General features: G+C 67.6%; 38 protein-coding genes (1 of these 38 running past the window's edge). 19 read left to right on the forward strand and 19 right to left on the reverse strand.

All coding sequences use genetic code 11. From position 1 onward, the window contains the following. Nucleotides 1-493: 493 nt before the first annotated feature. Nucleotides 494-679, reverse strand: a complete 186-nt coding sequence (locus JW958_02305) for a hypothetical protein (protein ID MBN1825069.1) — start codon at nt 677-679, stop codon at nt 494-496. A gap of 528 nt (nt 680-1,207) precedes the next feature. Here JW958_02305 and JW958_02310 point away from each other — a divergent pair. From JW958_02310 to JW958_02345, 8 genes are all read left to right on the forward strand, one after another. Beyond that, nucleotides 1,208-2,053 carry an SDR family oxidoreductase gene (locus tag JW958_02310; protein MBN1825070.1) on the forward strand — a complete coding sequence of 282 codons (846 nt, stop codon included), beginning with the start codon at nt 1,208-1,210 and terminating at the stop codon, nt 2,051-2,053. A 145-nt stretch (nt 2,054-2,198) separates the two neighbouring features. Next, the gene (locus JW958_02315) at nt 2,199-3,629 is read left to right on the forward strand and encodes an MBL fold metallo-hydrolase (GenBank protein MBN1825071.1); all 1,431 of its coding nucleotides are present in this window, start codon (nt 2,199-2,201) and stop codon (nt 3,627-3,629) included. Nucleotides 3,630-3,669: 40 nt separating this feature from the next. Next, nucleotides 3,670-4,188, forward strand: a complete 519-nt coding sequence (locus JW958_02320) for a YeeE/YedE family protein (GenBank protein MBN1825072.1) — start codon at nt 3,670-3,672, stop codon at nt 4,186-4,188. A 3-nt stretch (nt 4,189-4,191) separates the two neighbouring features. Next, on the forward strand, nt 4,192-4,749 hold the full coding sequence (locus JW958_02325) for a YeeE/YedE family protein (GenBank protein ID MBN1825073.1): 558 nt from the start codon (nt 4,192-4,194) through the stop codon (nt 4,747-4,749). Nucleotides 4,750-4,772: 23 nt separating this feature from the next. After that, nucleotides 4,773-5,771 (forward strand): diacylglycerol kinase family lipid kinase, encoded by a 999-nt coding sequence (locus JW958_02330; GenBank protein ID MBN1825074.1) that lies wholly within the window; start codon nt 4,773-4,775, stop codon nt 5,769-5,771. Beyond that, on the forward strand, nt 5,768-6,646 hold the full coding sequence (locus tag JW958_02335) for a YihY/virulence factor BrkB family protein (protein MBN1825075.1): 879 nt from the start codon (nt 5,768-5,770) through the stop codon (nt 6,644-6,646). The genes JW958_02330 and JW958_02335 overlap by 4 nt, the downstream gene beginning before the upstream one ends. 417 nt (nt 6,647-7,063) lie before the next feature. After that, complete coding sequence (locus JW958_02340) at nt 7,064-8,296, forward strand: T9SS type A sorting domain-containing protein (protein ID MBN1825076.1); 1,233 nt, start codon at nt 7,064-7,066, stop codon at nt 8,294-8,296. Nucleotides 8,297-8,877: 581 nt separating this feature from the next. Next, nucleotides 8,878-14,964 (forward strand): VCBS repeat-containing protein, encoded by a 6,087-nt coding sequence (locus JW958_02345; GenBank protein ID MBN1825077.1) that lies wholly within the window; start codon nt 8,878-8,880, stop codon nt 14,962-14,964. An 84-nt stretch (nt 14,965-15,048) separates the two neighbouring features. Here JW958_02345 and JW958_02350 read toward each other — a convergent pair whose 3' ends face one another. The 10 genes from JW958_02350 to rpmH all read right to left on the reverse strand — a co-directional run bounded on the left by JW958_02350 (nt 15,049) and on the right by rpmH (nt 27,095). Further along, nucleotides 15,049-17,052: a glycosyltransferase family 39 protein gene (locus tag JW958_02350; protein ID MBN1825078.1), complete on the reverse strand. Its 2,004-nt coding sequence runs from the start codon at nt 17,050-17,052 to the stop codon at nt 15,049-15,051. Between the two features lie 9 nt (nt 17,053-17,061). Continuing rightward, the gene (locus tag JW958_02355; protein MBN1825079.1) at nt 17,062-19,395 is read right to left on the reverse strand and encodes an SLC13 family permease; all 2,334 of its coding nucleotides are present in this window, start codon (nt 19,393-19,395) and stop codon (nt 17,062-17,064) included. Nucleotides 19,396-19,479: 84 nt separating this feature from the next. Then, nucleotides 19,480-20,127: a class I SAM-dependent methyltransferase gene (locus JW958_02360; GenBank protein ID MBN1825080.1), complete on the reverse strand. Its 648-nt coding sequence runs from the start codon at nt 20,125-20,127 to the stop codon at nt 19,480-19,482. Next, complete coding sequence (gene mnmG, locus JW958_02365; GenBank protein ID MBN1825081.1) at nt 20,124-22,007, reverse strand: tRNA uridine-5-carboxymethylaminomethyl(34) synthesis enzyme MnmG; 1,884 nt, start codon at nt 22,005-22,007, stop codon at nt 20,124-20,126. Before mnmG ends, JW958_02360 begins: the two co-directional genes overlap by 4 nt. 173 nt (nt 22,008-22,180) lie before the next feature. Then, nucleotides 22,181-23,554: a tRNA uridine-5-carboxymethylaminomethyl(34) synthesis GTPase MnmE gene (mnmE, locus tag JW958_02370; GenBank protein MBN1825082.1), complete on the reverse strand. Its 1,374-nt coding sequence runs from the start codon at nt 23,552-23,554 to the stop codon at nt 22,181-22,183. Nucleotides 23,555-23,615: 61 nt separating this feature from the next. Then, nucleotides 23,616-24,371, reverse strand: coding sequence for a Jag N-terminal domain-containing protein (locus JW958_02375; protein MBN1825083.1), 756 nt, complete (start codon nt 24,369-24,371; stop codon nt 23,616-23,618). 60 nt (nt 24,372-24,431) lie between these two features. Next, a complete protein-coding gene (yidC, locus tag JW958_02380; GenBank protein ID MBN1825084.1) occupies nt 24,432-26,237 on the reverse strand; it encodes a membrane protein insertase YidC in 1,806 nt (601 codons plus the stop codon). A gap of 96 nt (nt 26,238-26,333) precedes the next feature. After that, on the reverse strand, nt 26,334-26,543 hold the full coding sequence (gene yidD, locus JW958_02385) for a membrane protein insertion efficiency factor YidD (protein ID MBN1825085.1): 210 nt from the start codon (nt 26,541-26,543) through the stop codon (nt 26,334-26,336). Next, nucleotides 26,528-26,950 (reverse strand): ribonuclease P protein component, encoded by a 423-nt coding sequence (gene rnpA, locus JW958_02390; protein ID MBN1825086.1) that lies wholly within the window; start codon nt 26,948-26,950, stop codon nt 26,528-26,530. Before rnpA ends, yidD begins: the two co-directional genes overlap by 16 nt. A gap of 10 nt (nt 26,951-26,960) precedes the next feature. Continuing rightward, nucleotides 26,961-27,095, reverse strand: a complete 135-nt coding sequence (gene rpmH / locus JW958_02395; protein ID MBN1825087.1) for a 50S ribosomal protein L34 — start codon at nt 27,093-27,095, stop codon at nt 26,961-26,963. 597 nt (nt 27,096-27,692) lie between these two features. On the opposite strand from rpmH, the gene dnaA reads away from it, so the two are divergent. The 7 genes from dnaA to hflX all read left to right on the forward strand — a co-directional run bounded on the left by dnaA (nt 27,693) and on the right by hflX (nt 37,891). Further along, nucleotides 27,693-29,048, forward strand: coding sequence for a chromosomal replication initiator protein DnaA (gene dnaA, locus JW958_02400; GenBank protein ID MBN1825088.1), 1,356 nt, complete (start codon nt 27,693-27,695; stop codon nt 29,046-29,048). Nucleotides 29,049-29,539: 491 nt separating this feature from the next. After that, complete coding sequence (gene dnaN / locus JW958_02405) at nt 29,540-30,655, forward strand: DNA polymerase III subunit beta (GenBank protein ID MBN1825089.1); 1,116 nt, start codon at nt 29,540-29,542, stop codon at nt 30,653-30,655. A gap of 20 nt (nt 30,656-30,675) precedes the next feature. Further along, nucleotides 30,676-31,776 (forward strand): DNA replication/repair protein RecF, encoded by a 1,101-nt coding sequence (locus JW958_02410; GenBank protein ID MBN1825090.1) that lies wholly within the window; start codon nt 30,676-30,678, stop codon nt 31,774-31,776. Then, nucleotides 31,766-32,128, forward strand: coding sequence for a DUF721 domain-containing protein (locus tag JW958_02415; GenBank protein MBN1825091.1), 363 nt, complete (start codon nt 31,766-31,768; stop codon nt 32,126-32,128). Before JW958_02410 ends, JW958_02415 begins: the two co-directional genes overlap by 11 nt. Further along, nucleotides 32,109-34,040: a DNA topoisomerase (ATP-hydrolyzing) subunit B gene (gyrB, locus tag JW958_02420; GenBank protein MBN1825092.1), complete on the forward strand. Its 1,932-nt coding sequence runs from the start codon at nt 32,109-32,111 to the stop codon at nt 34,038-34,040. Before JW958_02415 ends, gyrB begins: the two co-directional genes overlap by 20 nt. A 39-nt stretch (nt 34,041-34,079) precedes the next feature. Further along, nucleotides 34,080-36,554, forward strand: coding sequence for a DNA gyrase subunit A (gene gyrA, locus JW958_02425; protein ID MBN1825093.1), 2,475 nt, complete (start codon nt 34,080-34,082; stop codon nt 36,552-36,554). Nucleotides 36,555-36,613: 59 nt separating this feature from the next. After that, nucleotides 36,614-37,891 (forward strand): GTPase HflX, encoded by a 1,278-nt coding sequence (gene hflX / locus JW958_02430; GenBank protein MBN1825094.1) that lies wholly within the window; start codon nt 36,614-36,616, stop codon nt 37,889-37,891. 128 nt (nt 37,892-38,019) lie between these two features. Here the strand turns inward: hflX and JW958_02435 are convergent, their stop codons facing one another. Both JW958_02435 and JW958_02440 read right to left on the reverse strand, forming a co-directional pair. Next, the gene (locus tag JW958_02435; GenBank protein MBN1825095.1) at nt 38,020-40,689 is read right to left on the reverse strand and encodes a fused MFS/spermidine synthase; all 2,670 of its coding nucleotides are present in this window, start codon (nt 40,687-40,689) and stop codon (nt 38,020-38,022) included. A 204-nt stretch (nt 40,690-40,893) separates the two neighbouring features. Further along, nucleotides 40,894-41,109: a hypothetical protein gene (locus JW958_02440; protein ID MBN1825096.1), complete on the reverse strand. Its 216-nt coding sequence runs from the start codon at nt 41,107-41,109 to the stop codon at nt 40,894-40,896. 395 nt (nt 41,110-41,504) lie between these two features. Here JW958_02440 and JW958_02445 point away from each other — a divergent pair, with 395 nt between their 5' ends. Next, nucleotides 41,505-43,106 carry a SpoIIE family protein phosphatase gene (locus JW958_02445; protein ID MBN1825097.1) on the forward strand — a complete coding sequence of 534 codons (1,602 nt, stop codon included), beginning with the start codon at nt 41,505-41,507 and terminating at the stop codon, nt 43,104-43,106. Nucleotides 43,107-43,168: 62 nt separating this feature from the next. Here the strand turns inward: JW958_02445 and JW958_02450 are convergent, their stop codons facing one another. Further along, the gene (locus JW958_02450; protein ID MBN1825098.1) at nt 43,169-46,231 is read right to left on the reverse strand and encodes a protein kinase; all 3,063 of its coding nucleotides are present in this window, start codon (nt 46,229-46,231) and stop codon (nt 43,169-43,171) included. A 203-nt stretch (nt 46,232-46,434) separates the two neighbouring features. Here JW958_02450 and JW958_02455 point away from each other — a divergent pair, with 203 nt between their 5' ends. Beyond that, nucleotides 46,435-47,781, forward strand: coding sequence for a hypothetical protein (locus JW958_02455; GenBank protein MBN1825099.1), 1,347 nt, complete (start codon nt 46,435-46,437; stop codon nt 47,779-47,781). A 160-nt stretch (nt 47,782-47,941) separates the two neighbouring features. On the opposite strand, the gene trxA is transcribed toward JW958_02455, so the two are convergent. Beyond that, nucleotides 47,942-48,286 carry a thioredoxin gene (trxA, locus tag JW958_02460; GenBank protein MBN1825100.1) on the reverse strand — a complete coding sequence of 115 codons (345 nt, stop codon included), beginning with the start codon at nt 48,284-48,286 and terminating at the stop codon, nt 47,942-47,944. 217 nt (nt 48,287-48,503) lie between these two features. Then, a complete protein-coding gene (locus JW958_02465; protein ID MBN1825101.1) occupies nt 48,504-49,904 on the reverse strand; it encodes a sigma 54-interacting transcriptional regulator in 1,401 nt (466 codons plus the stop codon). 457 nt (nt 49,905-50,361) lie between these two features. On the opposite strand from JW958_02465, the gene JW958_02470 reads away from it, so the two are divergent. Beyond that, complete coding sequence (locus JW958_02470) at nt 50,362-51,024, forward strand: fumarylacetoacetate hydrolase family protein (protein ID MBN1825102.1); 663 nt, start codon at nt 50,362-50,364, stop codon at nt 51,022-51,024. 69 nt (nt 51,025-51,093) lie between these two features. Here JW958_02470 and JW958_02475 read toward each other — a convergent pair whose 3' ends face one another. Both JW958_02475 and rocD read right to left on the reverse strand, forming a co-directional pair. Continuing rightward, nucleotides 51,094-51,810, reverse strand: a complete 717-nt coding sequence (locus tag JW958_02475) for a DUF4230 domain-containing protein (protein ID MBN1825103.1) — start codon at nt 51,808-51,810, stop codon at nt 51,094-51,096. 168 nt (nt 51,811-51,978) lie between these two features. After that, entirely contained in the window at nt 51,979-53,169 is a 1,191-nt protein-coding gene (rocD, locus tag JW958_02480; GenBank protein ID MBN1825104.1) for an ornithine--oxo-acid transaminase, read from the reverse strand. 613 nt (nt 53,170-53,782) lie between these two features. Between rocD and JW958_02485 the strand changes: the two genes are divergently transcribed. Beyond that, entirely contained in the window at nt 53,783-56,359 is a 2,577-nt protein-coding gene (locus tag JW958_02485; protein ID MBN1825105.1) for a hypothetical protein, read from the forward strand. A gap of 105 nt (nt 56,360-56,464) precedes the next feature. Here JW958_02485 and JW958_02490 read toward each other — a convergent pair whose 3' ends face one another. Continuing rightward, nucleotides 56,465-57,671 carry the end of a C39 family peptidase gene (locus JW958_02490; protein MBN1825106.1) on the reverse strand. 1,664 nt of this gene lie beyond the right edge of the window, so the window shows 1,207 of its 2,871 coding nt (coding positions 1,665-2,871); its start codon lies off the right edge, out of view; it ends in the stop codon at nt 56,465-56,467.

The raw sequence follows: 57,671 nt of genomic DNA on the forward strand, positions 1-57,671 counted from the left end.
CAGCCGCGCGAGGTCGCACCCTTGTGGGAACTCCGTGGCGATCACGAACCCACCCAGGGGGCGGCACGCCCCGGACTCCGAGAGGGAGACCCCGTCCGTCCCACTCCCCACACCGTGCCCCGAAGGGAGACCGGTGGGGGAAGAGAATGAATCGATACCGATTCCAAACGCCCCGGATTCCGAGAGGGATTACCCGTCCGTCCCTCTCCCCACACCGTGCCCCGAAGGGAGACCGGTGGGGGAAGGGAATGAATCGATACCGATTCCAAGCGCCCCGGACTCCGAGAGGGAGACCCCGTCCGTCCCTCTCCCCACACCGTGCCCCGAAGGGAAGGCCGGCGGCGGAAAGGAGCGGAAAAAAGGAAGGCGCGGCGTGACGGGCGTCACGCCGCACCGAGGGGCTCCGGGCATTTGGAGCGATTGCCTTGCGCGGGACGCGTATGTGGCCATGTGCAGGAGAGCAACCCCGGCCGCCCCTCTACTACGCCATAGGCTATTCCTCCGCTTCGGTTTTTTCTCGGAACAGGCTGGCGATTTTCCTCTCCATGATCTCCCGATTGCGCGGGGTTATGAAGTCGAGGAGGTCGCCTTTTTCCCTATCCTCGGGAGCATGGATCCGCTGGGAATCGCCGGCCTGTTTTTCTCTCAGTCGTTTCTCCAGAAAGAGCAATTCCATCACCCCCAGTCCCCGCCGTCCCGGGCTCGCCCGCGACGGATCGCCGTGCTTTCCAGAAGGCTCCGGGGGAGAGGTCCTCGACGCGCCGCCTTATTACCGAGGCCTCCCCCCGCGGAGCGCATCACCCGCGGAATATCGCCGCGACGCAGGCTACAGAAACCGCGCCAGGAAGCGGAAGAGGTGCCCCAGGCATTCCCCGGTCATCGGATCGTGCGCGGTCACTCCGAAGAGCGCTGTGAACTCGAAAAGACCAAATGCGAACATTTTGACCATCCTCCTCCGAGATTCACCGACCGATCCGCCCTCCGTTCTTCTCCTCTTCTCTCCCTTTTCCGCGATTTCCGGTCGATCTTCTCCATTTCCTTCCACCGTCGTTGTCGTTCCGACCGAATGGATTCGCAAGGGGCGTGCCCGAAAGGGAGGGCACGGCGGTTTCACCACCGGCTTCTTTCGTTTACATTGAGGGGGAGGGCCTCGGGGGGCGTGTCCCCCCAAGAAGATGACAATTCATGAGTTACACGGAGGGGCGGCATGAAGAACGAGAGGACGGGACGGGGCGCGGCGCTGGTGACGGGCGCCGGGCGCGGAATCGGCCGGGCGATCGCGACGCGACTCGCCGCGGACGGCGCCGCGACGGCGCTGGCCGCGCGCACCGCCGCCGAGCTGGAGGAGGCGCGGACGGAGATCGAGCGGGCCGGCGGGCGGGCGGCGACGTACATCCTGGACGTGACGGACGCGGGGGCGGTGGAGGCGACCGTCGCCCGCGCGGAGTCGGAACTGGGACCCATCGATCTATTAGTGAACAACGCCGGCAGCCTCGCCGCCCTCGGCCCCACCTGGGAGACCGACCCGGAGGCATGGTGGACCGATCTCCGCACCAATCTGTACGGAGTCTATCTCTGTTGTCGCGCACTGATCCCGCGGATGATCGCGCGCGGCGGGGGACGGATCGTGAACCTTGCCGGCGGCGGCACGGCCGGACCCTTCCCCTTCGCCTCCGCCTACGGGAGCACCAAGGCGGCGGTGATGCGTCTCACCGAAACGCTCACGGCGGAGTTGAAAATCGCAAGCGCGCCGATTCAGGTGTTCGCCCTCAGCCCCGGCTTCGTACGAACCGCCATGACCGCGCCCTTCGCCGAAACCGAGGAGGGGCGCCGCTGGATGGGGCGTCTCGCGGACCGGATCGACCGGGGTCTCGACATCCCGCCCGAAAAGGCGGCGGCGATGGTGGCCGCTATCGCCTCGGGACGGCTCGACGCGCTCCGGGGCCGCTACATGGACGCCCAGGACGATTCGGACCGAATCGAGGAGATGGAGGCGGGCGCCCGGGAAATCATCGAGAAGGACCTGCGCGTTCTCCGGATCCGTGACAAATAAACTTTCTCTTCCGGGGCCGGGGCACTCCACTCCTTTCTTGCATCGCGCCCCGTTTCGTCCATAATTTCATGCGTCGAACCGATCCGGGACGCGCCCCCGGCGGGCCCGCGCCCCCGCCCGGACCGGCGGGACCAAGGAGAAGGAAATGCGGATCCACCATCACTTCGTGCAAGGCATCGCCCACAGTTCCTATGTGCTCGGAGGCCGCAAGGAGTGCGCGGTGATCGACCCGGAACGAGACATCCGCCCCTATCTGCGCGCCGCCGAGGAGCTTGGGCTGAAGATCACCCGCGTGCTGCAAACGCATCTCCACGCCGATTTCGTGTCCGGCCACATCGACCTCGCCCGGGCGACCGGCGCGGTCATCGTGGCGCCGCGAAAGGCGCGCTGCCGCTTTGAGCACCTCGGCGTGAAGGAGGGGGATGAGATCCGGATCGACGATCTCACGATCGGCGTGATCGAAACACCGGGTCACACGCCGGAGCACGTCTGCTACGTCGTCACCGACGGAAGCCGAAGCCGAGATCCGGTCGCCGTCTTCAGCGGCGATACGCTCTTCATCGGCGACGTGGGCCGGCCGGATCTCTTTCCGGGACGGGCGCGCTCCCTCGCCGCGTCCCTCTATGACAGCCTTCACGGGAAGCTGCTCCGCCTCCCCCCCTTCGTCGAGGTCTATCCCGCCCACGGGGCCGGCTCCCTCTGCGGCCGCGCCATGAGCGCCAAACGATCCGGCACGATCGGTTACGAGAAAAGAAACAACCGGGCGCTCCGCATTCGAGATCGGGAGCGCTTCATCCGTTCCCTCACCGAGGGGATGCCGCTGCCGCCGGATCACTTTTCCCGTTGCAGCGACGAGAACGCGAAGGGGCCCGCGCCGACGGGCCGCATGCCCCTTCCGCCGCCGCTGCCGCCGGTACTCTTCCGGGAGATGGCGGGCAAGCGGGGACGGATCGTGCTGGACGTGCGTTCCTTCGAAGCCTTCGGCGCGCAGCACGTGCCGGGCGCCCTCCACATCGATCTCGCGGGCAACTTCCCCACATTCGCCGGCTGGGTGATTCCGCCGGACCGGCGGATCCTGCTCGTCGCCGACGATCGGCGGCGGGCGGAGGAGGCGACGATCCTGCTCCGCAAGGTGGGGCTCGACCGGGCCGAGGCCTACCTGGAGGGAGGGATGCGCGCGTGGGGGAGCGCCGGCCTGCCCGCGGAGCACGTCCCCCTTCTCTCGGCGGAGGAATTGCACTCGCGCATCACCGGCGGGGAGCCGGGCGCGCTGATCGACGTGCGCGCCGAGAGCGAATACGAGGCGCAGAACATCCGGGGTTCCATCCATATTCCGGTGGCGGACCTCCGGTCGCGGTATCGGGAACTCGACCCGGACCTTCCCGTGGTCCTGCTCTGCTCGAGCGGGGTTCGTTCGAGCCTCGGCGCAAGTCTGTTGAAACGTCATGGATTTCGCCGGGTCTTCAACGTGGCGGGAGGGACGGCGGGATACGCGGCGGCGGGATACGCGCCGGAGTGTCCGTTGTGCCTCGTCCCCCACGGCCCTCGCACTGCGGCGTTAGCGGGGAAGCCTTGAGACCGCCGCGCGTTCGGCGATCCCTCGGCCGGAGCGAACGATGACGAATCCCTTCCTCCTCGCACGGTGGTCCCCCTACGCGGTCGGCGCGGGAATCGGCGTTCTGTCGTGGATCGCCTTCCTCCTCTCCGACAAGGCGATCGGTTGTTCCACTCCCTTCGCGCGGGCGAGCGGCGCGATCGAGGCGCTCTTCCGCGGCGACCGCGCCCGGCTTCGCCCCTATTACCTCGAGGTAAAGCCTTCCTTCGGTTGGGACGGGGCTCTGGTGATCGGCGCGCTCGCCGGGGCGGCGATCTCCTCGCTCCTCTCCGGCTCCTTCCGGCTCGAGTGGGTGCCGCCCCGCTGGGAGGCTTTCTTCGGCGGGTCCGCCTGGGCGCGCTGGGCCGCCGCCCTCACCGGAGGCGTGCTGATGGGATTCGGCTCCCGCTGGGCGAACGGCTGCACCAGCGGGCACGGCATCAGTGGAACGCTCCAGCTCGCGCTCAGCGGCTGGGTCGCCGTCGCCGCCTTCTTCGCCGGAGGCGTCGCCGCCGCCTTCTTGCTCTTCGGGACGGGTTGAATCATGCTCGACCGCCTACGCGCCGCACGGGGACCGCAGATCGGCGTCGGCTTCGGCCTCGGCGCCCTCTTCGGCTTTCTTCTCGACAAGAGCGGCGTGACACGGTTCGACGTCATCGCCGGCCAGCTCCTCCTGGAAGACTTCACCGTTCTGAAGGTGATGATGACGGCCGCGCTGGTCGGCATGATCGGGGTGTACGGGATGCGCGCCCGCGGTTGGGCGCGGCTCCATCCCAAGCCGGGAAGCTGGGGCGCCACCGGGCTCGGCGGGCTCCTCTTCGGCGTCGGCTTCGCGCTCCTCGGCTACTGCCCCGGCACCGTCGCCGGCGCGGTGGGGCACGGCGCGCTGGACGCCCTCTTCGGCGGCGCGGTGGGAATGCTGATCGGCTCGGGCCTTTTCGCGGCGCTCTATCCGGCGATCCGCGCGAGGGTATTGGAGAGGGGCGCCTTCCCGGCGCTCACCCTCCCCGAGCTTCTCGGCGCGCCGCCGCGCCTCGTGGTGCCGGCCGCGGCGGCGGTCTTGGCGGCGCTTCTCGTCGCCATCGAATGGGCCGGTCTCTGATCGGGCCCGAGGAACGGATCGTCATGCCTCTTCTCGGCGACGCCGGAAAAGGGAAGGATGGCGGAAACCGATACCGTCGCATCCTGGCCATTCTGAATCCCAAGGCGGGATGGCGGATCCCGGGGTTCGATCCGCGGCACGCGTTGGAAAAGGCGCTGGAGCGGTACGACGGCGCGCACGCGATCCGGGAGACGGGGGGCGAGGACGACGCGCGGCGGTGGGCGGCGGCCGCGGCCGACGAGGGTTACGACCTGTTGATCGTCGCCGGCGGGGACGGCACGATCCGGGAAGCGCTGGACGGCCTGATGACGGCGGGGGCGAAGATTCCCCTCGCGCCGGTGCCGACCGGTACGGCGAACCTCCTCGCCCTCGGCATCGGTGTTCCTTTATACCCGAAATGGGCGCTCGACAAACTGTTGGAGGGGAGAGAGGTCCCCTTCGACGTGGGCCGGGTCGTCGGCGCGGACCGGTACTATCTGATCGCCGCCGGGCTCGGGCTTTTCGCGCAGTACATCGTGGACACCCCCCGCGACGTGAAGGCCCGTCTCGGTTTCCTCGCCTACGTCGGCGCCGGTATCCGAAACCTCTTTCGAATCCGGATCAACCGGGTGGAGATGAAGGTCGACGACCGCTGGCGCGTTTATCGCGCCTCGTCGGTGGTCATCGTCAACAGCCACGTCTCGGCGCCGCTGGAGGCGATCCTCGCCATGAGCGTCACCCCGCACGACGGCCTCCTCGACATCGTCGTAACCCCGGTGCCGACCATCACCGGCCGGTTGAAGGTTCTCTCCCGGCGCCTCGCCTTCCGCCGGCACGACCTGGCGCTCCGGAAGGAGGATTTCCAGCTGATCCGGCACGAGCGCGGGCGTCGCGTCCGCGTCGAAACGAAGCCGCCCATGCCGGTCCACATCGACGGCGACCTGATCGGGGAGACTCCTTTCGAGACGGAGGTGATCCCCGGCGGCGTGCGCCTCTTGGTGCCGTCGGGTTACCGCTTCGGCGACGGGGGGCGGAAAGGATGAACCTGCTCGGCTCGGCTTTCGCCGCCTTCGGAGTGCTCCTGCGGGACGCCCTCTTCGAGTGGCGGCGGGACGCGGCGCAGCGCATGGCCGCCGCCCTCGCCTTCTACACGCTCATCTCGCTGGCCCCCCTTTTGGTGCTGATGATCGCCGTCATCGGTTTCGTCTTCGGCCGCGAGGCTGTGGAGGGAGAGCTGGTGATGCGGTTGCAGGGTCTGATGGGGGAGCCGGTGGCGCGAACGGTGCAGAACCTGGTGGCGGCGGCGGGCAGCGGGTCGTCGAAGCTGCTCGCCACCTCCCTCGGTCTCGTCTTTCTCGTCTACGGCGCCTCCGCCGTGTTCGGCCAGCTCCACGACTCGCTCAACATGATCTGGCACACCGAGAGACACCGCGTGAGCGGCTGGCGCGACTTCTTCCGCGCCCGGGTCTTCAGCCTTCTCATGGTTCTGGCGACCGGCTTCCTGCTGCTCGTTTCGCTTCTCGCGGGGACGGCGGTGACGGCGGCGACGGAACACTTCCGCCATCTCTTCCCCCAGATCGACCGGTTTTGGTACGGCGTTCACCTGGTCGCCGCCTTCGGCCTCCCCACCCTTCTCTTCGCGCTCATCTTCAAGATAATCCCGGACGTGCCCATCGCCTGGCGCGACGCTTGGGGCGGCGCGATCCTGACGACCGCGCTCTACTCCATCGGACGGATGCTCCTCGGCATCTACCTGGGGCGCTCCACCTTCACCTCCCTCTACGGGGCCGCCGGCTCGCTGGTGGTGCTCCTCTTCTGGATCTACTACACCGCCCAGATCCTCTTCCTCGGCGCCGAGTTCACCTACGTCTACGCGCGCCGATTCGGATCACGACGGGGGGGCGGCGGCGCCCGGTGAAACGGAGGGCGACGGCGTGACGGAACGACCCTTCGTCTCGATGATCGTCCCCGACTTCCGGCCCGGCGGGCGGGACTCTCCCCGGCGCGGAGTCTCCCCCGTGGTTTCGCCGACGCGCCGTGAACCGCCCGTCGCCCGAGCGGCGCCCGATAGAGGTTCGTGATTGAAGGGTTTTGACCGCGAAGATCATGAAGAGAAAAACTCGCGCGGCAACGCAGAGACGCGGAAAAATGCGAGGAAGATCTTCTCTTCTGCCTTGCGAAGGAGGGGGGCTTTTTCTTTCTCTCTGCGACACTGCGCGAGTTTTTCTCTTCTTCTTCCCGCGCTCCGTGGTTAGAACAAGCCTCCTTCGATCCGTGCTATACTGAGGGTGAACATCCCCTCGCAGCCGTACGGCCCGTTCGTGAGGAGATCGCCGTGAGCACCTTTTTCCCCCGCGCCCTCGTTTTCGTCGCCCTCGCGCCGGCGCTCGCCTCAGCCTTCGCCGCACCGGCGGCGGCGGACTATTCCGTCGGTTCCCGAACCCTCTCCTACACAGACCCGGCCCGGGGGAACCGTTCCGTGCAGGTCGACCTCTACTATCCCGCCGACGCGCCCGGCGAGGAGGTCCCCTTCGCCGCCGGCGATTTCCCGGTCCTTCTCTTCGGCCACGGGTACCAGATGAACGCCGACGACTACGACTACATTTGGGAGGGTGTGGTTCCGGCCGGTTACATCGTCGCCTTCCCCAGGACCGAGGAGGTGCTCTTCCCGGATCACCTCGAGCTGGGCAGGGACATCGCTTTCCTGGCGGACCGACTCCGCGCCGCGAACGGGGAACCCGGTTCGCCGCTGGAGGGGCACGTGGACTCCTCCGTCGCCGCCGGCGGCCACTCGATGGGCGGAGGAGCGTCCCTTCTCTCCCTCGCCGAGAATCCGTCGATCGACGCGTCGGTGACGCTCGCCGCGGCGGAGACGAATCCCTCGGCCATCGCCGCCGTTCAGGGCCTGACCGTTCCCGCGCTCCTCTTCGCCGGTTCCCGCGATTGCGTCACGCCCCCGGCGGACCATCAAATCCCGATGTTCGACTCCTTCGGCGCGGGGTGCAAAACCTATCTGAACCTGACCGGCGCGAGCCACTGCCAGTTCGGAGAGTACGACTTCCTCTGCGGGCTCGGCGAGATCGGTTGCCCCTCGCCGCTGATCGACCGCGCCGCGCAGCACGACCTGGTCGTCGGGTACCTGACTCTCTTCCTGGACGCTCACCTGCGCGCGGACGCCGCCGCCTGGTCCGCCTTCACCGACCTCCTCGACACGGCCGCGGGGATCACCTGGATGCAGGAGTGCGTCGCCGTCGCGGTCGCCTCCGCCGCGCCGCCGGCACGCTCCGGCCCGGAGGTCCGCCTCCTGCCGAATCGTCCCAATCCCTTCAATCCCGCCACGACGATCGTTTTCGAGACGGCCCACGCCGGGGAGGCGAGGCTCGCCGTCTACGATCCCGCCGGGCGAGCGGTCCGCGTTCTCGCCGAGGGGCGGGTCGGCGCGGGGATTCACGAGATCCTCTGGGACGGAAGGGACGGCCGTGGTCGGTCGGCGGCGAGCGGCGTCTATCTGGTTCTTCTCCGGACCGATGGGGGTTCGGACGCGCGGCGGATCGTGCTCGCCCGCTGATCGATCCGTTCCTTCGCATTTAAGTGAATCGGTGCTCGAGAAAAAAAGAAAGGCCCGCCGCCGCCGGGCCGCGCCCTTTTCCGGTCGTCCCCTTCTCCATGCCGCCGCGAAGAACCGCGTGCGGCGGGAGAGCCGCTTTTCTTCCGACACCGGCCATCTATGGGCGCTTCACGCATTCCCCGGACCGATTCTCGTTTTGTGCGGGTGTTCCGCTGTTCTTTATACGGTCGCCCGGGTGATTCGAGACAGCGCGGCATCGGAAACGAAGAGAGGATAACAACCCCCGCGGCCGTTGTCCCGTTAAGGTCCGGTCAAAACGGTTAACCTTCCTTAATCGGAATCGCCCGCAATCGCGCCCCTCGCCCTCGCCGCGGATCCGGATCATGGGCGGAGGGTTTGCGTGAATCGTCTCTCTTTTCTCTTCAACCGCGCCCCTGTCCCACGCCGGACGCCTTCACAGAACGACGGAACAGATTGACTCGCATATGGTTATCTGGTATTATTGAGTTGGTTCTCGAGAGGTCTCCCGACCTTCCCCCCGCCGCTTCACCCGATTCGGACACGAACGAGAGGAAAAGGGAATGCGTCACGCCACCCGTTTCACCGCTCTTTTTATCATTCTCCTTCTCGCCGCCGCGGCCGCGCCCGTTTCCGCGGAGCGCGCCACGCAGGAGGAGATGGAACAGATCTGCCTCGCCTGGCTCGATCGCGCCGTGGACGCGTTGGGCGATTGGGGGGGATCGACCTCCCCGACCATCGCCGGCGCGCAGGCGATCACCTCCGGAGACACCCTTCTCGGCATGGCGTTCGACATCGAGCCGAGCGGTTTCGTGGTGGTTCCGGTCCTCAAGCAGATGGCGCCCGTGAAGAGCTACTCCACCGTCACCGACCTGAACATGGAAGACGGCGGCCTCCCGGCGCTGATCCGGGACGTCCTCCGCGACCGCATCACCCGTTACGCGGAGACTTACGGCGACCTCGACGCGCGCGAAACGGACGGCTCGTCGGAGCGAATCTTCGCGCCGGAGCAGAGGCTCCTCTGGGACCGCTTCCTCGCCTCCGCCGAAACCGACGATGCGGGCGGGCGGATCCGCAAGGTGAACGGCTTCCGCGGCGTGGGCCCGCTGCTCACCGCGAGCTGGCACCAGGGCGCGCCCTACAACAACACCTGTCCCATGGGAGACGGCGGCCGCACCGTCGTCGGCTGCGTAGCGACCGCCGCGGCGCAGATCCTGCATTACCACGCCTGGCCGCCGAACGGCGAGGGAACACACAGCTACACCTGGGACGGCGATCAGTCCTGCGGCGGAAGCGTGGGGGGCGGCACGCAGTACGCCGATTTCTCGGACGCCTACGACTGGGCGAACATGCCCGACAATTGCGACGGCGGCTGCACGGCCGCGCAGGAAGCGGCGCTCGCCGAGCTGTGCCGCGAAACGGGCGTCGCCTTCAACATGGACTACGGCTTCTGCGGCTCCGGCGCATACACCAGCGACGCGCTCACCGTTTTCCCCGAGTACTTCCGCTACGACGGCGTCTCCATCGACGAGGAGGACCGCTTCTGGCACACCGCCGATTCCTGGTTCGCCATCATCCAGGAGGAGATCGACGCGAATCGGCCGATGCAGTACCGCATCGAAGGGCACTCCATCGTCTGTGACGGCTGGCGGGTGATCGAGACGACGAACCAGTACCACATCAATTACGGTTGGGGCGGATCGCAAACCGCCTGGTACACCATCGACAACATCTACGGCTCCACCAACCCGATGGCGGAATCCCTGATCCGCGGAATCCAGCCGGCCCAGGAAAGCCTGGCCTGGACCGACGCGACCGCCGCCCCGCTCGGCGACGCCGGCGACGGCCGAGGCGCGGCGTGGGCGGACATGGACGGCGACGGCGACCCCGACCTCTACCTCACCGTCGACGGCGGCGCGAACCGCCTCTTCCGCAACGACGGCGGCGGCGCCTTCACCGACGCCACCACCGCCCCGCTCGGCGACACCGGGAACGGCCGCGGCGCGGCGTGGGGAGACGCCGACAACGACGGCGATCCCGATCTCTACCTCGTGAACGACGGCTCGGCGAATCGCCTCTTCCGCAACGACGGCGACGGCGCCTTCACCGACGCCACCACCGCCCCGCTCGGCGACACCGGGAACGGCCGCTCCGCCGCCTGGGGCGACTACGACCTCGACGGCGACCTCGATCTCTACCTCGTGAACGACGGCTCGGCGAACCGCCTCTTCCGCAACGACGGCGCCTCCTTCGTCGACGTCGCCTCCGGCGCCCTCGCCTCGGCGGGCGACAACGCCGCGGCCTGGGCGGACGCGGACGGCGACGGCGATCCCGACCTCTATGTCGCAACCGACGGTCCGAATGTTTATCTCCGAAACGACGGCGGCGTCTTCGTCGACGCCACGTCCGGCGCCCTGGCGGGGAACGCGCCGACCGCCGCCCTCGCCTGGGGGGATTACGACAACGACGGCGACCCGGATCTCTTCCTGGCGAACGACGGCGCCGCGGACCGTCTCCTCCGGAACGACGGCTCCGGCGTCTTCACCGACGCCACCCTCTCGCCCCTGAACGACGCGGGCGCGGGGCGCGCCGCCGCCTGGGTCGACCACGACAAAGACGGCGACCTCGACCTCCATCTCGTCCGGAGCGGCGTCGCGGACCGGCTCTATCGGAACGACGGCGGCTCCTGGGCGGAGACCGCTTCCGGCGCGATAGCCGACGCGGGCCTCGCGAACGGCGCGGCCTGGGCCGATTTCGACCGAGACGGCGACGCCGACCTCTTTCTCGCCCGCGACGGCGCGGACCTCCTCGTCCGCTGCGACTCGCCGACCCATATCGACATGGCTCACCGCTGGGTCCGCGTGGAGCCGGTCGGCACCGTCTCCAACCGAACGAGCATCGGCGCCCGGGTGCGGGTCGTCGCCGACGGCGCGTCGCAGGTCCGCTGGATCGACGGCGGCTCCGGCGCCCTCTCCCAGCACGAGCCGGTCGCCCTCTTCGGGCTCGCCCGCGAATCCGTCATCGACTCGATTCTCGTCACCTGGCCCTCCGGCGTAACCCAGACGCTCGCCGGCGTCCCCGCCGACGACGTCTACCCCGTCGTCGAGTTGATCGCCCCCTCCGTGACCGTTTTGAAACCGAACGGCGGCGAAGCATGGGGCCAGGGGAGCGTGCAGCCGATTCGCTGGACCAACGTGCACGAACCGGCCACCGAGGCGCTGGTGGAATACTCGGTCGACGCCGGCGCGAGCTGGGACACGGTCGCCGTCGTCGCCGCGGACACCGGCTACGGCGAGATCGCCTGGACCGTGCCCTCGCAGCCGACCACGCAGGCGCTGGTCCGCGTCCTCTCGACGAATCTCGCCGGCGCCGACGCCGACACGAGCAACGCCTTCTTCACCATCCTGCCGGTGCCGATCGTGGAGGTGACCTCCCCGAACGGCGGCGAGTTCTGGGAAGTGGGCGAGACGCGCGACGTGACCTGGACGAACTCCGGCGATCCGGCGCTCTCCTACTCGATCTTCTGCAGCTCAGACAGCGGCGACTCCTGGTTCTCCGTGGCGGACTCCCTCGCCGGCGACCCGGGCTCCCACTCCTGGGACGTGCCGGACGCGCCCACATACGGCGCGCTCGTCCGAGTGGTCCTGCACAACGCCGCCGGATCCGGCAACGACACCAGCGACGCGCTCTTCAAAATCGCTCCGGCCTCCTTCGCCTCCACGGCGTTCACGCCTCTCACGGCGGGTCCGATCGGCGACGCGGGCGCGGGGCGCGGCGTCGCCTGGGGGGACAGCGACGACGACGGCGACCCGGATCTCTATCTCGTGAACGCCGACGGCGCGAACCGCCTTTTCCGTAACGACGGCGGCACGCTCGTCGACGCGACCCCGGCGCCTCTCGGCGACGACGGAAACGGCCTCGGCGCCGCCTGGGCGGACGCCGACAACGACGGCGACCTCGACCTCTACCTCGCCAAGGCCGGCGCGAACCGCCTCTTCCGCAACGACGGCGGCGAGTGGATCGACGCGGCTTCGGGCCCGCTCGCCAACGCCGCCGAGGGGCGCGGCACCGCCTGGGCCGACTACAACGGCGACGGCCTCGCCGACCTCTACCTGGTCAACCACGACGACGGGAACAAGCTCTTCCGGAACGACGGCGGCGGCGCATTCGCCGACGTGACGGGGAACCTCTCCGTGGGCGGCACCCGCTGGGGCGCCCAGTGGGCCGACTACGATCTCGACGGCGACCCGGACCTCTACTCGGTGCGCACGGGATCGAACATCCTCTTCAAGAACCTCGGGAACGGCTCCTTCACCGACGTCACATCCGGACCTCTCGGCGACACGGGCCTCGGCCACGGAGCCGCTTGGGGAGACTACGACAACGACGGCGACCCGGACGTGTACATCGCAAACCGCGGGATCAACCGCCTGCTCCGCAACGACGGCGCCGGCGCCTTCACCGACGTCACACCGGCGCTCCTCGCCGACCGGGGCACGAGCTACGGCGTCGCCTGGGCGGACTACGACCTCGACGGCGACCTGGATCTCTTCCTCGCCAACAACGACTACAACAAGCTCTACCGGAACGACGGCGGCGGCACCTTCGCCAACGTCGCGAACGCGGCGCTGCGCGACGCCGGCGACGGACGCGGCGCGGCTTGGGCCGACGCCGACGCCGACGGCGATCTGGATCTCTATGTGGCGAACGAGGGGGCGAACGTCCTCTTCCGCAACGATCTCTCCGGCGGCGATCACTGGCTCCGCGTGCGCCTCCGCGGGACCGTGTCCAACGGCGCGGCGATCGGCGCGCGCGTGCGGGCCGTCGCCGGCGAACTCGTTCAGACCCGATGGATCGGCGGCGGCGGCGGTTACCTCTCCCAAGACGAGCCGGTCGCCTCCTTCGGGCTCGGCGCGGCGACCGTCGTCGACACGATCCTCGTGTCCTGGCCTTCGGGGAACACGCAGCTCCTCGCGGGCACCGCGGCGGACACGGTCCTCACCCTCGTCGAGCCCTCCCCGGGCTGGGCCGACGCGACCCTCCCGCCGCTGGACGACGCCGGCGTCGGCCAGGGGATCGCCTGGGGGGACTACGACGGCGACCACGACCCGGACCTCTACATCACCAATCAGTCCTCGGCGAACCGTCTCTTCCGCAACGACGGCGGCGTCTTCGTCGACGCCACGCCCGCCCCGCTCGCCGACGCGGGGGGCGGATCCGGGGCGGCCTGGGGGGACACGGACAACGATGGAGACCTCGACCTTTACATCGTCAACAACGATCGGGCGAACCGCCTCTTCCGCAACGACGGCGGCGGCGACTTCGCCGATGTCACGCCGGCGCTCCTCGCCGACTGGGGCCTCGGCTTCTCTACGGCCTGGACGGACTTCGACGGCGACGGGCTGCTCGACCTTTACCTGGCGAACGCCGGCTCGGCGAACAAGCTCTTCCGAAACGAAGGGGGAGGCGCCTTCACCGACGCCACCACCGGGCCGCTCGGCGACATCGGTTTCGGCTTCGCCTGCGCCTGGGCGGACGCGGACAACGACGGCGATCCGGACCTCTACCTCGGCAACGCCTTCGGCGCGAACCGGATGATCCGGAACGACGGCGGCGGCGCCTTCACCGACGTCACCGCCGGACCGCTCGGCGACGCATCCTCCACCTACGGCGCCGCCTGGGGAGACTACGACAACGACGGCGACCCGGACCTCTACATCACCAACGAGGGAGCGACGAACCGGCTCTTCCGGAACGACGGCGCCATGACCTTCGTCGACGCGACCGCCGGAGCGCTCGGCGGAAACGGCGACTGCTACGGCGTCGCCTGGACCGACTTCGACCTCGACGCCGACCTGGACCTCTTCGTGGTCCGCCCGGCCGGGAACCTGCTCCTCGAGAACCTCGGCGACGGCGGGTTCGCCGACGCGGCCGACCCGACGCTTCGCGAAGCGGGCTCGGGGGCGGGCGCGGCGCTGGCCGACGCGGACGGCGACGGCGACCCCGACCTCTACCTGCCGAATCCGGGAGGCGCGAACATGCTCCTCCGGAACGATCAGGCGGGGGGGAACAACTGGTTCCGGCTCGTTCTCGCGGGAACCACGTCGAACGCCGCGGCGATCGGAGCGCGGGTGCGCCTCGTCGCCGGCGGTGTCGCGCAAACCCGCGAGGTCTCCGGCGGCTCCGGCTACCTCTCTCAAGACGACGGCATGCTTCTCTTCGGCCTCGGCGGCGCGTCGATCGTCGACACGCTGGAGATCCTCTGGCCCGGCGGCTCTCCGGAGACGTTCACCACCCTCGCCGCGAACCAGACCTCGCTCATCGCCGAGGGGGGCGGCTCCACCGCCGTGGACGCGCCCGGCGCCGCGCCCGCCGCGTTCCGCCTTTTCCCGAACGCGCCCAACCCGTTCAATCCACGCACGGTGATCCGCTTCGAAGTGCCGAGGCGGGGCGCGGTGCGCGTGGACGTTTACGACATCACCGGCAGGATGGTGGCGACTCTCGTCGAGGGAACTCGCGACGCGGGTTCTTTCGACGCCGTCTGGAACGGCGCGGACGCCCGGGGGCGCTCCGTCGGCTCCGGCGTCTACTTTGCGCGGATGAGCGCCGAAGGCTTCACGGCGACCCGCAAGATGCTCTTAATTCGTTAAATAATTGGCGTCGGTATTCCCGTTCGGCGACGCTCGGGCCCGGGAGAAGATCCCGGGCCATTTCTATTCCCGCACGAGCGCCGGCTACTCCTTCGCCCCCGCGCGGATCCTCTCCAGCTGCGCGCGTAGGCGCTCGTTGTCCGGCTCGATCCGGAGCGCCCGGAGGAGGAGCGCCTCCGCCTCCGCGCGGTCCCCGGCGGCGACCCGGACCCGGGCGAGGTTGGCGTATCCCTTGACGTACGAGGAATCCTCGGCGAGGAGTTCGCGGAAAGTCCGCTCCGCCCGGCCGAGGTCGCCCGTTTTCCAGAAGCAGAGGCCGATGTTGTTTCGCGCGCTCCGGGCGGCCGCCGAATCGCCCCGCTCCTCGAAGGACGCGAGAAGGCGCTCGAAATCGACGAGGGCGGCGGCGTAATCGCCGGCCCGGTAACGCTCCGCGGCGGCGGCGAGGGCGCGCGTGGCGTCGGAGATTTCCGGCGCGGCGCCTTCGTATTGTCCCGAAAGGGCGTAGCGCTCCGCCAGCTCCAGGTGCCGGGCGGCGCGCAGGTCGTCCCCCGCCGCGGCGTAAAGAGCGGCGAGGGCGGCGTGGGCGGGGCCGAAGCGCGGATCGATTCGGAGCGCGCCGAGGAACATCGCCTCCGCCCTCTCCCCCTCCCCGCGATCCCGGTAGAGAGTGCCGAAGTTGAGGTAGTCGACCCTCTTCCATGTCTGCGCATCCAGAAGGTCGTCCCGCAAATGCGCGAACAGGAGAAGCGGCGCGAGAATGAGCGCTGGGAAGAGAAGGGCGCGCGCCCCCCGGCGACGGGCCCGCCGCACCATCTCCTCCACGGCGGCGGCCGCGAAGAGAAGAAGGACCGGGGCGGCGGGCATCCGGTACTCGGCGCTCACGAAGAAGAGGAGCGCGGTCGCGAGGACGATCGCGACGAGGAGGGTGAGATGGAGATGTCGACGCCAATCCCTTCTTCTATAAATCATCCCGAGAACGGCGAGCGGCCCGACGAAGCCGAAGGTGAGCGGCAGCGCGCGGAGGAGGGTCGAAAAGTCGCGCGCGAAGTGGAAGTTGAGGTTGGTCGGCGACTCGACGGCGTTCCAAAAGTAGAAGAACTTCCGCGCCGCGAGGCGCGCTTCCGCCCCCGGGTGCGCCGCCGACCATGCGAGCCCCTTCCGGAAGAGGTGCCGGGCGCTCCCCGCAAGGGTAACCGGCCGGCCCAGCTCGCGGGAGACCGCCCCCCGGGTGCCGAGCACCTCCTCCGCGAAGCGGGCGCTCGTCGCGTACTCCGTCGGTTGGTAGAGGCCGCGCGCGTCCGCATTGTGACCGATGTAAAAGGCGGCGTAGTTGGCGGCGATGGGGACGAAGCGTCCCTCCACGAGGGCGTTCCGCGCGGTGACGAGGAGGGGCGGCGCCGCCGCGACGGCGGCGAAGAGCGCCCAGTGCGCGAGCGCCCGCCGCCGCCCCCCGCCTCGCGCGAGGAAAAAGGCGAGGGCGACGGGAACGTAGAGCGCCGCGTTCCCCCGGCCGAGGGCGGCGATCCCGACTGCGAGCCCGGCGAGCGCCGCGTGAACCGGCCGCCCCCGCTCCCCCCACGCCGTGAGGGCGAGGAGCGCCGCGAGAAACGCCGTCTCGATGAGAACCGGCGTCAGAAGCGCGCCCGCGTAAAAAACGGCCGGGCCGTAGAGGGCAAGCGCCGCGCCCGCGGCGATCCCGGCCGCCCTCCCGAAGAGCGGCGCGCCGATCCGCGCGAGGAGAACGGCGTTCAGGGCCCCCAGAACCGCCTGGACCACGCGCGCTGCCTCCGGGCCGCCGCCCACCTTGTAGACCGCCGCGAGGTACCAGGGATAGAGGGGGTTCATGGAGTAGATCGCCTCCCCGCGGAAGCGCCCCTCCAGAATCATTCGGGCGAATCGGTCGTAGGTCTCCGAGTCGATGAGGAGGACGTCGGCGATCGGCCCGCCGCGAATCTCCCACAGATAAACCAATCGCGCGGCGAGGCCCAGGAGGAAGAGAAAAAGCGCCGTTCGCGCGCCGAGCCGTCCCGGGAGGCGCGCCCCGGCCCCGTTCGCTTCGCCCCCCCTCTCTCCGCGACGGTCCACGCGTCCCTCCTACCGCACCGGAAAGAAAACCGGCGTGAGAAGAACGAGGAGCGCCAGCAGAATCAGGGTGAGCGGTGTGCCCGCGCGCAGGTAGTCCCGCACGCGATAGCCGCCGGCGCCCATGACGAGCAGGTTCGCTTTGTGGCTGAAGGGTGTCATGAAGGCGGCGGAGGCGGCGAGACCGACCCCCATCATCACCGTCCGCGGATCCATGCCGAGTTCCTCGGCGGTGGCGATCGCCACCGGCGTCAGGAGCACCACCGCCGGCGCGCCGTCCAACGACTGGCTGAGCAGGCTGGAGAGAACGACCAGGCCGGCGAGCACCGCGTAGGGACCGTGCGGGCCGGCGAGGTCGGTCACCGCGTGGGAGAGGAGCATGGCGGCGCCGGTCCTCTCCATGGCGATCCCCACGGGAAGGATGGCGGCGACGAGGAAGACGGCGCGCCACTCCACGGCGCGGTACGCCTCCTCCATGGTGACCGCGCCGCCGAGGACGGTGAAAACGGCGGCGGCGAAGGCGGCGACGTGGATCGGCTGCCAGCCGGTGGAAACCAGCGCGATCAGGAGCGCCAGCGCGCCGACGGCGACCGGCGCGCGCCGGGTGCGGCGCGGCTCGGCGGCGCGGGTGGAGAGAACGACGAAGTCCGGGTCGGATCCGAGAAGGCGGATCCGGCTCCACGGTCCCTGCAGCAAGAGGGCGTCGCCGAACCGGAGGGGCCGGCGCGCGAAGCCGCTGTGAATCGGCTTTCCCTCCCGCCAAAGCGCGAGCACCTGGAGGCCGTATTTCTCTCGAAACTCCAGGTCTCTGAGCGACTTGCCGGCGGCGCGCGAACGCGGCGTCAGCGTCGCCTCCACGATCCCCACGTCCTCCGACTCCAGCTCGTCGTCCTCCGTCTCCGGCTGGATTTGCACGTCGCCGAGGGCGAGGAGAGAGCGGATCCGCCGCTCGTCGCCCGCCACCAGCAGGCGGTCGCCGGCCCGAAGCTTCTCCTCCGGATCGACGCCGAGAAGGGTCTCCTCGCCGCGGCTGATGCCGACCACGGTGAGGCCGGTCAGCTCGCCCAAACGGCTTTCGGCGACGCTGGCGCCGGCCAGCTTGGAGCCGTCGGGTACCTTGAGGAATGAAATTTGTCCGCGCAGGTCCTCGAAGAGAGAGGGCCCCATCGGCTGCATGTGGAAGTCCTTCTGCTTCGCCACCTCCTCGAGCTGCGCCTGGGTGCCGAAGACGAGGATCTCGTCTCCTTCGCTGAGGGGTTCGTCGGCGAGGGCGCGCTGGAGGAGCTTCTCGTCGCGACGGATGCCGACCACCATGGCGCCGAAACGGCGGCGGAAATGAACGCCCCGAAGGGTCCGTCCCGCCATCGCCGACCCGGATGCGATCCGCGCCGCGGCGCCGCCGATCCGTCCCGTCGCGCGGGCCAGGTCCCAGGGACGGGCGTCGGCGAGCTCGAGCCCCTGCATGCGGAAGAGTTCCTGCACGTCATCGAACTTCCCCTTCACCAAGAGCACGTCGCCGCCCCGCAGCGTCGCGTCCGCGTTCGGGGCGAGCTGCCTCTTCCCCTCGCGCAGGATACCGACCACCTGCACGCCGAGCGCGGCGCCGAGGCGCGAATCCTCCAGGGTGCGGCCGGAGAGGAGGGAGTCGTGGGGGATCCGGATCGAGAAGAGGAGGTCGCTCAGTTTGTAGGCGCGGACCAGGTCGCCGCCGCGGGCGGACTCCTCGGCTATGCTCCGGCGCGGCAGGAGGCGGCGCCCGACGGTCGCCATGAAGAGGATTCCCACGCCGAGGAGGACCGCGCCGATAGGTGTGAAGTCGAAAAGGGAAAACCCGGGGAGCCCTCGCGCGCGGAGCATGCTGTCCGCCAGGATGTTCGGCGGCGTGCCGACCAGAGTGGTGGTGCCGCCGAGGATCGCGCCGAAGCTGAGGGGGATGAAGAGGCGCGACGGCGACACTTTTGCCTCGCGGGCGATGCTCGCCACCGCCGGCAAGAGCACCGCCGCGGCGGCGATGTTGTTCATGAAGGCGGAGAGGACGCCGGCGACCAACATGATCGCCACGATGAGGGGCGTCTCCCGGCTCCCGAGGAGGCGGTGGACGCGGTTTCCGATCCAGTCCGCCACGCCGGTGTGGAGGAGGCCGGCGCTCACGAAGAAGACGGAGAACATGGTGATGACCGCCGGCGACGCGAACCCGGTGAACGCCTCGTCCGTTCCGAGGAACCCGGCGAGGGTGAGGATCACCAGCCCGGCGAAGGCGGTCAGGTCGACCGGCAGCTTCTCGGTGAAGAAGAGATACGCCATGCCGCCGAGGACGGCGAAGAGGATTCCGATCTCCGGGGTCATGGGCGGAATTGTACACGGCGCCGGGGCGCGCCGCACGGGGTTTCGGGCGGGGCGGCGGGCGAGGGAGGGCGCGGGGAACCGCGCTCAGATTTTCTCCGCCAAGAGGAAGATCCTCTCTTTGCCGTCGCCGAGAGAATGGCTCTTTTCCTCGCGAAGCTCGAAGGTCTTGGAGCGCCCGATGACGAGCCGGGCGGCGGGGGCGCTCTCCGGTCCCTTGAAGAGGAGGAGGAGGCCGCCGGGACGGAGAAGACGGGATTGGGCGGCGAGGGCGCGGCGGTCGGTGGGGACGCCGCGACTCGCCACCAGGTCGAATGCGCCGGCGAGATCGGGGGCGTCGCCGCGCCCCTCGACGGCGCGCGCGTTCGCGAGCCCGATCGCCTCGGTGGCGGCGGCGAGGAAGCGCGCCTTCTTGTGCTTCGATTCGAGGAGCGCGACGCTCATGTCGGGGCGGAGGATCGCCCAGGCAATGCCGACGATGCCGCCGCCCGCGCCGAAGTCGACTACTCGCGCGCCCGTTTCGGGGTCGGCGAAAAGAAGCGCGTCGACGGCGTCCTCGAGATGCCTCGTGATCCCGCCCGTATCGGCGAGGTCCGCCGCCGAAAGGAGCGACAACATCCCTCCCTTCTCGCGGAGCATGTCGCGATAGGCGCGAAGGCGGTTCCTCGTCTCCGGCGTCGCCTCGATCCCCCCGGCGCGGGCGCGGAGGATCAGCTTGTCGGGGAAGTGGCTCATCGCGCGCCCCCGACTCCCGCGGCGCGGGCGCGCCGGTCGAGGTGGACCACGAGGAGGGAGAGGTCGGCGGGGGTCACCCCCTCGACGCGGGAGGCGACACCGACCGTGTCCGGCGCGAAGCGGATCAGCTTTTCCCGTCCCTCGCGCGAGAAACCGCGCACCGATTCGTAGTCGAAGTCGCGCGGAATCGCGCGCTCCTCCATCCGGGCGAGGCGCTCCACGGCGCGGCGCTGCCTCTCCACGTATCCGGCGTACTTGATCCGCGTCTCCGCCTCGCGTCGCACCGCCTCGTCCGGGAGGGGCTCGCCGTTCCGGAGAGAGACGATGTCCTCGTAGCGGATCTCCGGGCGGCGGAGAAGGGAGGCGAGGTCGATCGGCCCGGCGGGGGGCTCGCCTCCCCGCCCGCGCGTCACCGGCCCGGCGAGTTCGGGGGGAACGGCGCGGCGCGCGAGGAAGGCGACCTCCCGTTCCGCCGCGGCGTCCCGCGCGCGCGCGCGGTCCGCGAGCCCCGGCGGGGAAATTCCGAGGCGCTCGCCGAGTGGGGCGAGGCGGATGTCCGCCGTGTCGTGGCGGAGGAGGAGGCGGTGCTCGGCGCGGCTGGTGAACATCCGATACGGTTCGGCGGGGACGCACGTCACCAGGTCGTCGATGAGCACGCCGATGTACGCCTCGCTCCGCGAGAGGACGACCGGATCCTTTTTGTCTAAAGCGAGCACGGCGTTGATCCCCGCCATCAATCCCTGCGCCGCCGCTTCCTCGTAGCCGCTCGTCCCGTTCACCTGCCCGGCGAGGTAGAGGCGTCGCACCCTCTTCGTCTCCAGGGAGCGGCGGATCTGCGAAGTGGGGAAGAAGTCGTACTCCACGGCGTATCCGTAGTGCGCGATCCGCGCGCGCTCCAAGCCGGGGATGGCGCGGAGGAAGCGCTCCTGCGCCTCTTCGGGAAGTGAGGTGGCGAGCCCGTTGGGGTAGACCAGGTCGGTGCCGTCCCCTTCCATTTCGAGGAAGACCTGGTGGTTGCCGTGGTGGGGGAAGCGGACCACCTTGTCCTCGATGGAGGGACAGTAGCGCGGGCCGGTCCCCTCGATCACGCCGGTGAAAAGGGGCGAGCGGTCGAGAAAGGCGCGGATCTCCCGGTGCGCCTCCTCGCCGGTGCGGGTGATCCAACAGGAGATCTGCGGCCGGTCGATTCGCCCCGTTCCGAAGGAGAAGGGGACCGGCGGGTCGTCCGACGGCTGCTCGTCGGTGCGGTCGTAGTCGATGGAATCGCGCAGAACGCGGGGGGGCGTTCCGGTCTTGAGCCGGGCGGTGCGGAATCCGAGGGCGCGCATGCTCTCCGAGAGTGCGCGCGCCGCCGGCTCGCCGCGGCGGCCCCCTTCGACGCGTTTCTCTCCCGTGTACATCCTGCCGGCGAGGAAGGTGCCTGCGGTGAGGATCACCGCGCGGGCGCGGGCGCGGCGGCCGTCGGCGAGGGCGATTCCGGCCGCCTCGCCGCCACCGGTGAGCACCTCCGCGACCTCCCCTTGGACGAGTTCGACGCCGGGGGCGTCCTCCAGCGCGGCGCGCATGTACGCTTCATAGGCGACGCGGTCCGCCTGGGCGCGCGGGCCGCGCACCGCCGGGCCTCGGCTCTTGTTCAGCACCTTGAAGTGGATGCCGACCGTGTCGATGGCGCGCGCCATCTCCCCGCCGAGGGCGTCGATCTCCCGCACCAGGTGCCCCTTGGCGAGCCCGCCGATGGAGGGATTGCACGACATACGGCCCACGCCGGATCGCTCCAGCGTCACCACCAGAACGGAGCAGCCCATCCGGGCGGCCACGAGCGCCGCCTCGCACCCCGCGTGCCCCGCCCCGATCACCGCGATGTCGTATACGGACTTCATGAAACGCGCTCCCCCGCGCCGCCGGTGCGCGGCGCTTTTGCCTATTCTACCTTTTCATGAGGATTCGCGCAGGGAAGAGATTCGGAGGAAGAGCTTCGTGCGGGGGCGCGGACCAGCCCAGACAATGGTAGTAGAAGGGATGCGATGAAAAGACCCCCGAGTCCGGGCGCCTCTCACTTCCCGATGCAGAACCGCTGGAAGATGCGGTCCAGCACCTCCTCGCGCGTGCCTTCGCCGAGGATGGAGCCGATTTGCGAGGCGGCTTCGCGGAGGTCTTCGGCGAGTAGTTCGCCGCGATCGATGGATTGCAGGGCGCGGGAGAGGGCGCGCTCGGCGGCACGTACAGCCTCGAGATGCCGCACGCCGCTGATCACCGCGTCGCCGATCTTCGCGGTCTCCTCCCCCTCGACCGCCGCGAGGAGCGCCGCGCGGAGGTCTTCGACGCCGTCGCCGGTGAGACCGCTCACATTCACCGCGCGCTCCCCCTCGATGAGCGGCGGCGGGCCCGCGCGATCCGGCAGGTCGCTCTTGGTGAGCGCCACCACGCGCGCCGCGCCGGCGGTTTCGGCGAGCACGCGCATATCTTCATCCGTCAACGGTTCCGAACGGTCGAGCACCACGATGCGGACATCCGACTCGCCGCTCCGCCGCCGCGCGCGGCGCACCCCCTCCTCCTCCACCGCGCCGGGCGCCTCCCGCATCCCCGCCGTGTCGGAGAGGCGGAAGAGGAGGCCGCCGATCGCCGCCTCCCCTTCGAGAAGGTCGCGGGTCGTTCCCGGTTCGGGGGAGACGATCGCCCTCTCCTCGCCGAGGAGCGCGTTGAAGAGAGTCGACTTTCCGCTGTTGGGGCGGCCGACGAGCGCCGCCCCCACCCCCTCGACGAGGACGCGCCCCCTCTCCCCCTCGCCGGCGAGACGCTCCGCCTCCCGCCGCACCTCCTCGACGATTCGCCGCGCCTCCTCACGGTCGTAGGCGGGGAAGCGCTCCTCGTCGGCGAAGTCCAGGTCCGCCTCCACCCGCGCCAACAGATCGACGGCGCGCCCGCGCATCGCGCGAAGCGCTCCCGAGAGTTCGCCGCCGAGCTGGCGGAGCGCCGTCCGCGCCGCCCCCTCGGTCCGCGCCCGCACCAGGTCCGCCACCGACTCCGCCTGCGCGAGGTCGATCCTTCCGTTCCGGAAGGCGCGCCGCGTGAATTCCCCCGGCGCGGCGGCGCGCGCCCCCGCGCGGATCAAGCGCTCCACCACGGCGCGCACCGGCCACGGCCCTCCGTGGCAGCTGATCTCGACCACGTCCTCGCCGGTGTAGGAACGGGGAGCGGGAAAAAGAATGAGGAGCGCCTCGTCGATGGGGCGCTCCCCTTCGTCGACGATCTTTCCGTGAAGCGCGGTGCGCGGCCGCGCGCGGCTCGGCGCGGTCCGCCCGCGGAAAACGGCGTCGGCGATCCGGATCGCCGCCGGACCGCTCACGCGCACCACCGCCAGCGCCCCCACGCCGGGGGGCGTGGCGGGTGCGACGATGGTGTCGTCTTCCTGGTAAGGTACGGTCATCGTTCGTTCGGGGCGGGGGCGCGGCGCGGGAAACCCGCCGCGGCGCCGAAGCCCCGCTCGATCAGCGGCGCGCGGTGCGCCGCCGGGAGCGGGAGCGCCCGCCGCCGCGGTTGCCGCCCCCCTCGCCGTCGCGGTCGCGATTTTGGGAGCGCGACCCGCGCGGCCGCCCGCCGCCGGAGCCCCGCCCGTCCCCCTTGCCCGCCGGGGCGACCACCACGCTCTTGTAGAGCCCGTCGCCGACGGTGTAGGTGCGCACGCCGCTATCGCCGGTGAGCGCCAGATGGACCACCCGCCGGTCCGGCGAAAAGAGAGGATCCGTCGCGACCTCCCGCCCCGTTTCCTTCACCTTTCGCGCCATCCCCAGCGCCTTGTCGCGCAGCTGATCGTTCCGCCGCTTCCGGTAGCCGCCCACGTCCAGCTTCACGCGCCCCTGCTCGGCGCTGTCCTTGTGCACGATCCGGTTCAAGAGGTGCTCCAGCGCATGGAGCGTCTCGCCGTGCTTGCCGATCAGGAGGCCGTCGGACTCGACGGTGCCGATCTCGACGCTGAAGTCCTCCTTTTCGCGGGCCACCTCGATCTGGGAGGGAATGCCCATCAGGCGAAGCGTGCCGCCGAGGACCTCCTCGATCCGCTCCTCCGTCCGCAGCTGATTCGAAACCTTCACACGGCAACTGCCGCCGCCGAGCAGCCCGAAGAGGCGGCCCTTCTTCTCTTCGATCACCTCGATTTTAACCTGGTCGATGCGGCTGCCGAGGCGTTGCAACGCCCGGTCGACCGCTTCCTCCACGGTGCGTCCCTCGATGATCACGCTATCCATTGTGTCTCCCCGCGCGGGAGTACCCGCCTGGATTGTCCCGTACTTCGTGCGTAATCCAGGCTATGGGCGGCCTCCTCGCGCCTTGCTCTTGGTCTTGGTCTTGTTTTGCGCGGCTTTCCCGTTTCCTGCGTCCTCGCCGTTCCCCTCCGCGGGCGCCGGCGCCGGCTCGATGCTCCGGTGGACGAACCACTGCTGGCCGATGGAGAGCACGTTGTTGACCAGCCAGTAGAACACCAGGCCGGAGGGGAGCCGGTAGAAGAAGAAGGTGAAGAGGATGGGCATCATGTAGACCATCGCCTTCTGGCGCGGGTCCGCGGTAGTCATCTTCTGTTGCACGTACATGGAGACGCCCATCAGGAGGGGCAGGAGGCTCAGCGTCGTTCCCAGGAAAGGAAGCGAAACGGGGAGCGTGGCGAGCACGTCCGGCCGGGACAGATCATTGATCCACCAAACGAAAGGCGCCTGCCGGAGTTCGATGGTGCTCCGCAGGACCGAGTAGAGGGCGATGAACACCGGCATCTGGAGCATCATGGGGAGACATCCCCCCATCGGGTTCACGCCCTCCTTCTTGTAGAGCGCCATCGTCTCTTTCTGCACCCTCTGCGCGTCGTTCTTGTACTTCTCCCGGAGGGCGCTCACCTGCCCCTGGATCCTCTGCATGTCCTTCATCGACTTCAGGCTCTTGTTGGTGAGCCGGTAGAAGACCAGCTTGGTGAGCAGGGAGATGACGAAGATCACCAACCCGTAGTTGGGAATGTAACGGTGCAGGAAGAGCACGAAGGCGAGGGTGAGGCGCGAGATGGGACGGATCAAGCTCCATCCCATGTCGACCATGTTTTCGAAGCCGGGCGCCTGCGCCTTCAGGCGGTCCATGTCGAGCGGCCCCGCCCAGAACCCGAAGTCGGCCCGCGCCGGGCCCGTTTCGCGGATCGCGAACTTCATGTCCAGGGAGACGCGGTCCTCCGCTCCGATGCGGCGCAGCCGCACGTCCGCCGTCTCCCCCTCGGACGGGATGATCGCGACGGTGAAGTACTTGTTCCGCACCGCCGCCCAGCGCACACCGGTCCGCTCCTTCCCCTCCTCGGGGTCCACCTTGCCGGCCACGTCCTTCACCACCTTCTCGCCGATGGCGGTGAAGGCGGCCATGTCCCTCTTCTCCTCGTCCGGAACCCCTTCGGTGAAGGCGATGCCCGGCTCCCAGAGCAGGCGGTAGGAAAAGACCTCCGGCGCGGCGGGATCCCGGTCGATGATCTGCTCCAGGTCGATGCGGTAGGTGTCGCCGTGAAAGCGGAAGGTGCGGCGGACGCGGATCCCGTCCGGGAGAACGCGCTCCAGGGTGAGCGTTTTCTCCCCCTCCGGTCCGACCTCGATCGCGTCCCGGTCGGCGTTGAAGTTCCTCCCCCGGACGTCGACCTCCCCGTCCCGTGTCGCGATCACCAGCCCGAGCCCCGCCGGCCCCTCCGGGTCGATCAGCTCCACCGGCCCTCCATCGTTCGGCAGGTCGAACTCGGCGAGGCGGATCGAGCGGATCAGGCCGCCGCGGGTGTCGATCTCCATCTCGTAGAGAGGCGTGCGGACCGGGATGATCCGCCCCTCCGGCTCCTCGGCGTCCACATCGAAGAGGGCCGCCGACTCGTCCGGGCCCCTCTCGGCGCGCATCTCCGCCCCCGTCTCCGGCGGCGGCGCGCCCGTCTCTCGGGCGGTGGCGTCCCCGGGCGTCGCCCGCTCCGTCGCCGCGCCTCCCTCGACGAGGGCGGCCGGCGTCTCGCCGGGAGCGACATCGTCCGGCCGCGGGGCGAAAAATATCTGGTAGGTCAAAATCAAGAGGGTCGAGAGGGCGATGGCGATCAGTGCGCGTCGGTCCATGATCCATCCCGCGCGGCGGCCGCGCCGTTCGTTTTCCTGGGTCGCCCCGGCGGCGGACCCGCCGGCGCCGGCACGGAACTTCGTGCGTTGTCCGGGCTAAGGCACCGGGTCTTCGCCCCCCGCGTGAAACGGGTGACAGCGGAGGACGCGCCGGAGCGCCATCCATCCACCCCGCAGTGCGCCGTAGCGCCCGACGGCTTCCAGGGCATAGGCCGAGCAGGAGGGATCATACCGGCAGGAAGGGGCGAGGTACGGCGCAACCCCACATCGGTAGAGACGAATCAAAAGGATCAAGGGCGATCGCACGCGCCGTCTCCCCGGCTTTCGGTATCGGTCGGAAGAAATCCCGCCCGGGCCAAGACGCCTCGCATCTCTTCTTCAATCTCCCGGGAGCCGCTTCCGGCGAAGTCCCGGTTCGCGACGAAGACCAGGTCGAGACCCGCCCGCGCTTTCAGATCGCCTTTGACCTTACGAAACGCCTCTCGGAGCAGACGCTTGATGCGGTTTCGCGTAACCGAATTGCCGACTTTTTTTCCCGCCACGAAGGCGCCGCGCACCGGATAGAGAGAGGGAAGATCGTCCCGTTCCAAATAGTAGACCCTGAAATTTTCCCCTCTGGCGATTTTCGGGTCTTGGAAGATACGGGTGAAGTCGCGTTTTTTTCTGATTCGTTCCGGTTTGCGAAGCTTCTGGCGTTTCCCCTGCTCATACAAGAGCGGAACCTTACGGTGCGAGTCGTTTTCTCCCTTTGGCCCGACGCCGGGCCAGCACCGCGCGCCCGCCGCGGGTCTTCATCCGCGCGCGGAACCCGTGGTTCCTCTTCTTCTTCAGGTTGCTTGGCTGAAACGTACGCTTCAACTTCTTCTCTCCTGGCTTGGGGGGGAGGGGCCTGCCCGTGACCGCTCCTCGGCCGGGCTTACCCTCCACGGGCTTTGCCGAGAAAGTCTATGGGGGTGCGCAAGTTGTGTCAAGCGGAAATCCGGAAGAAGCGGGGCCGTATTGGGGCGCACGACCCCTGTGGAAAAAATATCCACACCCCACCCCCACCCCATCTTGTTCTGTTCTAGACAGATAGGGGTGTGCGTTTGGGGACGAACCAAAAATTTCTTGCGCCCCCCTTCGCGCGCGTGCTAGTATCCTCCCGCTTCCGGAGATCCTCGGTGATCTCCCGCTGAAGGTGTGGATCGTTTCTGCCTGGTCAAGTTCGGATTTCTGCTTCTTAGGATGATGCGACCGGCGATTTGTCCCCTTTTTTGGGGGTAGTCCGACGAAAACCCGGGGCAGTTCGGCCCTAACCAAATGGAAATTAACGACTTGGTTGTGTTGTCCACACATGTGGATCTTCGGGGGATTTTTTGTCTCTACACCGGAATCGGGTCGGTTTTCCCCCGGTTTTCCACCTCCGATGGTGGAGTTCTCTGTGGATAACAGTGGATAACTAGAGGAGAAGCCCCCATGTCTCCCTCCGAAGTCTGGTCGCGCGCGCTGAAGTTCCTCAAAGAGTCGGTCAACAAACAGACCTTCGAGGCCTGGTTCCTCCCCACCCGGTGCGTCGCCTTCTCGGCGGAAGGGGTGCGGATCCTTGTGCCGAATCAGTTCTTCGCGGATTGGCTCAAGGACAATCACCTTCCTCTGATCCGCGAATCGCTCGCCCGGGCGATCGGGGCCTCCCCGCCCGACGTGGATTTCGCCGTCTCCGACGAACCGGTGCGGCGCCCCGCCCCGCCCCCGCCGCAGCCACAAACACAACCGCCCCCCCAGGCTCCCCGGCCGGCGCCGTCACAGTGGAGCGGCTGCCAGCTGAGCGAGCGGTTCTCCTTCGACACCTTCGTGGTCGGAAGGAGCAACGCCTTCGCCCACGCGGCGGCGCAGGCCGTGGCGGAGAATCCGGGCCATGCCTACAACCCGCTTTTCGTCTACGGGGGCGTGGGGCTCGGCAAGACCCATATCATCCAAGCCATCGGTCACCGCGTGATGGAGAAACAGAACGGATCGAGCGTTCACTATGTTTCCGCGGAGAGCTTCATGAACGAAATGATCCAGTCGATTCAGACGGGATCCACCCTTCGCTTCAAGGAGCGCTACCGCAACATGGATCTCCTGCTCCTGGACGACGTCCAGTTCCTCGCCGGCAAGGAGAGCACCCAGGAGGAGTTCTTTCACACGTTCAACGCGCTCTTCAACGCGCGCAAGCAGATCGTTCTCACCAGCGACCGGCCGCCGAAGGAGATCACCAACCTCGAGGAGCGGCTCGTTTCCCGCTTCGAATGGGGTCTCGTGGCGGACATTCAATCGCCGGACCTGGAGACGCGCATCGCCATTCTGCGCAAGAAGGCGGAGATGGAAAATCTCTCCATCCCCGACGAAGTGCTCCTCTTCATCGCCAACTCGATCCGCTCCAACATTCGCGAGATCGAAGGCTCCCTGGTGCGCCTCCTCGCCTTTTCCTCTCTCACGGGGCAGGACATCACCATCGACATGGCCCGCGACGTTTTGAAGGATTTTCTCTCCCGGCGCGGGAGGAACGCCACGGTTCCGTTGATCCAGAAGGCGGTCGCGAAGGAGTTTCACGTGCCCGACGACGCGATGGTCTCCAAGCGCCGCACCGCCGATATCGCCCTCGCCCGCCAGGTGGCGATGTACCTCGCCCGCGAACTGGCCGGTCTATCGCTCAAGCAGATCGGCACGCGCTTCGGCGGGAGGGACCACACGACCGTGCTGCACGGATTTCAGAAGGTGGAGGCGATGATGAAAGCGGACGACGAATTCCGGGCGCGCATCGACCGCCTCGTCGATCAGGTCACCTCTTGAACCGATCGGGGAACCGTATCGCCCGCCGGCGCTCTACTCGCCCGCGGGCTTTTTTCTTTTCGTCCACCCCCGGCGTGGACAAACCGCGGGAAACCGGTGGAGAAAGAACCTCCCTCTGTGGACCACTGTCCCCCACGGACTCCCCCGGTGGAAAAACATCCTCCTTCCACCCTTTCATCCACAACCCCTGTGGGCTTTTCCCCCTCGTCAGGGGCATCGAGAGGCCGCGAGGAAACCATTCTTCCTCTTTCTCCACATATCCCCCGGCCCTACTACTCCTACAACTCTTTAAAAAACAAGAGAATATAGGACCGGGGAGAACAAGACTCCCTTCGCGGGCGCGTTCGTTCGCGTCGCCGTAAACGGTTGGAATAGAAAGAATTGACTTTCATGTTTTTGCTTGCCCGGCCCGGGGTGATCTCCTATACTGCACGAGATTGGGGTGGAGCGGCTTCGAAAGGGTCGTTCCCCCTTGCGAAGGAGGACAGTTGATGGAATTCGTCACGGACAAGGCGGAGCTGGCGCGGACCCTGGACCTGGTCCTTCACATCGTTCCGCCCAAAACGACTCTTCCGGTCCTTTCCAACCTTCTCCTGGACGTGAAGAAGGATGCGATCATGGTGGTGTCCACGGACCTCGACACCTCCATTTCCACGAGCGTGACCGGAGAAGTCGTTTCCGAGGGAATCATCACGGTTCCCGCCCGCCGTTTAGGCGAGATCGTGCGTCTTCTGCCGAACAAGCCGATTCACTTCACTCTCGAGGGGGAGACGCGGATTCACATTCAATGCGGCGAGACGCGATACGGGATCATGGGGATTGCCGAAGACGAGTTTCCCAAAATCCCGCCGATTCAGTCGAAGGAGAAAATACTCCTTCCCGCCGGTGTGCTGCGCCGCATGATCGCCAAAACCTCCTTCGCGGTTTCCAAGGACGAGACGCGGCCGGCGCTGAATGGGATCTTTTGGCGCGTCGAGCCGGAGCGCATGGAGATGGTCGCCACGGACGGATACCGGTTGGCGAAGATTGAGAAGAGGGGGACTTTCCCGGTCAAGGGGAAGAAGGAATTTCTCGTCTCGCCGAAGGCGCTCGGACAGATGGCGCATCTCTTCGCCGATTCCGAAGAGGAAGTGGATATCACGGTAGACAACAACTACCTGGTCTTCTCCTTCGCCGGGACGGTGGTGTACTCCCGCCTGCTCGAGGGTCCTTTTCCCCGTTACGAGCAGGTCATTCCGAAGAACAACACCAAGTCGCTCCTGGTGGACCGGGAAGAGGCGATGGTCGCATGCCGGCGCGTGGCCATTCTCTCCGACACGCTGACTCACCAGGTGCAGGTTTCTCTTAAAAAGAACAGCATGATCCTGCGGTCGAACACGCCGGACCTGGGCGAAGCGATCGATCAGGTGGTCGCGGAGTACGCCGAAGACGAAATGGAGATCGGCTACAACGCGGCCTATATGACGGATATCCTGAAAAACATCGACGGCGCCAGGGTCCGTTTCCGTCTCGACACGCCGATCAAGGCCGCGCTGATGGAGCCGGAGGAACAGCAGGAGGATGAACATTACTTCTGCCTGCTCATGCCGCTCCGTTTGGCCGAGTAGCGCCGGCGCGAGAGCGGGAGGTGACCCTCGAGACCCTACGACTGTCCGACTTCCGAAACTTCGGTGATCTCGAGGTCGATTTCGCCGGCCGAACGGCAGCCGTGTGGGGACCGAACGGCATGGGGAAAACCAACCTCCTCGAGGCCGTCTTTCTTCTCGGCACAACCCGATCCCACCGCACGCGCAAGGACGCCGAGATGGTCCGGTTCGGCGCGCGCGGGTACGTCGTGGGCGGGGTCTTCCGCCGCTCCGGCGGGGAGCGGACCGAAATCGCCCTCGCCTATGAGGAGGGTGGGCGCAAGCGGGGGCGGGTGGACCGCAAGGACGTGGACCGCCTCGCCTCTCTGGTCGGCTTGTTCGGCGTGGTTTTCGTCTCTCCCGAGGACGTGGAGATCACGCGTGGCGGGCCGGACAGGAGAAGACAGTATCTGGACCTGACGCTCTGCTCCGTCGATCCGGTCTACCTGAGGGCGTTGCAGGAGTACAACCGGGCGCATCGGCAGAGGGGCCGCCTCCTTCGGGAGGGGCGCGGCCCCGGCCTGGAGGCGCAGATCGATTCCTGGGACCGGCAGCTCGCCCGCTCCGCGGTCCCCCTGGACCGGGCGCGGCGCGAGGCGGTGGATCGTTTGTCTCCGGCGGCGGAGAGGACCTACGCCGACCTGGGCGGCGGCGAGCGGCTCGAGATGGCGCTGGTTCCGGGGAGCGGGGAGGGAGCGGTCGACGAGGAGGCTCTTTTGGAGCGGTTGCGCGCCGGCCGGGAGGTGGACCGACGGACCGGGCGCACCGGCGTCGGTCCCCACAGGGACGACCTGGAGGTTCTCCTCGACCGGCGCCCGATCCGGAGCTACGGCTCCCGCGGGCAGAACCGCACGGCGGTGCTGGCGCTGAAGATCGGTGCGGCGCGCTACATGGAGGAGAGGACCGGGGAGAAACCGCTGCTCCTCCTGGACGATGTCTTCACCGAACTGGATCGGTCGCGCTCCCTCGCGCTGGCCGAGCGTCTCCGCGGGGAGGGGCAGGTCTTCGCCACCGGCACCGATCGGGGCGGCCTGGAACGGTACTTCCCGGACGCGGAATGGTTTTCGATCCGGGAGGGGGGAAGGTTGGTTCGTGAAGAATAAGTGGCTCACCGCCGGCGACGTGCTCAAGACCCTCCTTCGGAGCCGGGGCCTCGAGGAGGGAGTGAGGCGCCACTCCGCCCTGCTCGGATGGGAAGAGGTGGTGGGCCGGCGCATCGCCGGGCGGGCCCGCCCGCTGGAGATGCGCGGCAAGACGCTTTTCGTGGAAGTGGACGGCTCCGCCTGGATCCAGGAACTCTCTTTCCTGCGGGAGGAGATCCTGGTGAAGTTGAACCGGCGCGCCGGCGGAGACGGAGACGCGCTGGATCGAATCGTCTTCCTCGCCATGGGGGAGGGGGAGCGCGGAGGCGAAACGGGGACGGGAAGAACGAAAGATGACGGAAGAAACCGATAAGAAAAAAATCGAAGCCGGAAAAGCATACGGCGCCGACAAGATCACCGTACTAAAGGGATTGGAGGCGGTCCGGAAGCGCCCGGCCATGTACATCGGAAGCACCAGCGTGCGGGGGCTCCACCATCTCGTTTACGAAGTGGTGGACAACTCGGTGGACGAGGCGCTCGCCGGTTTCTGCTCCAACGTGGACGTGGCGATACACGCCGACGGCACCGTAACCGTCGAGGACGACGGCCGCGGCATTCCCGTGGACATGCACCCCCAGGAGAATCGTCCCGCCGCCGAGGTGGTGATGACCATGCTTCACGCCGGGGGCAAGTTCGACACCCGGAGCTACAAGGTCTCCGGCGGGCTTCACGGCGTGGGCGTATCGGTGGTGAACGCCCTTTCGGAGTGGTTCGAGCTGGAGATCCGCCGCGAGGGTAAAGTCTGGAGCCAGCGGTACGAGCGGGGCCTCCCGGTGAGCCCCCTTCGGGTTGTCGGCGAAACGGACCACGGCGGCACCCGGTCCACCTTTAAGCCGGACCCGCAGATCTTCGCCGACACGGCCTTCCATTACGAGACGCTCGCCCAGAGGATGCGGGAGCTGGCCTTCCTGAACAAGGGGCTGAAGATCCGGATCGTCGACGAGCGGGACGAGAAGCACGAGAACGTCTATCACTTCGAGGGCGGGCTCGTCGCCTACGTGCAGCTCCTGAACCGCGCCAAGGAATGCATCCACGAACCGCTTTACACATGTAAAACCCGCGACGAAACCACGGTGGAGATCGCCCTCCAGTACAACAACACCTACCGGGAGAACATCTTCTCCTACGCGAACTCGATCAACACCATCGAGGGGGGGACGCATCTCTCGGGGTTCAAGACGGCGCTCACCCGGACGCTGAACGCCTACGCCCAGAAGGCGGGCATGTTCAAGAACAACGCCACCCTGAGCGGCGAGGACGTGCGGGAGGGGCTCACGGCGGTGGTGAACGTCAAGCTCATGGACCCGCAGTTCGAGGGCCAGACCAAAACCAAGCTGGGAAACAGCGAGGTCCGGGGGATCGTCGAGTCGGTCATCGGCGAGTGGCTCGGCGAGTTCCTGGAGATGAACCCGGCGGTGGCGCGCCGCATCCTGGAGAAATCGATCTCCGCCTCCCGCGCCCGCGAGGCGGCGCGAAAGGCGCGCGAGCTGACCCGCCGAAAAAGCGCCCTCGAGAGCGGCAACCTTCCGGGCAAGCTGGCGGACTGCACCTACCGCGAGCCGGAGCGCTGCGAAATCTACATCGTCGAGGGAGAGTCGGCGGGCGGTTCCGCCAAGCAGGGCCGGGAACGGAACTTCCAGGCCATCCTCCCGATCAAGGGGAAGATCCTGAACGTGGAGAAGGCGCGGCTCGACCGGATCCTCTCCAACGAGGAGATCCGGACGATCATCACCGCCCTCGGCACGGGGGTGGGCGAGGAAGAGTTCGACGCCTCCAAGGTCCGTTACGGCAAGGTCATCATCATGACCGACGCGGACGTGGACGGCGCCCACATCCGCACGCTTCTCCTCACCTTCTTTTTCCGGCACATGCGCCGCCTGATCGAGGATGGGCACGTCTACATCGCCCAGCCCCCGCTCTACCGGATCAAAAAGGGGAAGCAGTTCTGGTACGCCTACAACGAAGAGGAGCGCGAGCGCGTTCTGAGCGGCCTGGAGAGCCGAAAAGGGGTGACGATCCAGCGCTACAAGGGTCTCGGCGAGATGAATCCCGAGCAGCTTTGGACCACCACCATGGACCCGGAGAAGAGAACCCTGCTCCGGGTGGAACTGGAGGACGCCGCCGAGGCGGATCACATCTTCTCGGTTCTCATGGGCGAGGAGGTGGCTCCGCGGCGCGACTTCATCCGCGAGCACGCGGCGTCGGTGGAGAACTTGGACATCTAAAGGAGCGTCCGCTCGGCGACGACCCGAGGACGACGAACGATGGCGGAAGAGACGATACTCCCGGTTTTTCTCGAAAAGGAGATGAAGGAGTCCTACCTCACCTACGCGATGAGCGTGATTATTCAGCGCGCCCTGCCGGACGTGAGGGACGGCCTGAAACCTTCGCAGCGGCGCATCCTGGTCGCCATGAACGACCTCAATCTCGCGCCGGGGGCGCAGCACAGGAAGTGCGCCAAGATCGCCGGCGACACCTCCGGGAACTACCACCCCCACGGCGAGCAGGTGATCTATCCCACGCTGGTCCGCATGGCGCAGGGCTTCAACCTCCGCTATCCGCTCGTGGACGGCCAGGGAAACTTCGGGTCCATCGACGGCGACCCGCCGGCGGCGATGCGCTACACCGAAGCGCGCATGGCCGCACCCGCGATGGAGCTGCTGGAGGACCTGGACAAGGACACGGTCGACTTCATCAGCAACTACGACGAGACCAAGGACGAGCCCCGCGTTCTCCCGGGCAAGTTCCCGAACCTGGTGGTGAACGGCTGCTCCGGCATCGCCGTCGGCATGGCGACCAACATACCCCCCCACAACATCCGGGAGGTGGGCGAGGCGCTGATCGCCCTCATCGATGATCCGGAGCTCCCCGACGTGGCGATGCTCGACTACGTACGGGGCCCCGACTTCCCCACCGGTGGCGTGATCCACGGCACCCAGGGGATCCGCGACGCCTACCTGACCGGCCACGGCCGGCTGACGGTGCGCGCCCGCACGGTGATGGAGGAGATGAAGGGCGGGCGCGAAAGGATCGTGGTCCAAGAGATCCCTTATCAGGTAAACAAAACCGCGCTGATCGAGAAGATCGCCGGCCTGGTGCGGGACGGGGACGTGGAGGGGATCGCCGACATCCGGGACGAGTCGGACCGGAAGGGAATGCGGATCGTCATCGAGCTGAAGAAGGACGCGCCCACCCAGGTCATCCTGAACCAACTCTTCCAGAGGAGCCAGCTGCAGGACACCTTCGGCGTGTCGCTGCTGGCGCTGGTGGACGGCGGCCCCCGGGTGATGACGCTGAAACAGCTCCTCACCGAGTACCTCCGCCACAGGCGGGAGGTCGTGGACCGTCGCACCCGCTTCGACCTGGAGAAGGCCAAGGCGCGGGCCCACATCCTCGAAGGGCTCCGCATCGCTCTCGACAACATCGACGCCATCATCGACCTGATCCGCTCCTCCGCCGATCCGGCCGAAGCGAAGCAGGGGTTGATGGAGCGCTTCGGGCTCTCCGAGAAGCAGGCCCAGGCGATCCTCGACATGCGGCTCCAGCGGCTTACCGGGCTGGAGCGGAAGAAACTGGAGGAGGAGTACCTCGGCCTGATCCAGACGATCGAGGACCTGGAGAGCATCCTCCGGAGCGAGGCGCGGGTTCGGGAGATCCTGAAGGACGAGATTCGCTACATGATCGAGCGTTTCGGCGACGACCGCCGCACCGACATCATCGACGCGGTGGTCTCCTTCGACCTGGAGGACCTGATCGCCGACGAGGACATGGTGGTCACCATCTCCCACAACGGCTACATCAAGCGCCTGCGCGTCGACACCTACCGGAAACAGAGGCGCGGCGGTCGCGGCATCACCGGCACGGTGCTGAGGGACGAGGATTTCGTGGAGAATCTCTTCATCGCCTCCACGCACTCCTACGTGCTCTTCTTCACCGACCAGGGGCGTTGCTACTGGCTCAAGGCGCATCAGATTCCGCAGGCGGGACGCACGGCGCGCGGCAAGGCGATCGTGAACCTGATCCGCCTCCGGGAGAACGAGAAAATCACCGCCACCGTGCCGGTGCGCGAGTTCCGGGACGACCTTTTCCTGCTCCTCGCCACGCGCAAGGGGACGGTGAAGAAGACCCCGCTCACCGCGTACAGCAATCCGCGCCGCGTCGGGATCCACGCGATCCTCCTCGACGAGGGGGACAGCCTGATCGAGGCGAAGCTGACCGACGGGACCCGGGAGATCGTGCTCTCCAAGGCGCTCGGCAAGGCGATCCGCTTCCACGAGGGGGAAGTGCGGCCCATGGGCCGAACCGCCCGGGGCGTGCGGGGCGTGATCTGCGATCCCGGCGACGAGGTGGTCGGCATGGTCACCCTCGAGAGGAACGGCTCCCTCCTGATGGTCACCGAGAACGGCTATGGAAAGCGGACCACGATCGACGAGTACCGGATCACCCGTCGCGGCGGCAAGGGGATCATCACCGTGCGCGCGAACGACCGGAACGGACGGCTCGTGGCGATCCGCGAAGTCATCGACTCGGACGAACTGATGATCATGAGCCGCAAGGGGATCATCATCCGCATGGCCGTCGGCGGAATCTCCCTGATGGGTCGGAACACCCAGGGCGTGCACCTCATCAACCTCGACGAGGGAGACACGGTGGTGGGCATGACCCGAGTCGTCACCGATGACACGGAGGAGCTGGAGGTCGGCTCCGAACCGGACGGCGACGAAGGCGGAGGGGATTGACGGAAAAACGCGGGTCGAAACGATTCATCCACGAAACCGTTTTTCGTGACGAGACGGACATCGCCGCCGGCGGGAGCACCGAGCCCGCGCCGGAGACGGCGGTGCTCGTCGGCGTGGGCCTCCCCGCCGACACGGCGGCGGCCGTCACCCGCTCTCTGGACGAACTCGCCGAGCTGGCCCGCACCGCCGGCGCCGAGGTGGTGGGGCGCTTCACCCAGCGCCGCACGCGGGTAGAGGGGGCCACCTATATCGGCAAGGGAAAGCTGGAGGAGCTGACCCGGTTCGTCGAGGAGCGGAAAGCCCGCCTCGTCCTCTTCGACAACGACCTCTCCCCCGCGCAGGCCCGAAACCTGGAGAAGGAACTCCGGGTGAAAGTGATCGACCGGAGCGAGCTGATCCTCCACATCTTCTCGATTCACGCCCGCACCGACATGGCCAAGCTGCAGGTGGAGCTGGCCCAGCTCGAGTACGCGATGCCGCGCCTCCGGCGGCTGTGGGCGCACCTCTCCCGGCTCGGCGGAGGCATCGGGACGCGCGGGCCGGGGGAGACCCAGCTCGAGGTGGATCGCCGCCGCGTTCGGGAGCGGATCCATCACTTGAAGCAGGAACTGAAACGGTTCGACACCTGCCGGGACGAACAGCGGAAGGCGCGGGCCGGCAAAGAGGTCGGCGTCGCCCTCGTCGGCTACACCAACGCGGGAAAGTCGACGCTCTTAAACCGTCTCGCCGGAAGCGACGTGGAGGCGGAGGACTTCCTCTTCTGCACCCTCGACACGACGAGCCGCGTGGTCGACCTGGACCGGGACTACCGCATCGTCCTCTCCGACACGGTCGGTTTCATACGGAAGCTCCCCCACGGCCTGGTGGCCTCCTTCCGCGCCACCCTGTCGGAGGTGCGCCACGCCGACCTCCTGATCCACGTGGTGGACGCGTCGAACGAGGACGCGGAGGCGCAGATCGAGGCGGTGCACGGTGTGCTCGAAGAGCTGGGCGCGGCGGAGAAGCCGACCATCCTCGTGCTGAACAAGGAGGACGCCGTCACCGACACGCTCGCGCTGAACCGTCTCGCCGATCAACATGGTCCGGCCCTCTCCCTGAGCGCCCGAACCGGCGCCGGGACCGCCCGCCTCCTCGACGAAATCCGAAGAGAGGTCGCCTCCATGCGCCTGGCGGTGGATCTCGTCTTCCCCGCCACCGCCTCGGCCGAGGCGGCCCGGGTGCATCGCGAGGGGGAGGTGCTGGACGTCCGCTACGAAGAGGAAACGATCCACATCCGCGCCCGCCTCCCCGTCTCCCTGCTCGAACGTCTTCGGAAAAAGGGATACGTGAGGGAATAGAGCCCCCGCGGGGGCGGACGCGGACCCGGAAAACCCACAAGGCGTCGGGAACGAATGCGAGCCGGGATCGACCGGCGGTTTCATGCGCACACGGGTAGGCGGAACGTGTCGTGAATCGCTCTCGCGGTTCAGCGCGCGTCCGAGGAGGCGAGCTCCATTTCGGCGCGGCTCAATCCTTCCCGGGCGGCTGCCAGATCCGGGTTTTCGGAGAGGGCGCGCCGGAAGTGTGTCGCCGCCTCCTCGCTTCTCTTCTCGGCGAGAAGCACTTCGCCGAGGGCGCACTCCGCCCAGGGAAAGTCGGCGCCTTTCTCGATCGCCTCGCGAAGGTCGCTTTCCGCGCCGGCCCGATCACCCGATTCGGCGCGCAGCCTCCCGCGGATCGCATAGGCGGCGCCGATCCGCGAATCCAGCTCAATGGCCCTCTCCGCCGCCGCCGCCGCGCCCTCGCGGTCTCCCATCTGCATGCGAACGTGCGCCAGCTCCACCTGGGCGAGCTTGTGGCGCGGCCGGAGTTCGACCAGGAGCGCCAGGAGGCGCTCCGCCTCGGCGTAGCGCCGGTCTCCCCGGTAATGACGGGCCAGCTTGAAGAGGGCCTGGGGGTCGCGGCTCCCCGCCTGCACCGCCGCCTCCAGCGTGGCGATCATCGCGGCGGCTTCCCGTAAAAGCCCTCCGGCTATCGGATCGTCCGGATAAATGTCGAGCGCTTCCCGGTAGGCGGCGCGAGCCGCGTCCTTCTCCAGGAGCAGGTCGGCCGCCAAGCCGCGCAGGACGCAGGCGGAGGCGCATTGCCGGCGCTCGACACAGGCGCGGACCGCCGCGCATTCCTCGGGCGAATCCCCCAGGTTCTCCAGCAGCGAGAGAAGGGGGCGCCGCCGCTCCAGAAGAGCCTTCAGGTTGCACGCCCAGATCTCCCGATCTCCGCTCGCCTGCACGCGGGGCGCCGAGAACTCCATATAGGGCCGGTCGAAGGTGTTCACCCGCGCCCCCGCGGTATAGGCGCGGATCGCCTCCGGGTCGAGCATGAAGGCGTCCAGCAGGCGGACCGGATCGCCGAGCCCCACCTCCTCCAGGTCCTCGCGGATCTCCGGAAGTTCACCGAGGCGGTTCGCCACGCGGCCGTAGTCGATCCGCAGGGGGCTGTCGTCGCATTTCCAGCCGAGGAGAAGCGCGTTCCGGGTCAGACAATTGGTTCCGACCCAAACGGTGCTTACGGGAAACACTTCCTGGAATGTGTGGAGGAGCATCTTCATGTCGTCCTCGGTGAGCATGCCGATGGGGAACCAGGAAGACATCATGCCGTCATCGGCGAGCCGACCCCGGCAGGCGGCGAAGTAGTCCCGCGCGTAGAGGTCCGAACTCCCCCGCATCATCGGGTGGACCGAGTCGTTCAGGATCAGGTCGTAGGTTTCCTCCGTGGCGAGCACGTGATTTTTGGCGTCCTCGATCACGATGCGGAGGCGCGGGTCGCGATAGACTTCCTCGTTGATGCGGTGGAAGTAGGGGCCCGCCGCGATCACTTCCGGCGAAATGTCCACGCCGTCGAGTCGCTCGATGGGATGAAGCAGGATCGAGTGGGCCGTTTCGCCGCTGCCGAGGCCGACCTGCATCACCCGGCGCGGATCGGGGTGGAGCAGAAGCGGGATGTGGGCTTGCAGCTTCTGGGTGGTCCGGAGCATCCGCGTGGTTCCCGCCACGTCGGCGCCGTTGATGGAGAGCATGCGGCTGGCGGGCGAGTCGTGAATCGTGACCGTTCCGGTGATCCCCTCCCGGCAGTAGATGATTTCGCCCCCCCTCAGGTTGTAGCCGAAGACGGGGAGAAAGGCGTTCTCCGGAAGGGAGAGGGAGAGGAGGAGAAGCGCCGCGGCGGGGGCCGCCGCCGCCGCGAACGCCCGCGCGCCGGAGAGACGGAAGGAGCGGAGAAGCAGCACGCCCCCGAGAAGTCCGTTGGCGGCGGCGAGAAACACCACCGTGCTTTGCGTCCCCAGGAGCGGAATCAGCAGGAAACCGGCGGCGAAGGACCCGAGCACGGCGCCGACCGTGTTCACCGCGACGATCCGGCCGACCCGTTCGCCGATCTGGCCGATGTCCCGCGCGTAGAGGGTGGAGACGAGGGGAAAGGTCATTCCCATGAGCAGCGTGGGGAGAAAGACCACCAGCACCGCCTCGACGAACTTCACGATCGCAAGACGCTCCCAGCTCGCAACGCGGAAGAGGAGGATCAGCAGATCGCTCACGTGGGGAAAGTGGGCGAGGAGCGCCACCGAGAGAAGCGCCGCCACGCCGATGCCGATCTCCAGCGCGCCGAAGAGGGCGAAGCCGCGGCGGAGGCGGTCGACGCGGGGCGCGAGAATCATGCTCCCCAGAGCGAGACCGAAGAGAAAGACCGACAGCATGATGGTAAAGGCATAAACGGATGCGGAGAGAACGTAGAGGAGCACGCGGGTCCAGGCCACCTCATAGGCCAGGGCGAGAAAACCGCTGATGCCGATGGCGGCGAGGGCGAGGCGCGCGCCGGCGGGGCGGCCCTCCCGACCCCGGACGGCGTCCTCCGCTCCGGCCGGTTTCGCGGCGACCGGGGCGCGGGTCGGGCGGAGCAAGCCCGCGCCGAGGGCGGCAAAACCGATCACGAAATTGACGGCGGCGGCGAGAAAGAGGGTGTGCCTCACGCCCAGGCTCGCGATCAGGAGAAACCCGGCGAGAAGGCATCCCCCCATTGCGCCGAAGGTGTTGATGGCGTAGAGGACGCCCATGCTCCACCCCACGTCATCGCTCGAACGGACCCGGTAGCGAACCAGCACGGGCAGGGTCCCCCCCATTAAGGCGGCCGGTAGGATCAACACGAGGAAGGCGAAGGCGAAGCGGACAAGGCTCATCTCGTAGAAGGAGGGATGGAAGGCGCGGTGAAAGGCGATCAGGAGCTGTTCCGTCCCGGCGAGAGCGGGGAGAAGGAGAATGGTGGAGATTCCGATGCCGATCTCCAGAAGCCCATAAACGCGTAACTCCTAGCCGGCCCGATCGATACGCCGCCCGAGCCACCAGCTTCCGAGGGCGAGCCCGGCCATGAAGGCGGCGAGGACGGAGCTGACGGCCAGGGCGGTGCTGCCGAAAACGACGGAGAAGAGCCTCGTCCAGGCGACTTCGTAGACGAGCCCGGTCGCTCCGGAGAGGAAGAATAGCAGCAATACGAACCGGCGCGGCCGGGGGAGGCCGTTCCGCATGATCCGCCTCGGGGCGCGGGGGAGACCGTGGCGTCCGTGGAGCCGGAAACCACGTGGCGCGCCATCCTACCCATGTCGACAGTATACCAGAAAAAGGGTCGCGGGATCAACGCGGGGAAGGGCGGGGGCGCGGCGCGGGCCCCTGTATACATGTAACCATATGGCCCGTAGTCCTTGCATGCGTGATGGACCGGCCCGGGACCCGGCGTGGGCGGATCTTCCCCGCGAGGATGGCCCGGGAGCGCGGGAACGACGCGAACGCGCGTCCCCATGTCCGGTGGAGAGCCATCCTCCCCATCCCCCCGAAAGGCCCGTCAAGCCCCTCTCCCGGCGGGCCGATCCGTAGGAGGAGGACGTATCGGGGGCGCGCGCCGCGCGCCCATGACGGGGGAGCCATGATCGACGCGTATCTCGTGGATGACGCTCTTCGGGACCCGCGGACGGCGGAGTTCGTCGATGCGGCGGGCCGGCTGTACGGCGGGCCGGTCGAGGTTCTCGACGCCGTCGGCGGGCTCGTGGCGGCGGCGGCGGTTCCCCCCGGCGCCCCCCCCCCGATCGCCTGCGAACGCCCGATTCGGATCGGCCGGGAGACGGTGGGGCTGGTGCGGGTGCGGGAGGGGCGCGGCGACGGGGAGGACGCGGCTCGGGTCGCCGATCTGGTCGCCGCCTTCGCGGAGAGCGCCGTCGATTCGATTTTCCGCATCGACAACCTCGCCGGCGAGGTGAACGAGCGCTATGAGGAGATCAACCTCCTCTACGGGCTCGGCCGCGATCTGAGCGCTCTCTTCGACGAGGAAAAGATCGGCCGCAAGGTCCTGGAGAGGCTCGGCATGGTCCTTCCGGTCCGGGGAGCGTGGTTCCTGCTGATCGACGGGGCCGATTTCCGCGTCGCCGCCCGCAGCGTCGCCCGAACGGCGGCGGAGGGCGGCTGCGCGCGGCCCGGAACGAGGATCCCGGCGGATGGGGGGCTTTTCGCGCGCCTCCTGCGGGAGCGCCGCGCGATTCAGATCGACGACCCGGCCGACGTGGCGGACGCGGCCGCGATTCTCGGCTTCGATCCCTCCGCGCGTTCGATCCTGGCGGCCCCGCTGATTCGCCCCGTCGAAAAGGGAGAGGAATCGATTCGGGGGGCGATCGTTCTCGTCGCAAAAGAGGGCGGCGGCGATTTTCTCTCCGGCGACCAGAAGATCGTCGCCACCATCGCCGTCCAGGCCGCGATCGCCATCGGCAACACACGCATGGCGGGACAGCTCGAGTCGGCCGCCCGGATCCGGCGGGACCTGGAAATCGCCCGGGAGATCCAGGCCTCCCTCCTCCCCGCCCATCCTCCGGCCATCGACGGGGCGAACGTGGCGGGGCGCTGCGTCACCGCCGCCAAGGTGGGGGGCGACTATTACGATTTCGTCCCCGGTAGGAACGGATCGCTCAACATCCTTCTCGGCGATGTGGCGGGGCACAACGTGGGATCCGCGCTGCTCATGACCGCGCTACGCGCCACGCTGCGCGCCGCCGCCGCCGAGTCGGCCCAGCCGGGCGTGATGCTGGAGAAGGCGAACCGTCTTCTCTATCGCGATCTCGACCGCGCGAACAGCCTCGTGTCCATCTTCGCCGCCCGCTATATACCGGAGGGGAGACGACTCCTCTACTCCAACGCCGGCCACAATCCGCCCCTGCTCCTTCGCCACGGCACCGACTGGGTCGATCGCCTCGACACGGAGGGGTTGATCGCCGGCGTGGTGGAGGAGGCGACGCACGACGTGGGCCTCCGCGACCTGAACCGCGGGGACAGAATCCTTTTCTACACCGACGGGCTCGTGGAGGCGCGCGGTCCGGATGGGTTCCCCTTCGGCGAGGAACGGCTCGAAGCGGCCCTTCGGGAAGTGCGCGCGCTTTCCGCGGAGGGGATCCTGGACGCGGTGTTCCAAGCCGTGGAGAGGCACGTCGCCGGCGAGCGCTACGCCGACGACGTCACCGTGGTCGCCCTCGCCGTGGAATGACCGGCCCGCCCGCATCTCCGCCCTTCCCTGCGAATCATGCGAACCCGCCCGGGATTTTCGAGTTATCGCGGAACGAGCCAGGTGCCGGACAGAATGTCTTGCACGCCCCTTTCCGGCCGGAGCGTGCCCAGGATCACCGCCCCCGCCCAGAAGAGAACGAGGGCGATCTCCACGGGGAAGAACACGGCGGCCGCGGCGGAGCGGGCGGTGTGAAACCAAAGATGGGCGATCAGGAGAAGGGAGAGCACGAAGGCGGGGGACCAGGAGAGGATCGTCCGCCGCAGTCCCCGCCCGCGCCGGGCGGGCCGTCCCGAACCGTCCACCACCGCGATGCCGAAGGGACGGAAGAGGGCTCCGCCCGGATGCGCCAAGCTCGAGAGAAGGGCGAGGATGCCGATGAAGAGTCCGGTGAAACCGATTCCGGCGATCGATGCCTGAAGTGTTTCCCGGAGGATGTTGTTCGATGAGGCGATCCGCTCCTCCTCGGCCCGCAGGAAAGGGTCGAGACGTGCGCGGGCGGCGGCGACCTCCTCGGCGGTCGGATCTCCCGCCCGGCGGATCGCCTCCTCGCCGAGGGCGCGTCGCGATTCGTTGATGTATCCGTTTCCGGAGAGATAGGTCGCGTCGGTCTCCCAGAAGTCCGCCTCACCGAAGCGGGCGCCGAACTCGGCGGCGAGGATCCTTTCCAGCGCCGCGCGATCCTCCGGTCCGTCCGGCCTCCCCGCGGCTCCTTCCCGGGAAGCGGAGGGCTCCGCTCTTTCGATCGCCCTCAGGTAGGTTTTCAGCCACAGGTGATCCGGGTGGTTCTTCTCCCACATCGCCATGTGATTGCCGGTGATCGTGGCGCCGGCGGCCATCATCAGAATCACCGAAAGGGGGATCAGAATGTGGCCGAGCCGCCGCCAACGCGAAAGGGCGATTCCCTCCAACGAATAAGCGACCAGCGCCCGCAGGAGATCCCCCGGTCCCTCCCAGGATTTCGCGCCGAGCCGATCGACCAGGCGGGTGGCGGTGAGGGGAAGGGGCGCCGCGCGTCGGTCGCCTCCTTCGGGGGCGGCGGCGCCGCGCAGCGACGAAGAGACGATCCGGTGAAGGAACGACTGGACCTGCTCGAAATCGCCGGGATCGATCTCGTCCGCGGGCCCGCCGGAAAAATCGGCCGCCGTCGGCGCGGGAAAATCGAGGAGAACCGCCCTCCCCTTCGCCTCGATCCAGACCCGATCCGTTCCCACCCTCTCCGGGAGGGTTCCGCTCCTCCGCCCCTCCTCGAATTCCGTCGCCAGATCGAGAAGCCAGCGCCGCGTCTCTTTCCAGGGGCGGGCCCGGCGGGCGGCGTCGGGAAAGGCCCACCCGTCCGGCGCCTGATAGGCGTCCCAGTTCCCTGCGCCCCCGCGCCGTCCGGTGAGCCACCGGAGTCTCCCCGGGCGCGCGATATCCCTCCGCGCCGCCGGAACGGGGGGCGTCCCCGGAGGAACACGAACGATCCAGATCCGGCGATCGAGCTGCTCGTCGTAACCGAGCAGAACCCTCTCGTTCTCCGTCCCCCCGATCTCGCCGATGACCGAGTAGGGCCCGATCCTTTCGGGCGTCGCGGAGACGAATGCATCCGGTTCTCGGGAAACGATGGCGGCCGTCTCCCGGCGGGGAGTGCGATGGACCACGCGTGTTCCGGAGAGCAACTCGTGAATCCCCGCGAATCCGTTGCTCCGCCGCGCCCGGATGAAGAGCAGGAGAATGACGACCATTGAGAGGGCGTCGAGCGAACTCGAAACGAGGGTGAAGTTCCGCACTCCACCCGAGTAGATGGGGATTCCAAGGAGCGGTACGGCCGCGTGGACGGCGAAGACCGCCGCACGGACCGCCGCGCGCCGGACACCCGGTTTCCCGCCGTCCGGTCCCACCGTGCGGAGGCCGCACATCCACTTCCCCACCGTCGTTCCCGTGAGCCCCTCGAGCAGAACGCCGTAAAGAAGGAAGAGGAAGATCGAGTAGAGGATGAATTGCGGGGCCGGCCCCCCTGCGCGCTCCTGCGCGCCCTGGACGGCGTTGTAGAAGGAGAGGCCCGGGACGGGGATGAGCCGGAGGAACACATCGACGATTAAAATGTCGACGATCCCGGCGGCGAGCCGGATTCCCGGTGCCGCCGGTGTTGACGCGGAAGGGGCGAAACGGCGGAGCGAGCGGATGAAAGCGTCCCAATCCGCGAAACGCCGCTCCGGCGACTTGGCGAGGCAGCGAAGAACGAAATCGCTCAGCGCCTTCGGTATCTTCGGTCTCGCCGCCCGGGGGGGCTCCGGCGGCCGCTCCAGAATCGCCGCGAGAAGGGCCACGCCCTTCGCCTCCTCGAAGGGGGTCCGCCCGGTGAGCAGGTAGTACAGCGTCGCGCCGAGCGAGTAGATGTCGGAGCGGACGTCCATCTCGCCGCCGCGCACCTGTTCCGGCGACGCGAAAGCGGGGGTGCCGATGAAGGATCCCTCGGTCGTCAGTTTGGTCTCCTCCGGCGCGCTCACCGAAAGGGAGAGGCCGAAGTCGCCGATCTTGACCTTTCCGTCCCCGTCGATGAAACAGTTGGACGGCTTGATGTCCCGGTGGAGAATACCCGCCTCGCCGGCGGAGCGGAGGCCGGCGGCGAGTTGAAGGACCGCGTCGACCGCTTCCTCGTGGGCCATCGGTCCGCGTTTCTCCACGCGCTCTTCCAGGGTGCCTCCCCGCACCAGCTCCATCGAGATGAGGAGCGCTCCCTCCGTTTCTTCCGTGCCGAAGATGTAGACGCTGTTCGGATGGTTGACCGCCGCAGCCAACTGTCCTTCCCTCTCGAAACGCTTCTTTTCAAGGGGGGAACGGCGTGGATTCGCGCGCATCGCCTTGAGCGCGACCCGGCGCCCGGTGTCGACCTGCTCCGCCTCGTACACCTCGCCCATACCGCCGCGGCCGAGAAAGCGGAGAACGCGAAAAGAACCGACGCGGTTTCCGAAGAAGAACATCGCGTCCGGGGGGAAGGAACCGGCCGCCGTGCTGGATCGACTCGAAGGATCGGGGGGGCGATAGAGGACGGTGTCGCCCGCTTCCGGCTCGGGAGGCGCGCCGTTCGGACGATCGTCCGTGGGATGTTTATCGTTGTTCATGAAAGATGATTCCCTCGCCCCAGTGTACTTTGGGAATCAAGCCCGGGACAAGGGATTCCCCGCGACGACGCCGGTCCCGCCCCCCCGCGCGCCGCGCCGCGAAGCGCGAGCGATCAAAAGATAGACGGCGCGGGGAACCATGATAGTATCGGGGAAGGCGATCGCCGCCCGTGCGGCCGGGCGCGCGCGAACGGAGCGCATGAATGGAAACCCGAAGCGAAAAGAGAGCGGGGCGCCTTCCGATCGACATCCCCATTCTCTTCCTGCTCGTTTTCCTGAACCTCCCCAGCGAAGGACGCCTCGAATTCGGCCGTGAGCTGGCGGGCCTCGCGGAGACGGGCGGTTTCTGGGCCGGGATCTTCGAGAAGAGCCTGGTGCGGAACCCGATCGGCGCGCTCCAGGTCGCCGCCTGCACGGCGCTTCTTTTCCTTTATGGTTTCGTGGCGACCGGAGACGTTTCGTTCCGCGTACGACGGCGGGCGAAGGGGGCGATCCTGGTGCTCCTGATCGCCGCGCTTCTCGTGCTGCCCGCGATCGGTTCGATGGCGCTCCGCTTCCAAGACGGTCCGCGGGGTCACGCCCACGACGGCGGCGTCATCCAGACCGAGGAGGCGCTCCGCTTTTTTCTCCGTGGCGAGAACCCCTACGCCGCCGATTACCGCTCCACGCCGATGGCGGGACTCGACTGGGGACCGGGGAACCCGGCGATTCTCCATCTCCCCTACTTCCCGCTCAGCTTCCTGATACATCTCCCCGGGTACGCGGTCGGGAAGGCGCTTTTCGGCGGTTACGACGCACGCGCCACCTATCTGCTCCTCTACCTGCTCCCCTTCTTCTGGATTCCGAGGTGGACCGCCGATCCGGAGAGGAGGGTGCTGCTCGCGGCCTTCTGGGGGCTGAACCCCTTCCTGGTTCCGCACCTGATCGAGGGGAGGAACGACGTCGTTCCCCTGGTGGCGATGCTCGGGGCGACGCACCTGATGCTGAGCGGCCGGGCGCGCGGCGCGGCGCTCTTTCTCGGCGCGGCCTGCGCGGCCAAACAGTTCGCCTTTCTGATGATCCCCTTTTTCGTGATTTACCTGGGGCGCTCGGAAGACGGGTGGGCCGGCGCGGTCCGTGCCGGCGTCCGTCGCGCCGCCCCCCTTCTGCTCCCCGTGGCGCTTTTCGTGCTCCCCTTCTTCCTTTGGAATCCGGGGGCGTTCGTCGACGACACGTGGCTCTTCAACACCGGCCTGTCGGAGGTGAGCTACCCGCTCGGCGGAACGCCCGGATACGGACTCGCCAATCTGATCAACGTGTTCGGCTTGGTGGAGAGCCGTTACCACTACTTCCCCTTCGGGCTCTTTCAGATCCCGCTCATGATCGCAGTCGGGTGGGTTCTTCTCCGGCGACAGAGGACGCGGGTCGGCGCGGGCGCACCGATGACCGCCTTCGCGCTCGCACTCTTCGCTTTTCTTCTCACCTCGCGCATCTTCCACCATAACTATCTCGCCTTTCTCTTTCTTTTCCTCGCCCTCCCCCTCTTCGCCGAGCGATTGGGAGAGGATTGACGAAGAAAAGAGAACCGTGCGGAGAGCGCGGAGCGAAAAAACACCCGCGCCCCCAAAGAGGGAGCGCGGGCGGGAGGTTCCATAGAGAAATGCGGTTTTTCTAAAGGGGGCGGCCTCCGAGGGCAGAGAGGAGGCGCGCCCGCCATGATACGGTTTGTGTTTAGTGCTGGCCGCTTTCGACCCCGAAGGCTTGGGAGATCCTCTCGCGGAGCGCCTGTTCCGGATACGCGCCCACCACGGTGTCGACCAACTCGCCGTCCTTGAAGAAGAGGAGCGTCGGGATCCCCTGGATGCCGTACTTCGCCGCGTGCTGCGTGTTCTCGTCCACATTGACCTTCACGAACTTCACGGAGCCGTTCATCTGCTCGCTCAGGCTCTCGATCACAGGCCCGACCATCCGGCAGGGGGCGCACCAGGGAGCCCAAAAATCGATGACCACCGGGATGTCGGACTGAATCACTTCCTTCTCGAACTGCTGATCCGTAATCGCCGTCGGCTTGCTCATGCCGATCACCTCCGTTATGAAAAGGGCCTTGTTTTGCTGTTCGCGTCTTCGTCGCGCGTTCTTCTCCTTCCCTATCGCAGGAAACGTGACAATCCAGAGGGAAAAACCTAATTGATTGTAAAAATTGAAGTTATGGGGGTGGCCGTGTGTGCGGCGCCTCCAGATCGGGTGGGTGTTGCGGTGTGGTGCAACATGGGGAAGGGGGAGGGGGGCCGCGTCAGGGGGCGGGAGGGGGCTCGATGCCGAAGCGCTTCATCTTGCGCCAGAGGGTGGTCCTGTCGATGCCGAGTAATCCGGCGGCGCGGCCGCGGTGCCAGCTCGCTTCCTCCAGGGCGGCGCGGATGTCGCGGGCTTCCCGGTCCGGCATTCTCCATGGGGTGACGAAGCCGGTGGTGTCACCGACAGTGGGCCCGCCGAGCGGAGGGGAGAGGCCCGCCGTTTCCCGTACGATCTCCCGGGGGAGGTCCTCGAGAAGGAGGACCGGGCCGCGGCACTTGACCGTGGCGTGTTCGATCGCGTTGCGCAGCTCACGGACGTTTCCGGGCCATTCGTAGTCCATCAGCGACCGGAGCGCGTCCGGCGAGATCCTCTCGATTCTTTTTCCCGCCCTCTCCGCCAGCTCGCCGAGGAAATGCATCGCCAGATCGGGGACGTCCTCCTTCCTCTCGCGCAGAGGGGGGACGAAAAGGGGAATCACGTTCAGGCGATAGTAGAGGTCCTCCCGGAAGAGCCCGTCCTGGACGCGCTTCTTAAGGTCCTGGTGGGTGGCGGCGAGGATCCGGACATCGATCGGGATCGTCCGGGTGTCGCCGACCCGCTCGATTTCCCTCTCCTGCAGGACCCGCAGCAGTTTGACCTGGATCCGCTCGGTCAGGTCGCCGATCTCGTCGAGGAAGACGGTTCCCCCCTCGGCGCTCTCGAAACGCCCCTTGCGGTCGTAAGTTGCGCCGGTGAAGGCTCCTTTGACGTGGCCGAAAAGCTCGCTCTCGAGGAGGCTCTCGGAGAGCGCGGAGCAGTTCACCTTGACGAAGGGGGCGTTCTGGCGGCGGCTACAACGATGGATGGCGTCGGCGATCAGCTCCTTGCCGGTCCCACTCTCGCCCAGGATCAGCACCGTCGAGTCGGTGGGCGCCGCCTGCTCGATGAGGGCGTAGGTTTCCTGCATGGCATGGCTCTTACCTCGGAGCTTATGGAGGGAACCGCGATCCTCGAGGCGGGTCTCCAGATCCCGGAGGTGCGTGACGTCTCGGGCGATGATCACCACGCCGGCCGTGCCGCCCGTGTCGTCCAGGAGGCGGTTGGTGCTCAGGATCACCCGCGCCTCCGTACCGTCCGGGCGGATGAGCACGTTCTCGCGCTCCCGGGCCCCCTCGTTCTCTCGCATCGTCTCTCGCAGCAGTTCGCCCATGTCCCAGAGGGGGCAGCGCAAGATATCGCAGATCGGCTTCCCCGCCGCCTCCTCGGCGCCTATGCCGAGCATCGCCTGGGCGGATTGGTTGATGTTGGTGATGCGTAGTTCGCGATCCACCGTGAGGATCCCGTCGGCGACCGCGTGAAAGATCGCCTCCATGTTGGCCCTCTGGGCCATACAGACGGCGAGATGGTCATGCCCTTTCATCGAGTTCCTCCGCCCGACCCGCACGAGGTGTTGCACGGGCTGCAACGCGGACGCGGTCTGTGTTGCGCCCCGTTGCAACAAATATGGCACGATAGGGCGGGTTGCGCAACAGAAGAGGAGCCTTTCCGGTGGTCCGCGCGGGCCGGGAAGACTATATTTCTATCCGAGAAGGTGATTCAGCCGGACACCCCGGCGTTTCAGGGCGGGAAGAGCGCACAGTGGGGAGGCCGCGAATGGCCCGTATCGGGAGGCGAGGGATGGAAGGTTGGTGGATCATCGGTTTTCTCGTGTTCTACCTGCTGCTCAACTGGTTGATTCTTCCCAAGATGGGAGTGAAAACCTGAGGCTCCGCCCTGTGGGACGGGTGCCGTCCCGAAGAGAGCGCGGGGAGCGAGAAAAGGACGCCCGCTCAAGAGGACACCCCTCTTGACGATTCCAAGGCCGGCGGGGAAACGCGATGAGCGCGGCCCGTGTCGATCTCGCCGGACAAGCCGTTCCGGTGCGCAAGATACTCTGTGCCGGACGAAACTACGCCGCCCACGCCGCCGAAATGGGATCCGTTCCCCCGGCGGCCCCCTTCCTCTTTCTGAAACCGCTCACCGCGCTGCACACCGGCGGAGGAGAGGTCCGCGTGCCGGAAGCGCTGGGGCTCCTTCATCACGAAGTGGAGCTGGTCGCCCTTCTCGGCGGCGGCGGGAAGAATCTCTCTCCCGGTGAGGCGGAGCGCCTGATCGCGGGCTATGCCGTCGGCGTCGATCTCACGCTCCGGGAAGAGCAGGAGAGGGCGAAGCGATCGGGCGGCCCCTGGGCGCTCGGCAAGGGTTTCGACTGCTCCGCGCCCGTGGGGGCTTTCGTTCCCGCGGCCGAGGCGGGCGACCCCCTCGATATGCCGATCCGCCTCGAGGTGAACGGCCGAGCCCGGCACGACTCGCGCACATCCTTCATGCTCTTCCGCCCCGGCGAGCTTCTCGCCTACGTCTCGCGCTTCCTCACCCTCGAAGAGGGGGATCTTCTTTTCACCGGCACGCCGGAGGGGGTCGGCCCCCTGGCCGGCGGAGACCGCGTGGTCGCCCGCGCCGGGAATCTGCCGGAGTTGCGGTTCACAATCGTTCGCCCATAAAAGGAAAGGGGGCGCGAACGCCCCCGCTCCACGCACCGATTTTTCGTTCCCGGACCGGTCCGCCGCCGCCTATTCGTCCCCCGCCGGGCGATCGAGCAACCCCTCGATTCGCGTGGCGTCGATCCTCGGGTGGAATTCCGTCGTGGGGGCGAAGCCGATCGACACGCGATCGGCGTTGAAACCGCGGGCGAACATTTCGATGCTCCGCCGCGCGGATGTTTGGGCGTCCCCCTCGGCGGAGGAGACCAGGTCCGCGGCGAGCCGCACCGCCTGGTCTTTCGCCTCGTCGATCAGGGCGTTCTTCTGCTCCACGGAAAAGCCGCCGGTGATGAATCGGTTGACCATCTCCGGCATCAGCCAGGGGAGAAGCTCGGTTCCCTTTTCGCTGTGCATCCGCATGTCCAGAATCCGCACCTCGTAGGAGCATGGGGGGAGGCGAACCGTGAAACCGCCCCGGCCGTCCTCGGAGACCGCCATCTCGGGGCTGGCGAGGTTGTAGCGGAAGTCCACGTCGAATTCGAAAATCATGGTCATCCGTTTCGTGGAGATGAGCCAAGAGAGATAGCGCTTGCCGAAACCACCGAACCAGTGGTCCGACGCGGTGATGATCTCCTTCGTGCGGATTCGGAAGACGGAGAGTTCCGAGACGGCCCGGAGGCCGGTGACGAAGGAGTGGACCTCCGTCGAAGGCGAAACCTCGCGGGGGCGCCGGGAGCGGCGGAAGGCGATGGCGACGAAGACCGCCGCGGCCAGACCGATGACGAAACCGACAAGCAGGGTGTCCAATGTTTATACCTCCGGGGGGCGTCGCGCCGCGCCCGCTCATCATACCAAGCCCGCCCCGCCCCCCACCCGCTTTTTTCGCCGAAACGTACCGCGGCGCTCAGGACCGAAAGGGGCGGAAGGCTTTCGGCCCACCGCCCCGTCCGAATCGGAATGTCGTAGAGGCCGTCCCTACGATTCCAGGACCGCCTTTACCTGTTCGAATGCCCAGTCGATCTCGTCTTTCTTGATGATCAGCGGCGGGGCGATACGGATCACCATCTCGTGGGTTTCTTTGCAGAGCATACCCTTCCGCTGGAGCGCTTCGCAGTCGGGCCGCGCCGGACGGTCGAGCTCGAGCCCGACCCAGAGCCCGCGGCCGCGCACTTCCTTGATGCGGCTCGAACGGATGGTGCGGAGCTTCTCCATGAAGTAGGGGCCCAGTTTCGCCGCGTTCTCCACCAGTTTCTCGTCCCGGATCACCGCGAGCGCCTCGCGGGCGATCGCCGCGCCGAGCGGGTTGCCGCCGAACGTGCTTCCGTGGTCGCCGGGATGAAAGACGCCCATCACTTCTTCGTTGGAGCAGAACGCCGAGACGGGATAGAAGCCGCCGCTGAGCGCCTTGCCGACGATGAGGCCGTCAGGCTTCACGTTCTCCCATTCGTGGGCGAACATCTTGCCCGTGCGGCCGAGGCCGGACTGGATCTCGTCCAGAATCAGAAGGACATTACTCCCGCGGCAGAGCGCCTCCGCCTCTTTCAGATAGCCGTCGGGCGGGATGATGATCCCCGCCTCGCCCTGGATCGGCTCGACCAGGAAGGCGCAGGTATTCGCGTTGATCGTCGAGCGAAGCGCTTCGATGTCGCCGAAGGGGATGATGTGAAACCCGGGGGTGAAGGGACCGAAGCCGTCCCTGTACTGCTCGTCGCTGGAGAAGCCGACGATGGTGGTGGTGCGCCCGTGAAAGTTGTTCGAGCAGACGATGATCTCCGCCTGGTCCTCCGGGATCCCCTTGACCTTGTATCCCCACTTGCGCGCCGCCTTGACCGCCGTCTCCACCGCCTCGGCGCCGCTGTTCATCGGCAGGAAGCGCTCCATACCGGTCGCCTCGGCCAGCGCCTCATACAACGGTCCCAGCTGGGCGTTGCGGAAGGCGCGGCTGGTGAGCGTCACGCGCTCGGCCTGCTCCTTCATCACCCGGAGGAGGCGGGGATGGCAGTGCCCCTGGTTCACCGCCGAGTAGGCGGCCAGGCAGTCGAGATATTTCTTTCCCTCCACGTCGTGGACCCAACACCCCTCGGCCCGCTCGATCACCACGTCGAGAGGATGGTAATTGTGCGCGCCGAGGCGGTCTTCGATCTCCATGAACACGCGGGAATCCATCTGTTTCTTATCCATATTGCCGCTCCTGTGCAGCTTCGACTCGGTGGGGAGGAAGCCTGGAAGAAGGTATCGACCCTTGAATGGTATCGCGGAGTCGCTCTCGGGGGGAACCCCCAAAAAGCGGGGCGCGGCGGTTTTCCGCGGCCCCCGGGGCGCGCCCTTTCCGGGGGACGGGAGGGCTCCGGGCCGGGTAACCGGCGGCGGGGCGCCCTTCGCGCCGGGGGCGCGCGTGACCCGGGGGGGGAACCGAGCGCAAAAAAACACGAGGGGCGGTCGGGCTACGCCCGCTGGGTAAACGAGGTGCGGGCTTTTCGCCCTCCCTCGATCACCAGCCCGAACCCCACCCCTCGCTCGAGGAAATCCGTCTTTCACGGGTCATCTTACCCCGACCCGATCGGGAGCGCAAGCGGAAGATGCAAGTTTCGTTCGTCCCGCTCCCGGAACAAGATTAGACAAGGAACACCGGAAAGGGCCAGTAAAAAAAACACGTCCCCGGGGAGGCGGTCGACGGTGCGCGGCGCCCCCGAGTCGGCTAAAATGAAAAGACGGACGGGGGCGGCGATCCGCCGGCCGGCACAGACCGTTTATGTGATAAATAAAAGAGGAGGGACCGATGAGACGGATGATGGTTTTTTGCGCGGTTTTCGCGGCGGCGCTCCTGTGGGCCGTCGCGGAGGCGGGCCCGCCGGAGGTCGTGGAGGGGGGCGTGCGCTTCACCTTCCGGTCGCCCGGCGCGGCGCGCGTGAATCTGGCGGGCGAGTTCAACGGATGGTCCGCCGACGCCATGCCGATGCAGCGCGGCGATGGCGGGGCGTGGAATCTCGTGGTTCCCCTCGCGCCGGGCACGTACCGGTACAAGTTCGTCGTCAACGGTACGGACTGGAAAGAGGACCCGGACAACCCGACCAAGGTGGACGACAATTACGGCGGCTTCAACAGCCTGCTGGTGGTCAAGCCGGACGGGGGCCTTTCCTTCGAGGAGGGGGCGCGGGAGATCCCCGTGAGCGACGAGTACGACACGGACCGGGGGACGGTCTTTTTGAACCTGGTCTGGCACCAGCACCAGCCGCTCTATTTAGATCCGGAGAAAGACCAACTCCAGGGACCCTGGGTGCGCGCCCACGGCACCAAGGACTACTACGACATGGCGTCGATTCTGAGGCGCTACCCCGACGTCCACTACAACGTGAATCTCACGTCGGTGCTTCTTTTCCAGCTCCAGACTTATTACGTGGAGAGGCTCCGTCCCTTCGTGGATCCCGTCGGGAACCGCGTCGACGAAGAGGGTTTTTTCGCGGCCTGGAAAGGGCGCACCGACCCGTGGATCGACATGGCGCTGATGGACACCGAAGCCTTCGGGGAGACCGAGGACGCCCATCTTTTCCGGAACGCGTGGAACAGCTTCGGCGTTTCCGAGGTGGTCATCAACCGCTTCCCGCAGTATCTCGCGCTCCGCGAGAAGGAGGGGAAGGACTACACGGTCCAGGAGAAGCGTGCGATCAAGACTTGGCACTACCTCGCCTGGTTCGATCCGGACTTTCTGCGCGGGCCGGTGGAGCTGCCCGGGGGGTGGGTCACCGACCTTTCGGACCTGGTCGCCGAGGACGAAAGCGGAAACTTCCGGCTCCGCCGCGCACTCTCCGAGGAGGACGCCAACCGTCTCGTCGCGGAGACATGGAAGGTGCTCGCCTCCGTGGTGCCGATCCACGAGGAGCTGATGTACGACCCGGCCGCCGGCGAGGGCCAGATCGAGGTGATGACCACTCCGTACTATCACCCGATCCTGCCGCTGATCTACGACTCGGACGTGGCCCGGATCTGCCAGCCGAACGATCGTCTGCCGGAGCGCTTCTCCTATCCCGCCGACGCGGAGGCGCAGGTGGCGAAAGCGGTGGTTCTCTTCAAGGAGCTTTTCGGCCAGCCGCCGCGGGGGATGTGGCCGGGCGAGGGCTCGGTGTCCGAGTCGATCGTGCCGATCCTGGCGAGAAACGGCATTCGCTGGATGGCGACGGCGGACCGGGTGCTGGGCAAATCCACGCCGGCGGGGCAGTCGATTCTTTATCCCTATCGGGTCGAGTCGCGCGAGGGACCGGGGAAACTGGCGGTCGTGTTCCGCGACACCCCTCTCTCCGACAAGATCGGTTTCCGTTACCAGCGTCTCTACGGCGAGGAGGCGGCGGACGATTTCATTCGCGACGTGCTGCGGGCGGCTCCGCCCGTGGGGGAGGGGGACCGGCTGCTGACGGTGATCCTGGACGGCGAGAACGCCTGGGAGTGGTACGTCCGGGACAACGACGCCAAGGAGTTTCTGCACGCCCTCTACCGAAAGCTCTCCAAGCTCTACGAGGAACGGAAGGTGGTCACGGTCACCACCAGTGAGTACATCGAGGGGAACCGGAAACGGGGCGTGCCGCCCCACCCGATCGCCGACATGAAGGGGCTGGAGCGGCTTTGGCCGGGGAGTTGGATCGACGCGAACTTCGCCACATGGATCGGGGAGCGCGAGGAGAACCTCGCATGGGAGATTTTGCGGCGAACGCGCGAGGATCTGGAATCGACCGGTATCCCGGCGCCGGACCCGAGGGCGGCGGAGACGGCCCCCACCCCGGGCGCCATGGCCTGGGAGGAGATGTACGCCGCCGAGGGCTCGGACTGGTTCTGGTGGTACGGGACCGATCAGAACGCGCCGGGGGGGGACGAGCCCTTCGATCGGGCTTTCCGCACGCACATCGAGAACGTCTACCGCTACGCGCGCGAGGCGGGGGCTTCGATCGAGGCGCCGGAGATCGAGCCGGTGATCCGATCGGCTTCGACGGGGGGCGGCGGCGCGATGGCGCAGGGGGGCGGGAAACCGCTGCCGGTGCTCTTCACATGCGACGCCACGGCGCAGAAGGTGGCCAAGGCGATCTACATCGTCGGGAACCAGCCGGAGTTGGCCGACTGGACGCCGAACAAGATCCCCATGTACGACGACGGTACGCATGGCGACGAGAAGGCCGGCGACGGGATCTGGTCGCTTCTGATCGAGTTTCCCGAGGGGGCCCGCATCGAGTACAAATACACCAACAGCGGTCCCGAGGGGTCCTGGAGTCCGTCGGAGGAGTTCCCCGTCTCGAACCGGTCGGTGGACGTCTACCTCGACAAGGGGGCGACGCGCGTGATGACGAAGGATCTGTTCGGGCAGATGTAGTCGGGACCCGTTTCGCGGGAGTCATGAAACGAGGGGGAGGGCGCCGCCGCCTTCCCCCTCGCCGTTTTTTCGCGTGTGCCGCATCCCCTTCCCCGGAGGGGCGGTTCAGCGGAGACGGACGACGCGCCGCGCCTGGGCGCCCCGCGGCGTGCGGCAGCGAACGAAATAGACGCCGGGCGCCGCGTCGCGTCCCGCGTCGCTCCTCCCGTCCCACGCCGTTTCGTGAACGCCGGCGGGGTAGACGGCGTCGGCGAGGGATCGTACCCGGCGGCCGGCGATGTCGTAGACGCCGAGGACCACCCGCCCCGGTCGGTCGAGGGAGAAGGAGAGCCGGGTTTCGACGGTGAACGGCGCGGGACGGGGGGCGGAGAGGATCGTCGGGAGGGGTCTCGCGCCGGCGGCATTCTCGACGAGGGCCACGCCCGTCTCTACCGATTCACACCGAAAGTAAATCTCCGTGTTCCCGTGCCGGTAATCGGTCCAGGCGGCGCAGAGGAAGCCGCAACCGTTGGCGGCGATCGAGGGGAGCATGGAGTGGTCCGGGCCGCCGCTGAGGCGCATGTCGCCGGACCAGATTCCGCCCTCGCGGGTGCGCGCGTAGATCTCCGACCGGCTGTGCCGGTGGTCGACCCAGGCGACGTGGACGCGGCCGTCTCCGCCGGCGGCGACCGACGGGGTGCCCGCTTCGGCGGTGGCGGAGGCGAGTGATTCGGCCGCCGCCCAGGAGGAGCCGTCGTATTCGGCGTAGAAGATGTCGCCTCCGCCGTGTTCGTAGTCCTGCCAGACCACGTGGAGCGTTCCCGCCGGGCCGGCGGCGATCACCGGGTTGCGGGACGGGGCGAGGCCGGAGGCGAGCACGTCCGCGGAGGACCAGGTGTCGCCGTCCCAGCTTCTGTGCCGGATCTTTTCCCATTCCGCCGTGGTTCCCTCCCGTTCGTAAACCAGGTGGAGCAGGCCGTCGGTTCCCCAGGCGAGCGAGGGACGGTAGGAGTTCTTTATGGACGAATCGTCCGGTTGCATCGGGTCGGACCAGCCCGTATCGGTCCGGGCGGAGAAGAGGACGGCGTAATAGCTAAGGCCGCTTACGTTTCTCTGCCAGGCGAGATAAACCCCGTCGCCGCCGGCGGCGATGGTGGGGGCGAAGTCGGCTCCCGAGAACGAGGTCACCCTTTCGTCGGCGGACCAGCCGGAGCCGTCGTTCGTTTTGTAGTAGATTTCCCGCTCGCCGTCTCGGGTGTCCACCCAGGCGACGTGCACCCCCCCCGTTTCGTCCAGGGCGATGGCCGGGCCGTCGGAGAAAGCGGTGTCGGCG

The organism is Candidatus Eisenbacteria bacterium (genome assembly GCA_016930695.1).
In the GTDB taxonomy this organism is placed as follows: domain Bacteria; phylum Orphanbacterota; class Orphanbacteria; order Orphanbacterales; family Orphanbacteraceae; genus JAFGGD01.

Coding starts and splice junctions, on each gene's coding strand:
- JW958_02355 (MBN1825079.1), bottom strand. CDS start 19,395: ATGACCCCGGAGATCGGAATCCTCTTCGCCGTCCTCGGCGGCATGGCG.
- JW958_02330 (MBN1825074.1), top strand. CDS start 4,773: ATGCCTCTTCTCGGCGACGCCGGAAAAGGGAAGGATGGCGGAAACCGA.
- JW958_02445 (MBN1825097.1), top strand. CDS start 41,505: ATGATCGACGCGTATCTCGTGGATGACGCTCTTCGGGACCCGCGGACG.
- mnmG (MBN1825081.1), bottom strand. CDS start 22,007: ATGAAGTCCGTATACGACATCGCGGTGATCGGGGCGGGGCACGCGGGG.
- JW958_02320 (MBN1825072.1), top strand. CDS start 3,670: ATGACGAATCCCTTCCTCCTCGCACGGTGGTCCCCCTACGCGGTCGGC.
- yidC (MBN1825084.1), bottom strand. CDS start 26,237: ATGGACCGACGCGCACTGATCGCCATCGCCCTCTCGACCCTCTTGATT.
- JW958_02310 (MBN1825070.1), top strand. CDS start 1,208: ATGAAGAACGAGAGGACGGGACGGGGCGCGGCGCTGGTGACGGGCGCC.
- JW958_02375 (MBN1825083.1), bottom strand. CDS start 24,371: ATGGATAGCGTGATCATCGAGGGACGCACCGTGGAGGAAGCGGTCGAC.
- JW958_02315 (MBN1825071.1), top strand. CDS start 2,199: ATGCGGATCCACCATCACTTCGTGCAAGGCATCGCCCACAGTTCCTAT.
- dnaA (MBN1825088.1), top strand. CDS start 27,693: ATGTCTCCCTCCGAAGTCTGGTCGCGCGCGCTGAAGTTCCTCAAAGAG.
- JW958_02345 (MBN1825077.1), top strand. CDS start 8,878: ATGCGTCACGCCACCCGTTTCACCGCTCTTTTTATCATTCTCCTTCTC.
- JW958_02440 (MBN1825096.1), bottom strand. CDS start 41,109: ATGCGGAACGGCCTCCCCCGGCCGCGCCGGTTCGTATTGCTGCTATTC.
- gyrB (MBN1825092.1), top strand. CDS start 32,109: ATGACGGAAGAAACCGATAAGAAAAAAATCGAAGCCGGAAAAGCATAC.
- JW958_02335 (MBN1825075.1), top strand. CDS start 5,768: ATGAACCTGCTCGGCTCGGCTTTCGCCGCCTTCGGAGTGCTCCTGCGG.
- mnmE (MBN1825082.1), bottom strand. CDS start 23,554: ATGACCGTACCTTACCAGGAAGACGACACCATCGTCGCACCCGCCACG.
- JW958_02465 (MBN1825101.1), bottom strand. CDS start 49,904: ATGAAAGGGCATGACCATCTCGCCGTCTGTATGGCCCAGAGGGCCAAC.
- JW958_02455 (MBN1825099.1), top strand. CDS start 46,435: ATGGAAACCCGAAGCGAAAAGAGAGCGGGGCGCCTTCCGATCGACATC.
- JW958_02450 (MBN1825098.1), bottom strand. CDS start 46,231: ATGAACAACGATAAACATCCCACGGACGATCGTCCGAACGGCGCGCCT.
- JW958_02470 (MBN1825102.1), top strand. CDS start 50,362: ATGAGCGCGGCCCGTGTCGATCTCGCCGGACAAGCCGTTCCGGTGCGC.
- JW958_02360 (MBN1825080.1), bottom strand. CDS start 20,127: ATGAGCCACTTCCCCGACAAGCTGATCCTCCGCGCCCGCGCCGGGGGG.
- gyrA (MBN1825093.1), top strand. CDS start 34,080: ATGGCGGAAGAGACGATACTCCCGGTTTTTCTCGAAAAGGAGATGAAG.
- JW958_02485 (MBN1825105.1), top strand. CDS start 53,783: ATGAGACGGATGATGGTTTTTTGCGCGGTTTTCGCGGCGGCGCTCCTG.
- dnaN (MBN1825089.1), top strand. CDS start 29,540: ATGGAATTCGTCACGGACAAGGCGGAGCTGGCGCGGACCCTGGACCTG.
- rocD (MBN1825104.1), bottom strand. CDS start 53,169: ATGGATTCCCGCGTGTTCATGGAGATCGAAGACCGCCTCGGCGCGCAC.
- JW958_02325 (MBN1825073.1), top strand. CDS start 4,192: ATGCTCGACCGCCTACGCGCCGCACGGGGACCGCAGATCGGCGTCGGC.
- trxA (MBN1825100.1), bottom strand. CDS start 48,286: ATGAGCAAGCCGACGGCGATTACGGATCAGCAGTTCGAGAAGGAAGTG.